Source organism: Collimonas sp. GW821-FHT07E08, assembly GCF_059418905.1.
Genome location: NZ_JBWKQR010000008.1, coordinates 193,432 through 249,630, shown reverse-complemented (window position 1 = coordinate 249,630; position 56,199 = coordinate 193,432). Strand labels below are relative to the sequence as shown.

Annotated in this window: 57 protein-coding genes and 1 pseudogene (2 of these 58 cut by a window edge); 26 read left to right on the top strand and 32 right to left on the bottom strand. The window is 58.8% G+C overall.

The window, feature by feature from the left end; translation table 11 throughout:
• Positions 1–1,046, top strand: the 3' portion of a protein-coding gene (locus tag AC07RZ_RS12795) for a class I SAM-dependent methyltransferase (protein WP_494668165.1). It extends 169 nt beyond the left edge of the window; only the last 1,046 of its 1,215 coding nucleotides appear in the window; its start codon lies beyond the left edge, outside the window; the stop codon is at positions 1,044–1,046.
• 48 nt (positions 1,047–1,094) lie between these two features.
• On the opposite strand, the gene msrA is transcribed toward AC07RZ_RS12795, so the two are convergent.
• The 9 genes from msrA to AC07RZ_RS12750 form a co-directional block, all read right to left on the bottom strand.
• Complete coding sequence (gene msrA, locus AC07RZ_RS12790) at positions 1,095–1,628, bottom strand: peptide-methionine (S)-S-oxide reductase MsrA (RefSeq protein WP_494668164.1); 534 nt, start codon at positions 1,626–1,628, stop codon at positions 1,095–1,097.
• Positions 1,629–1,785: 157 nt separating this feature from the next.
• Positions 1,786–2,502 (bottom strand): OmpW/AlkL family protein, encoded by a 717-nt coding sequence (locus AC07RZ_RS12785; protein ID WP_494668163.1) that lies wholly within the window; start codon positions 2,500–2,502, stop codon positions 1,786–1,788.
• A 273-nt stretch (positions 2,503–2,775) separates the two neighbouring features.
• Complete coding sequence (locus tag AC07RZ_RS12780) at positions 2,776–3,810, bottom strand: L-threonylcarbamoyladenylate synthase (protein ID WP_494668162.1); 1,035 nt, start codon at positions 3,808–3,810, stop codon at positions 2,776–2,778.
• Complete coding sequence (locus tag AC07RZ_RS12775; RefSeq protein ID WP_494668161.1) at positions 3,811–5,016, bottom strand: 5-(carboxyamino)imidazole ribonucleotide synthase; 1,206 nt, start codon at positions 5,014–5,016, stop codon at positions 3,811–3,813.
• A 5-nt stretch (positions 5,017–5,021) separates the two neighbouring features.
• Positions 5,022–5,528, bottom strand: a complete 507-nt coding sequence (gene purE / locus AC07RZ_RS12770) for a 5-(carboxyamino)imidazole ribonucleotide mutase (protein WP_494668160.1) — start codon at positions 5,526–5,528, stop codon at positions 5,022–5,024.
• Positions 5,529–5,530: 2 nt separating this feature from the next.
• Positions 5,531–6,427, bottom strand: a complete 897-nt coding sequence (locus tag AC07RZ_RS12765; RefSeq protein ID WP_494668159.1) for a phosphoribosylaminoimidazolesuccinocarboxamide synthase — start codon at positions 6,425–6,427, stop codon at positions 5,531–5,533.
• A gap of 107 nt (positions 6,428–6,534) precedes the next feature.
• Positions 6,535–7,599, bottom strand: a complete 1,065-nt coding sequence (gene fba / locus AC07RZ_RS12760; protein ID WP_144742723.1) for a class II fructose-bisphosphate aldolase — start codon at positions 7,597–7,599, stop codon at positions 6,535–6,537.
• 100 nt (positions 7,600–7,699) lie between these two features.
• Positions 7,700–9,133, bottom strand: a complete 1,434-nt coding sequence (pyk, locus tag AC07RZ_RS12755) for a pyruvate kinase (protein WP_144742722.1) — start codon at positions 9,131–9,133, stop codon at positions 7,700–7,702.
• Positions 9,134–9,213: 80 nt separating this feature from the next.
• Positions 9,214–10,404 carry a phosphoglycerate kinase gene (locus AC07RZ_RS12750; RefSeq protein ID WP_144742721.1) on the bottom strand — a complete coding sequence of 397 codons (1,191 nt, stop codon included), beginning with the start codon at positions 10,402–10,404 and terminating at the stop codon, positions 9,214–9,216.
• Between the two features lie 258 nt (positions 10,405–10,662).
• Here AC07RZ_RS12750 and AC07RZ_RS12745 point away from each other — a divergent pair, with 258 nt between their 5' ends.
• The 5 genes from AC07RZ_RS12745 (at position 10,663) to AC07RZ_RS12725 (ending at position 13,969) form a co-directional block, all read left to right on the top strand.
• A complete protein-coding gene (locus tag AC07RZ_RS12745; RefSeq protein WP_494668158.1) occupies positions 10,663–11,589 on the top strand; it encodes a branched-chain amino acid transaminase in 927 nt (308 codons plus the stop codon).
• A gap of 56 nt (positions 11,590–11,645) precedes the next feature.
• The gene (locus AC07RZ_RS12740; protein WP_092400746.1) at positions 11,646–11,858 is read left to right on the top strand and encodes a zinc-finger domain-containing protein; all 213 of its coding nucleotides are present in this window, start codon (positions 11,646–11,648) and stop codon (positions 11,856–11,858) included.
• Between the two features lie 95 nt (positions 11,859–11,953).
• A complete protein-coding gene (locus AC07RZ_RS12735; protein WP_092400743.1) occupies positions 11,954–12,385 on the top strand; it encodes a YybH family protein in 432 nt (143 codons plus the stop codon).
• Between the two features lie 22 nt (positions 12,386–12,407).
• Entirely contained in the window at positions 12,408–13,379 is a 972-nt protein-coding gene (locus tag AC07RZ_RS12730; RefSeq protein ID WP_144742719.1) for an alpha/beta fold hydrolase, read from the top strand.
• The gene (locus tag AC07RZ_RS12725) at positions 13,379–13,969 is read left to right on the top strand and encodes a DUF2946 family protein (protein WP_494668157.1); all 591 of its coding nucleotides are present in this window, start codon (positions 13,379–13,381) and stop codon (positions 13,967–13,969) included. Before AC07RZ_RS12730 ends, AC07RZ_RS12725 begins: the two co-directional genes overlap by 1 nt.
• An 86-nt stretch (positions 13,970–14,055) precedes the next feature.
• On the opposite strand, the gene AC07RZ_RS12720 is transcribed toward AC07RZ_RS12725, so the two are convergent.
• Complete coding sequence (locus tag AC07RZ_RS12720) at positions 14,056–15,531, bottom strand: M48 family metalloprotease (RefSeq protein WP_494668156.1); 1,476 nt, start codon at positions 15,529–15,531, stop codon at positions 14,056–14,058.
• A 161-nt stretch (positions 15,532–15,692) separates the two neighbouring features.
• Between AC07RZ_RS12720 and moaC the strand changes: the two genes are divergently transcribed.
• The gene (gene moaC, locus AC07RZ_RS12715) at positions 15,693–16,193 is read left to right on the top strand and encodes a cyclic pyranopterin monophosphate synthase MoaC (protein WP_342829930.1); all 501 of its coding nucleotides are present in this window, start codon (positions 15,693–15,695) and stop codon (positions 16,191–16,193) included.
• An 18-nt stretch (positions 16,194–16,211) separates the two neighbouring features.
• Here the strand turns inward: moaC and AC07RZ_RS12710 are convergent, their stop codons facing one another.
• Entirely contained in the window at positions 16,212–17,681 is a 1,470-nt protein-coding gene (locus tag AC07RZ_RS12710) for an O-antigen ligase family protein (RefSeq protein ID WP_494668155.1), read from the bottom strand.
• A 402-nt stretch (positions 17,682–18,083) separates the two neighbouring features.
• On the opposite strand from AC07RZ_RS12710, the gene AC07RZ_RS12705 reads away from it, so the two are divergent.
• Genes AC07RZ_RS12705 through AC07RZ_RS12660 form a run of 10 tightly spaced genes read left to right on the top strand, consistent with a single transcriptional unit; the run spans position 18,084 to position 26,157 of the window.
• Positions 18,084–19,172, top strand: a complete 1,089-nt coding sequence (locus AC07RZ_RS12705) for a DegT/DnrJ/EryC1/StrS family aminotransferase (protein WP_494668154.1) — start codon at positions 18,084–18,086, stop codon at positions 19,170–19,172.
• Positions 19,173–19,179: 7 nt separating this feature from the next.
• Positions 19,180–19,404 carry an acyl carrier protein gene (locus AC07RZ_RS12700; protein ID WP_494668153.1) on the top strand — a complete coding sequence of 75 codons (225 nt, stop codon included), beginning with the start codon at positions 19,180–19,182 and terminating at the stop codon, positions 19,402–19,404.
• A gap of 6 nt (positions 19,405–19,410) precedes the next feature.
• On the top strand, positions 19,411–20,448 hold the full coding sequence (locus AC07RZ_RS12695; protein ID WP_494668152.1) for a ketoacyl-ACP synthase III: 1,038 nt from the start codon (positions 19,411–19,413) through the stop codon (positions 20,446–20,448).
• Positions 20,449–20,452: 4 nt separating this feature from the next.
• Entirely contained in the window at positions 20,453–21,202 is a 750-nt protein-coding gene (locus AC07RZ_RS12690) for an SDR family NAD(P)-dependent oxidoreductase (protein WP_494668151.1), read from the top strand.
• Between the two features lie 7 nt (positions 21,203–21,209).
• Complete coding sequence (locus AC07RZ_RS12685; protein ID WP_494668150.1) at positions 21,210–21,953, top strand: SDR family NAD(P)-dependent oxidoreductase; 744 nt, start codon at positions 21,210–21,212, stop codon at positions 21,951–21,953.
• Positions 21,954–21,962: 9 nt separating this feature from the next.
• Complete coding sequence (locus AC07RZ_RS12680; protein WP_494668149.1) at positions 21,963–22,592, top strand: LbetaH domain-containing protein; 630 nt, start codon at positions 21,963–21,965, stop codon at positions 22,590–22,592.
• Positions 22,592–23,695, top strand: coding sequence for an aromatic ring-hydroxylating oxygenase subunit alpha (locus tag AC07RZ_RS12675; RefSeq protein WP_494668148.1), 1,104 nt, complete (start codon positions 22,592–22,594; stop codon positions 23,693–23,695). Before AC07RZ_RS12680 ends, AC07RZ_RS12675 begins: the two co-directional genes overlap by 1 nt.
• Entirely contained in the window at positions 23,692–24,372 is a 681-nt protein-coding gene (locus AC07RZ_RS12670) for a DapH/DapD/GlmU-related protein (protein ID WP_494668147.1), read from the top strand. Before AC07RZ_RS12675 ends, AC07RZ_RS12670 begins: the two co-directional genes overlap by 4 nt.
• Before the next feature lie 23 nt (positions 24,373–24,395).
• Positions 24,396–25,544, top strand: a complete 1,149-nt coding sequence (locus tag AC07RZ_RS12665) for an aromatic ring-hydroxylating oxygenase subunit alpha (RefSeq protein ID WP_494668146.1) — start codon at positions 24,396–24,398, stop codon at positions 25,542–25,544.
• A 37-nt stretch (positions 25,545–25,581) separates the two neighbouring features.
• Complete coding sequence (locus AC07RZ_RS12660; RefSeq protein ID WP_494668145.1) at positions 25,582–26,157, top strand: hypothetical protein; 576 nt, start codon at positions 25,582–25,584, stop codon at positions 26,155–26,157.
• A gap of 3 nt (positions 26,158–26,160) precedes the next feature.
• Here AC07RZ_RS12660 and AC07RZ_RS12655 read toward each other — a convergent pair whose 3' ends face one another.
• From AC07RZ_RS12655 to recA, 12 genes and pseudogenes are all read right to left on the bottom strand, one after another.
• The gene (locus tag AC07RZ_RS12655) at positions 26,161–28,110 is read right to left on the bottom strand and encodes an O-linked N-acetylglucosamine transferase, SPINDLY family protein (RefSeq protein WP_494668144.1); all 1,950 of its coding nucleotides are present in this window, start codon (positions 28,108–28,110) and stop codon (positions 26,161–26,163) included.
• 160 nt (positions 28,111–28,270) lie between these two features.
• Positions 28,271–28,570 (bottom strand): hypothetical protein, encoded by a 300-nt coding sequence (locus tag AC07RZ_RS12650; protein ID WP_494668143.1) that lies wholly within the window; start codon positions 28,568–28,570, stop codon positions 28,271–28,273.
• An 85-nt stretch (positions 28,571–28,655) separates the two neighbouring features.
• The gene (locus AC07RZ_RS12645) at positions 28,656–29,429 is read right to left on the bottom strand and encodes a TfpX/TfpZ family type IV pilin accessory protein (RefSeq protein ID WP_494668142.1); all 774 of its coding nucleotides are present in this window, start codon (positions 29,427–29,429) and stop codon (positions 28,656–28,658) included.
• 128 nt (positions 29,430–29,557) lie between these two features.
• Entirely contained in the window at positions 29,558–30,076 is a 519-nt protein-coding gene (locus tag AC07RZ_RS12640) for a pilin (RefSeq protein WP_494668141.1), read from the bottom strand.
• 110 nt (positions 30,077–30,186) lie between these two features.
• Positions 30,187–30,690, bottom strand: a complete 504-nt coding sequence (locus tag AC07RZ_RS12635; RefSeq protein ID WP_494668176.1) for a pilin — start codon at positions 30,688–30,690, stop codon at positions 30,187–30,189.
• A gap of 374 nt (positions 30,691–31,064) precedes the next feature.
• Positions 31,065–31,667 (bottom strand): FHA domain-containing protein, encoded by a 603-nt coding sequence (locus AC07RZ_RS12630; RefSeq protein ID WP_342829950.1) that lies wholly within the window; start codon positions 31,665–31,667, stop codon positions 31,065–31,067.
• Positions 31,668–31,896: 229 nt separating this feature from the next.
• Positions 31,897–32,661 carry a Stp1/IreP family PP2C-type Ser/Thr phosphatase gene (locus tag AC07RZ_RS12625; RefSeq protein ID WP_342830061.1) on the bottom strand — a complete coding sequence of 255 codons (765 nt, stop codon included), beginning with the start codon at positions 32,659–32,661 and terminating at the stop codon, positions 31,897–31,899.
• 251 nt (positions 32,662–32,912) lie between these two features.
• Positions 32,913–33,794: a succinate--CoA ligase subunit alpha gene (gene sucD, locus AC07RZ_RS12620; RefSeq protein ID WP_092355167.1), complete on the bottom strand. Its 882-nt coding sequence runs from the start codon at positions 33,792–33,794 to the stop codon at positions 32,913–32,915.
• Between the two features lie 19 nt (positions 33,795–33,813).
• Positions 33,814–34,986 (bottom strand): annotated as a pseudogene (sucC, locus tag AC07RZ_RS12615) (ADP-forming succinate--CoA ligase subunit beta); the annotation flags it as partial.
• 14 nt (positions 34,987–35,000) lie between these two features.
• Entirely contained in the window at positions 35,001–35,627 is a 627-nt protein-coding gene (locus tag AC07RZ_RS12610; RefSeq protein WP_494668140.1) for a DUF2889 domain-containing protein, read from the bottom strand.
• Positions 35,628–35,871: 244 nt separating this feature from the next.
• Positions 35,872–36,330: a recombination regulator RecX gene (gene recX, locus AC07RZ_RS12605; protein ID WP_144739311.1), complete on the bottom strand. Its 459-nt coding sequence runs from the start codon at positions 36,328–36,330 to the stop codon at positions 35,872–35,874.
• 130 nt (positions 36,331–36,460) lie between these two features.
• On the bottom strand, positions 36,461–37,570 hold the full coding sequence (gene recA, locus AC07RZ_RS12600) for a recombinase RecA (protein ID WP_092400709.1): 1,110 nt from the start codon (positions 37,568–37,570) through the stop codon (positions 36,461–36,463).
• A gap of 437 nt (positions 37,571–38,007) precedes the next feature.
• Here recA and ggt point away from each other — a divergent pair, with 437 nt between their 5' ends.
• From ggt to amaB, 5 genes are all read left to right on the top strand, one after another.
• The gene (ggt, locus tag AC07RZ_RS12595) at positions 38,008–39,759 is read left to right on the top strand and encodes a gamma-glutamyltransferase (RefSeq protein WP_222426292.1); all 1,752 of its coding nucleotides are present in this window, start codon (positions 38,008–38,010) and stop codon (positions 39,757–39,759) included.
• A gap of 166 nt (positions 39,760–39,925) precedes the next feature.
• Complete coding sequence (locus AC07RZ_RS12590; protein WP_494668175.1) at positions 39,926–40,960, top strand: DUF1338 domain-containing protein; 1,035 nt, start codon at positions 39,926–39,928, stop codon at positions 40,958–40,960.
• An 8-nt stretch (positions 40,961–40,968) separates the two neighbouring features.
• Positions 40,969–42,387 carry an FAD-binding oxidoreductase gene (locus tag AC07RZ_RS12585; protein ID WP_494668139.1) on the top strand — a complete coding sequence of 473 codons (1,419 nt, stop codon included), beginning with the start codon at positions 40,969–40,971 and terminating at the stop codon, positions 42,385–42,387.
• A gap of 134 nt (positions 42,388–42,521) precedes the next feature.
• Complete coding sequence (gcvA, locus tag AC07RZ_RS12580) at positions 42,522–43,406, top strand: transcriptional regulator GcvA (RefSeq protein ID WP_144739316.1); 885 nt, start codon at positions 42,522–42,524, stop codon at positions 43,404–43,406.
• A 139-nt stretch (positions 43,407–43,545) separates the two neighbouring features.
• A complete protein-coding gene (gene amaB / locus AC07RZ_RS12575) occupies positions 43,546–45,066 on the top strand; it encodes an L-piperidine-6-carboxylate dehydrogenase (protein WP_494668138.1) in 1,521 nt (506 codons plus the stop codon).
• Positions 45,067–45,105: 39 nt separating this feature from the next.
• Here the strand turns inward: amaB and AC07RZ_RS12570 are convergent, their stop codons facing one another.
• From AC07RZ_RS12570 to AC07RZ_RS12550, 5 genes are read right to left on the bottom strand one after another with little or no spacing between them, the layout of a single operon-like run.
• Complete coding sequence (locus AC07RZ_RS12570; RefSeq protein WP_494668137.1) at positions 45,106–45,942, bottom strand: SDR family NAD(P)-dependent oxidoreductase; 837 nt, start codon at positions 45,940–45,942, stop codon at positions 45,106–45,108.
• 22 nt (positions 45,943–45,964) lie between these two features.
• Positions 45,965–46,735 carry an SDR family oxidoreductase gene (locus AC07RZ_RS12565; RefSeq protein ID WP_494668136.1) on the bottom strand — a complete coding sequence of 257 codons (771 nt, stop codon included), beginning with the start codon at positions 46,733–46,735 and terminating at the stop codon, positions 45,965–45,967.
• 27 nt (positions 46,736–46,762) lie between these two features.
• Positions 46,763–47,485 (bottom strand): histidine phosphatase family protein, encoded by a 723-nt coding sequence (locus AC07RZ_RS12560; RefSeq protein WP_494668135.1) that lies wholly within the window; start codon positions 47,483–47,485, stop codon positions 46,763–46,765.
• A gap of 30 nt (positions 47,486–47,515) precedes the next feature.
• Positions 47,516–48,595, bottom strand: coding sequence for a phosphotransferase family protein (locus AC07RZ_RS12555; protein WP_494668134.1), 1,080 nt, complete (start codon positions 48,593–48,595; stop codon positions 47,516–47,518).
• On the bottom strand, positions 48,592–49,827 hold the full coding sequence (locus AC07RZ_RS12550; RefSeq protein ID WP_494668133.1) for an acyl-CoA dehydrogenase family protein: 1,236 nt from the start codon (positions 49,825–49,827) through the stop codon (positions 48,592–48,594). Before AC07RZ_RS12550 ends, AC07RZ_RS12555 begins: the two co-directional genes overlap by 4 nt.
• A 92-nt stretch (positions 49,828–49,919) precedes the next feature.
• On the opposite strand from AC07RZ_RS12550, the gene AC07RZ_RS12545 reads away from it, so the two are divergent.
• Positions 49,920–50,828 carry a LysR family transcriptional regulator gene (locus AC07RZ_RS12545; protein WP_494668132.1) on the top strand — a complete coding sequence of 303 codons (909 nt, stop codon included), beginning with the start codon at positions 49,920–49,922 and terminating at the stop codon, positions 50,826–50,828.
• A 32-nt stretch (positions 50,829–50,860) separates the two neighbouring features.
• On the opposite strand, the gene AC07RZ_RS12540 is transcribed toward AC07RZ_RS12545, so the two are convergent.
• On the bottom strand, positions 50,861–51,190 hold the full coding sequence (locus AC07RZ_RS12540; protein WP_494668131.1) for a helix-turn-helix domain-containing protein: 330 nt from the start codon (positions 51,188–51,190) through the stop codon (positions 50,861–50,863).
• Between the two features lie 132 nt (positions 51,191–51,322).
• Here AC07RZ_RS12540 and AC07RZ_RS12535 point away from each other — a divergent pair, with 132 nt between their 5' ends.
• Complete coding sequence (locus AC07RZ_RS12535; RefSeq protein ID WP_494668130.1) at positions 51,323–52,069, top strand: SDR family NAD(P)-dependent oxidoreductase; 747 nt, start codon at positions 51,323–51,325, stop codon at positions 52,067–52,069.
• 314 nt (positions 52,070–52,383) lie between these two features.
• Here AC07RZ_RS12535 and trpS read toward each other — a convergent pair whose 3' ends face one another.
• From trpS to AC07RZ_RS12520, 3 genes are all read right to left on the bottom strand, one after another.
• The gene (trpS, locus tag AC07RZ_RS12530) at positions 52,384–53,418 is read right to left on the bottom strand and encodes a tryptophan--tRNA ligase (RefSeq protein WP_494668129.1); all 1,035 of its coding nucleotides are present in this window, start codon (positions 53,416–53,418) and stop codon (positions 52,384–52,386) included.
• Between the two features lie 128 nt (positions 53,419–53,546).
• Positions 53,547–54,491 (bottom strand): Tim44 domain-containing protein, encoded by a 945-nt coding sequence (locus AC07RZ_RS12525; RefSeq protein WP_494668128.1) that lies wholly within the window; start codon positions 54,489–54,491, stop codon positions 53,547–53,549.
• 222 nt (positions 54,492–54,713) lie between these two features.
• On the bottom strand, positions 54,714–54,992 hold the full coding sequence (locus AC07RZ_RS12520; protein WP_494668127.1) for a hypothetical protein: 279 nt from the start codon (positions 54,990–54,992) through the stop codon (positions 54,714–54,716).
• Between the two features lie 204 nt (positions 54,993–55,196).
• Here AC07RZ_RS12520 and AC07RZ_RS12515 point away from each other — a divergent pair, with 204 nt between their 5' ends.
• Complete coding sequence (locus AC07RZ_RS12515) at positions 55,197–55,940, top strand: response regulator (RefSeq protein WP_494668126.1); 744 nt, start codon at positions 55,197–55,199, stop codon at positions 55,938–55,940.
• A 12-nt stretch (positions 55,941–55,952) separates the two neighbouring features.
• Positions 55,953–56,199, top strand: partial view of a sensor histidine kinase gene (locus AC07RZ_RS12510; protein ID WP_494668125.1) — the start only. The gene runs 1,304 nt beyond the window's last position; 247 of the gene's 1,551 nt are visible here — the first part of the coding sequence; the start codon lies at positions 55,953–55,955; its stop codon lies off the right edge, out of view.

The window sequence follows — 56,199 nt, the reverse complement described above, 5'->3', positions numbered from 1 at the left end:
CGCCATCCCTCGCCAATCTCGGCGAGGCATACGTTGAAGGCAAGATCGAAGTCGAAGGAAAAATCAGGGAAATCATCGCTGTCGGCAACGCGCTGGCGGCCAATACGCTGAAAGCGGATGGAAAATTCTCCCGCATCACCCGCACCTTCCGCCACAACAAGGAAAAAGACGCGGAAGCGATCCGCTACCACTACGACGTCTCCAACGATTTTTACAAGCTGTGGCTGGACCAGAACATGGTCTATTCCTGCGCCTATTTTGAAAACGGCGATGAAGACCTGGCCACTGCGCAGCTCAAGAAAATCGATCACATCCTGACCAAGATCCAGCTCCAGCCGGGCCACACCTTGCTCGATATCGGCTGCGGCTGGGGCGCCCTGGTATTGCGCGCGGCGCAGAAATTCGGCGCCAAATGCGTCGGCATCACGCTCTCGGAAAACCAGTATGCACTGGCCAAGGAAAGGGTAAAGCAGGCCGGCCTGGAAGACCGGATAGAAATCCGCCTGCAGGACTATCGCGACATCACCGGCAGCTTCGACAGGATCACCAGCGTCGGCATGTTCGAGCACGTCGGCCTGAATAACCTGCCGATGTATTTCTCGCGCATCCGCAGCTTGCTGGCGGACGACGGCATCGCCATGAACCATGGCATCACCACCACCGACATCGACAACGGCGAATCGCCATACGGCGGCGGCGAATTCATCGACAAGTATGTATTCCCGCACGGCGAGCTGCCGCACATCGGCACGGTGCTGAAAACGATGCAGGAAGGCGGCCTCGAAGTATTCGATGTGGAAAACCTGCGGCGCCACTATGCCAAGACTTGCGGCATCTGGGCCGACAACCTGGAAGCGCGCGCCGACGAAGTCAGGAAAACCGTGGATGACCGCCGCTTCCGCATCTGGCGCGTTTACCTGGCCGGCAGTTCCTACGGTTTCGAACGCGACTGGGTATCGCTGTACCAGGTGGTGTGCCGCAAGGCTGGGCGCAGTGCGAGCACATTGCCCTGGTCGCGCGATTACATTTACCAGGCGGCGCGATAATCCGAGGGCTATCCACTGTTCCGCCCGGAACAGTGGATAAGCAAATGCTTAGCTGCCGATGACCTTTTCGGTAAAGATCTTGCGCAATTTCGCCACTTTGGGCGCCACCACGAACGCACAGTAGCCTTGTAACGGGTGCTGGCGGAAATAATTCTGGTGGTAGTCCTCTGCCTTGTAATAGGTTTCGGCAGGACTCAACTCGGTGACGATAGGCGCATCCCATACATTCGCCATTTCCGCGATGACCTGTTCCGCATCTTTCTTCTGCTGCGGCGACTGGTAATAGATCGCCGAACGGTATTGCGTGCCGACGTCGTTGCCCTGGCGGTTCAAGGTGGTGGGATCGTGGATCGTAAAGAAGATCTCCAGCAGCTCGCGAAAACTGATCTGGTCCGTATCGAATGTCACCGCCACCACTTCAGCATGGCCGGTGGTGCCTTCGCAGACCTGCTCATAAGTCGGGTTCGCTACCTGGCCGCCGGTATATCCCGATTCGACATGCTGCACTCCCTTTATTTCCTGGTACACCGCCTCCAGGCACCAGAAGCATCCGCCCCCTAAAACTGCAACTTCCTTAGTCATGGCCGCTACTCCCTGGTTACTTTCCGCTAACACTTTCACTTTAACGCAATCTGCCGCCACTTGTCGATGTAGATATGCAGAATCTCATATGCAATCCATGCGGGCAAAAAAATGCCCTGGCTATGCAGGGCATTTAGTACAAACCTTATCCGGCGATTTAGAACTTGTAGCCGACTGTCAGTATCGACACCAAAGGATTCAGAGTGATTTTGGTAGTGGCGTGGGTCGTTGTTCCATCGCTGTGGCGAGTACTCAAGTCAGCCTTGGTGTCCAGCGGGACATACGACAGGGAGAAGCTGGCGGACCAGTTCTTGTCGAAATTATAGGCCACGCCAACCGTCCCGACCGGCGCGAAAGAACTGCTCAAATCGGCGCTGGTGGAAGCGCCAGGATCGCCGCCGCCCAGAAGTCCGGTCAGGCTGCTGGTCAGCTTGATGTTCGAATACCAGACGTATGTAACGCCGGCGCCGACAAAAGGACGGAATTGGCTGTTAGCGTCGCCGAAGTAGTATTTCGCCACGACCGCCGGACTCCATTGCGTGGCCGTGCCAAGCTGGCCGAGGCTATTCAGGGAACCTGCGCCGCTCAGCTTGAATTTCGGCGGAATGCCCAAGTCCGCCGTTACGGCGATATTGTCGGTAAAGAAATGGGTCATCTGCAGGATGACAGTGTCAGCGTTGGAAACATGCGCGCCGCTATTTGGCACTGTGAAGGTCCCGAGCTTCAACGGCTCGCTGGACTGGTTCAGCCCGAGGTGTGCCCAGCCGACGTTGAGGAGATTGTCGCCAGCCTGCTGCGCCATGGCAGGAGCCGCGAATGCTGCCAGTACGGACAGGGCCGCCAGTTTCGGCAATACGTTGAATTGTTTTTTCATATGTCTTCTCCAAGTTACACTTCATTTTTAGTAGCGGGATTTTTGCCTGCAGCGAATACAGTACAAACCCATTTTTTTGGCGTTTTTCCGTTCTGGCCTGGCCAGACAACGCTCTCTTATTCGACTGCATTTACCAGAACTGGCGCATCCGTAACTTCCGGATATCTTTTTCCATGCTTTTTTCCATCGAAAAGAACGCGCGTGCTATTCTTTTTTTTACACTATGCCAGCTTTAGAATCGTTTGACTACAGTTGTAGCTTTTTTACCTCAAATTATTTTTTGAAACCTGCCAGGACGGCAGATGAATCGTGCGCGGCACGGCGTAATCGGTCATTGACGCCCTGCCAGTCCGGGTCGGACGGCGGTGCTTCAACCACGATCAGGTCGGCCGCCGCATGATCCATATTGCGCAGCGCGGCATAGAGATCATGGGCATACGCCGGGGCTGAAGCTGCCATGGGAAATTGCGCGGCCAAAGGCGGAATCTCCTTGGCCAGCGTGGAATAGCTGATCAGCGCCAGGCTTTGTCCGGCCTGGCGCATCTGCTGCAGGGTGTCCGCCAGCTGCGCCGAGGGCACCAGCAGCACCGGGGTGCGCGGCGCATAGTGCGATTCCAGCGTGCCTGAAGCGCGCGGAGCGGCGGCGTCGGCGGCTTGTACCGCGACTCCCAGCACCGCGCCGATTTGCGCGGCGCTGATATGGCCGGGCCGCAGCAGCACCGGTCCATGCGACGCCAGGCGCGACAAATCGATGATGGTCGACTCGATGCCGACCTCGCTCTGGCCGCCATCCAGGATACAAGCAATCGGGCTATCGCCGTCGGCGTCGAATTCATCGCGTACATGCTGCGCCGTGGTCGGGCTGACATGGCCGAACTTGTTTGCAGACGGGCCGGCAATGCCGCCCTTGCCGCCTTTGAACTCGCGCAGCAAAGCCTGCGCCACCGGATGCGACGGGCAGCGCAAGCCGATCGAGCTCTGGCCGCCCGAAACCTGGTCCGGTATGTGCGCGGCGCGCGGCAAGATCAGCGTCAGCGGCCCCGGCCAAAAAGCGGCGATCAGCGCTTGCGCCTGCGACGGCACCGACTCCACCCAATAAGCGATGTCAGCTTCCGGCGCGACATGGACGATCACCGGATGATTGGACGGACGTCCTTTGGCAGCGTAGATGCTGGCCACCGCCGCCGCATTCTCGGCATCGGCTCCCAGCCCGTACACCGTTTCGGTAGGAAACGCGACCAATGCGCCCGCCTCCAGCTTGCGCGCGGCCAGCCGGATTGCTTGCTGATCGATGATCGAGTCTTTCATTTACGCCGCGATGCCGAGGATATCGCAGGCTTGCGCCAGTTGCTGCTGGGCTTCAGCCATGGTCGCTGCGATGAAAGTGATATGCCCCATCTTGCGCGCACGGCGCGCCTGCGCCTTGCCGTACAAATGCAGATGCGCCGCCGGCAGAGCCAGGATCCGGTCCCATGCCGGTTCGCGCGCCTGCTGGCTGTCGCCTTCGAACCAGACGTCGCCCAGGATATTCAGCATCACCGCCGGCGAATGCTGGCGAGTATCGCCCAGAGGCATGCGCGCCATGGCCCGGACTTGCTGCGCGAACTGGCTGGTGACACAGGCATCCATGGTGTAGTGGCCGCTGTTGTGTGGACGCGGCGCCATTTCGTTGACTACCAGCGAACCGTCTTGCAAGACAAAAAATTCAATGCACAGGACACCGACATAGGCCAGCTGCCCGATGATGGCCAGCGCCGCATGCTGGGCGCGCCTGGCGGTTTCGTCGCAGACATTCGGGCCCGGAACCGTGGTGGTAAACAGGATGCCGTCGCGATGCACGTTTTCAGCGATCGGGTACACGGCAGCCTTGCCGTCCAGCCCGCGCACCACCAGCACCGAGACCTCGTAGGCCAGCGGCAGCATCTTTTCCAGCACGCAGGCAACGCCGTTCATGCCGGCAAACGCCTGGCGCACCTCGTCCAGGCTGCGCACCCGCGCCTGGCCCTTGCCGTCGTAGCCGAGCCGCACCGTTTTCAGGATGCCGGGCAACAAGTCGGCGGGAATGGTCTCGATATCTGCTGCGGATGCAATCAGGTGATGCGGCGCGGGCAGCACCGTCGATGTCTTGGCGCACTCGGTAAAGAAACGCTTTTCCACCATGCGGTCCTGGGCTACCGAAACGCAGGCGGCGGCAGGCGCGACAAAACTGTTTCGCGCCAGGATCGCCAGGCTGTCGGCAGCGACGTTTTCAAATTCAGTGGTCACCGCCGCGCACAGGCTGGCCATCTCGGTCAAGGCGACTTCATCGTTGTAGTCGGCCAGGAAATGGCGGTCGGCGACGTGGCCGGTCGGGCAATCCTGCTCTGGTTCCAGCACCGCCACCTTGTAACCCATGGCTTGGGCTTCGTGGGTGAACATGCGGCCCAGCTGGCCGCCGCCCATCACGCCCAGCCAGGTCGCCGGCGTCGTGGCTGGGATAATAGGATCTGTCGAATCGTGCGCTTTGTCTTTCATACCGCTCATACCGGAGGCAATTTCATATCAAGGGCAATTTGCGTCTGCCTGGCGCGGAACGCCAGCAGCTTGGCGGCAAGGGCATCGTCGGTAGTGGCCAGCATGGCGATCGCCGACAGGGCGGCGTTGGCCGCGCCGGCTTCGCCGATGGCATAGGTGGCGACCGGAATGCCTTTCGGCATCTGCACGATGGACAGCAAGGAATCCTCGCCGCGCAGGTACTTGGACGGCACCGGCACGCCCAGCACCGGCACGATGGTCTTGGCGGCGATCATGCCCGGCAGGTGGGCGGCGCCGCCGGCGCCGGCGATGATGGCGCGCAGGCCGCGCTCGCGCGCGCTTTCTGCGTAGGCAAACATCTGGTCCGGCATGCGGTGCGCCGAAATCACTTGCGCCTCGTGCGCCACGCCAAACTCGGCCAGGATAGCGACGGCGTGCTGCATCACATCCCAATCCGAGGAAGATCCCATGACGATGCCAACCAGCGGCTGGTCCACAGTATCCTTGCTCATCATCAATCCTTCAGCGTTTCGCCGGTCAGGCTGAACAGCGCTTCGCGATACTTGGCGCCGGTTTTCTCGATGACGTCGTCCGGCAGCGTCGGCGCCGGCGCGGTCTTGTTCCAGCTGGTCACGGTTTCCAGGTAATCGCGCACGAACTGCTTGTCGAACGATGGCGGCGAAATGCCGACCTGGTAGCTGGCGGCCGGCCAGAAGCGCGAAGAATCGGCGGTCAGCACTTCATCCATCAGGTGCAGGACGCCGTCCTTATCGAGACCGAATTCAAACTTGGTGTCGGCGATGATGATGCCGCGCGTCGCCGCGTAGTCGGCCGCGGTCTTGTACAGTTCGATGCTGACGCTGCGGATCTTCTCGGCCAGTTCCTTGCCGATGCGCGCTTCCATGTCGGCAAAGCTGATGTTCTCGTCATGCTCGCCCATCTCGGCCTTGGCCGCCGGCGTGAAGATCGGCTCGGCCAGCTTGGCGGCCTGCTGCAAACCCGCCGGCAGGCTGATGCCGCAGATGGCGCCGGTAGCCTGGTAATCCTTCCAGCCGGAACCGATGATATAACCACGCACCACCGCCTCGACCATGATCGGCTGCAGGCGCTTCGCCACTACCGCGCGGCCGCGCACCTGCTCCACTTCATCTGCCGCCACTACCGATTCCGGCGCAATCCCGGTCAGGTGGTTAGGCACGATCGCCGCCAGCTTGTCGAACCAGAAATCGGACATGCGGTTCAAGACCTTGCCTTTGCCCGGGATCGGCTGGTTCATGATGACGTCGAAAGCCGACAAGCGGTCGGAGGTGACGATCAGGATCTTGTCTTCACCGACGGCATAGTTTTCGCGCACCTTGCCGCGGCCCAGCAATGGCAGTGAGGTAATGGTGGATTGGTAGAGGCTTGTCATGGTTATTCCAAAAGTCAGAAAACCAGGCAGAGAACGATGCAAGCATCGTCCTGCGCCTGGCAAGTTATTGCGCCAAGCCTTGCCTGGCGCCGGTACCGCACTGTTGATTACTGAACGATCTGCGCCAGTTCGCCCTTCTTGTATTTCTCCGCGATCTTTTCCAGCGACACCGGCTTGACCTTGGCGGCCTGGCCTTCGCAGCCGAACGCCAGGAAACGGGCTTTCACCACGGCCTTGGCAGCTTCGCGCGCCGGCTTGAGGTAATCGCGCGGATCGAACTTGCTTGGATTCTCGATCAGGTAACGGCGGATCGCGCCGGTCATCGCCAGGCGGATGTCGGTATCGATATTGATCTTGCGCACGCCGTGGCGGATTCCTTCCTGGATTTCTTCCACCGGCACGCCGTAGGTTTCTTTCATGTCGCCGCCGAATTCGCGGATTTCCGCCAGCAGTTCCTGCGGCACCGATGACGAACCGTGCATCACCAGGTGGGTGTTAGGAATGCGGGTATGGATTTCCTTGATGCGTTCGATCGCCAGGATGTCGCCGGTCGGCTTGCGCGAGAACTTGTAAGCGCCGTGCGAAGTGCCGATCGCAATCGCCAGCGCATCGCACTGGGTCTGCTTGACGAAATCGGCTGCCTGCGAAACGTCGGTCAGCAGCTGTTCGCGGGTCATCTTGCCGTCCGCGCCGTGGCCGTCTTCCTTGTCGCCCATCATGGTTTCCAGCGAACCGAGCACGCCCAGCTCCGCTTCCACGGTGACGCCGATCGCGTGCGAGAACTCCACCACCTTGCGCGATACTTCGACGTTGTATTCGTAGCTGGCGACCGACTTGCCGTCTTCCATCAGCGAACCGTCCATCATCACCGAAGTGAAACCGGACTTGATCGCCGCCATGCACACCGCCGGCGACTGGCCGTGGTCCTGGTGCATCACAACCGGGATGTGCGGGAAAGCTTCGACCGCCGCTTCGATCAGGTGGCGCAGGAATGCCTCGCCGGCATATTTGCGGGCGCCGGCGGAAGCCTGCATGATGACCGGCGCGCCGACTTCATCGGCGGCCTGCATGATGGCAGTGACTTGTTCCAGGTTGTTGACGTTGAAAGCAGGCAGGCCATAGCTGTTTTCAGCTGCGTGGTCCAGCAATTGACGCATGGATACTAGAGGCATGATGTACTCCGATAATAAAAACCTGTAATGGAACAGCGTTCAGGCCGCGCGCTACGCAGTGCGCACTGCGGCGCCGCGTGCCGATTCTGCTCCAACGAATTCAATACTCGCCGATCTTCATGATCTTCAGCGCATTGGTGCCGCCGATCTGTCCCATCGGCTCACCCCATGTGACAACCACCAGGTCGCCAAGTTGCACTACGCCGTTAGCCAGCAGCAAATTCTGCGCAGCCTTCAGCACTTCTTCGCGGTCGCCCGACTTGGCCAGTTCGAATGTCTGGACATTGCGGTACAAGGCGGCCTTGCGCTGGGTAGCGATGCTTGGGGTGATTGCAAAAATGGGGATATCGATGTTGTGCCGGCTCATCCACAGCGGCGTCGAACCGGATTCGGTCAGCGCGGCGATCGCCTTGACCCGCAAATGGTGGGCGGTAAACAAGGCGCCATAGGCGATCGACTGGTCGACGCGGGTGAACTGGACATTCAGGAAATCGGCGTCGAGCTTGCAGTCTTCCGATTTTTCGGCTTCCAGGCAGATCGCCGACATGGCTTCCACCGTCTCTACCGGATACTTGCCGGACGCGGTTTCGGCGGAAGTCATCACGGCGTCGGTGCCGTCCAGCACGGCGTTGGCGACGTCGGACACTTCGGCCCGGGTCGGCACCGCATTGACGATCATCGATTCCATCATCTGGGTCGCGGTGATGGTCAGCTTGTTGGAAATGCGCGCCATCTTGATCATGCGCTTCTGCAGCGCCGGCACGGCGGCATTGCCGACTTCCACCGCCAGGTCGCCGCGGGCCACCATGATGCCGTCGGACGCATCGAGGATCTCTTGCAGCACCGGGATCGCTTCGGCGCGTTCGATCTTGGCGATCATCATCGGCTTGTGGTCGTAGGGCTCGCCGGCCACATTGGCCAGCTGGCGCGCCATTTCCATGTCGGTCGCGTTTTTCGGGAAGGACACCGCCACGTAATCGGCCTGGAAACTCATGGCGGTCTTGATGTCTTCCATGTCCTTGGCCGTCAGCGCCGGCGCCGACAAGCCGCCGCCCTGGCGATTGATACCCTTGTTGTTGGACAGTTCGCCGCCGATCTTGACGATGGTATGGATCTCGTTGCCGATGATTTTTTCTACCGTCAGCACGATCAGGCCGTCGTTGAGCAGCAATACGTCAGCGGGCCTCAGGTCGCGCGGCAGGGCCTTGTAATCAAGGCCGGCACGGTCCTGGTTGCCCATGGCGCAATCGGCGTCGAGAATGAATTTTGCGCCGTTCTTCAATTCGATCTTGCCCTGCTCGAACTTGCCGACCCGGATCTTCGGCCCCTGCAAGTCAGCCATGATGGCGACCTGCTTGCCGCAGGCTGCGGCTATTTCCCGCACCAGCTTGGCGCGGTCGATATGGTCCTGCGCCTTGCCATGCGAAAAATTCAGGCGCACCACGTCGACCCCGGCGACGAACATCCGCGCCAGTGTGTCGGCATCGCTCGATGCAGGTCCGATAGTGGCGACGATCTTGGTAGCTCTTTGCATGGACAACCTTTCAGTACGACATGGACAAACCCCGGGACAGTTGGTTGCCTCCAACCAGTTGTCCCATTTCCGGGTAAAACTTAACTGGCGCGCTGCAGCAGTATCTCGACCGCGGGCAGGGTCTTGCCTTCCAAAAATTCCAGGAAAGCGCCGCCGCCGGTGGAGATGTAGCCGATCTTGTCGGTAATCTTGTATTTGGCGATCGCTGCCAGCGTATCGCCGCCGCCGGCAATCGAGAAAGCCTTGGAGCCGGCAATCGCCAGCGCCAGGGTCTTGGTGCCTTCGCCGAACTGGTCGAACTCGAACACGCCGACCGGACCGTTCCAGACCACCGTGCCGGCCTGGGCGATTTGCGCGGCCAGGGTTGCCGCGGTTTTCGGGCCGATATCCAGGATCAGGTCATCGTCGGCCACATCGCCGACATCTTTCACCTGCGCTGCCGCCGTCGGCGAAAATTCCTTGGCGCACACGACGTCGACCGGAATCGGCACCGAAGCGCCGCGCTTGGCCATCATCTCGATAATCGCCTTGGCTTCTTCAACCAGGTCCGGTTCCGCCAGCGACTTGCCGATCTTCAGGCCGCTTGCCAGCAGGAAGGTGTTGGCGATGCCGCCGCCGACGATCAGGTTGTCGACCTTGTCGGCCAGCGCTTTCAATATGGTCAGCTTGCTCGACACCTTGGAACCGGCGACGATCGCCACCAGCGGCCGCGCCGGCTGGTTCAGGGCCTTGCCCAGGGCGTCCAGCTCGGCCGCCAGCAGAGGTCCGGCACAGGCAACCGGCGCAAACTTGGCGACGCCATGGGTAGTCGCTTCGGCCCGGTGGGCGGTGCCGAAAGCGTCGTTGACATAGATATCGCAGAGCTTGGCGATCTTTTGCGCCAGCTCGTCGCTGTTCTTTTTCTCGCCCTTGTTGACACGGCAGTTTTCCAGCAGCACTACCTGGCCCGGCGCCACGTCCACGCCCTCTACCCAGTTCTGGCGCAGCTCCACCGGCTGGCCCAGCAATTCCGCCAGGCGCTTGGCGATAGGCGCCAGCGAATCCTCCGGCTTGAATTCGCCTTCGGTGGGACGTCCCAGGTGCGAAGTCACCATCACCGCCGCGCCGGCGTCCAGCGCCTGGCGGATCGCCGGCACCGAAGCGCGCACGCGCGTATCTTCAGTAATATTGCCTGCCGCGTCTTGCGGCACGTTGAGGTCGGCACGGATGAACACGCGCTTGCCTTGCAGCTGGTGTTGCGCGATCAGGTCGCTTAGTCGATTGAATTTCATGTCGATCAGGCAATATCAGTGAGGAAAAGTGGCTATTTTACTCCAGCAGCCTCTGGCAAAACACCGTTTTACGCACATACCGGCTCTCAAAAGGCATATAACGAGCCCAATATTCTGCGGAGTGGGGCCCGGCGAATCCGTTAAAATGTCACTTTATACCCAAGAATCCGCCAGAGATCGGCAGTGAGCGATGACAGGCCGGCAAACGCCGCAATCTCATTGCATATCAGGCAATTTTTATTTACTGGAGGTTTGAACATGTCCATGGATGACCGCGACGGCAAGATCTGGAAAGACGGCAAGCTGATCGACTGGCGCGACGCCAATATCCACGTCCTGACGCATTCGCTGCACTACGGCATGGCGGTCTTCGAGGGCGTGCGCGCCTACAAGACTGAGCAGGGCCCGGCGATTTTCCGCCTGAAGGAACATACCCAGCGCCTGCTGAACTCGGCCAAGATCTTCCAGATGCAAGTGCCTTACGACCTGCAAACCCTGATCGACGCGCAAATCCAGGTGGTGCGCGAGAACCAGCTGGAATCCTGCTACATGCGGCCGCTGGTCTGGATCGGTTCGGAAAAGCTCGGCATCGCCGCCAAGGGCAACACCGTGCATGTCGCCATCGCGGCCTGGCCGTGGGGCGCCTACCTGGGCGAAGACGGCCTGGCCAAAGGCATACGCGTCAAGACTTCCTCGTTCAGCCGCCACCACGTCAATGTATCGCTGGTGCGCGCCAAGGCCAGCGGCTATTACATCAATTCCATCCTGGCCAACCAGGAAGCGCTGACCGACGGCTACGACGAGGCATTGCTGCTGGACACCGACGGCTACGTGTCGGAAGGTTCCGGCGAAAACGTCTTCATCGTCAAGAACGGCAAGATCTACACCCCAGACCTGGCGTCCTGCCTGGACGGCATCACGCGCGACGCGGTGCTGACCATGGCGCGCGACAGCGGCATCGAAGTGATCGAGAAGCGCATTACCCGCGATGAAGTGTATTGCAGCGATGAAGCTTTTTTCACCGGCACGGCGGCGGAAATCACGCCCATCCGCGAACTCGACAACCGCAGCATCGGCGAAGGCAAGCGCGGCCCGATCACCGAAAAGATGCAAACCATGTTTTTCGACGTAGTGGCAGGCAAGTCTGACAAATACCGGCACTGGCTTACCGTGGTCGGGAAATAAGCCAGCGTCGACAGCAGTCAGTTGCAAGTAAAGCAGAAGCAAATTTGGAGAAACAGATGACTACAGCAGCAAATTCGGCAGCAAATACACAAACCCCGGTTGAACTCGACGGCAAGGACCTGCCGGCGCATTGCCCTAACCCGCTGATGCCGACCTGGTCCTCGCATCCGCGGGTGTTCCTCAATCTCGACAGCAGCGGCAACGCCAAATGCCCCTACTGCGGCACGCAGTACCGGCTGAAACCGGGTGCGGTGGTCAAGGGCCACTGAGGCGGCCACAGATAGCGAAAAGGGAGCCTGGCTCCCTTTTTTGATGGCAGTAAAACAGGTGACAATTCGTTCAATAGTTTGAGCACGGAGGCAATATGCCGCACGTCAAATTTATGCATGGCTCAGCCGAAGAAACCGAAACCGCTTTTTACGACGCCATGAGCCGCGCCGATATCGAGGCCATGATGGCGCTATGGGCGGACGACGACGAAATCGTCTGCATCCATCCGAACGCGCCGCGGCTGCATGGCCATGCGGCGATCAGGGCAGCTTTCGAAAGCCTGTTCGAGCGCGGCGGCGTGCACATCCATGCGCGCCAGCTGCACGTAACGCATAATATGTCGACCAGCATCCATAACCTGGTGGAGGAATTGCGCCAAGCCAGCGAATCCGACCGGGAAATGCACATCCTGGCGACCAACATCTATATGAAAACGCCGCGCGGCTGGCGCATCGTGCTGCACCATGCCTCGGTAGCGCCAGGCGCGGCGCCGGAAGAAAGCACATCCAGCGCCACCTTGCATTGAACCGAACAACACAGAAAATCGTATGCCCGCTGCTGCCTCACCTGACTCCTATCCCGCGCCGCTATGGCTGCCGGGCGGCCACCTGCAAACCATTTACCCAGCCACCTGCATCAGCAAACCGGCAGTCGCATTCAGGCGCGAACGCTGGGATACGCCCGACGGCGATTTCATCGATATCGATTTTGTCGACGGCCGGCCCGGGCAGCCGCTGGTGGTGATGTTCCACGGCCTGGAAGGTTCTTCTGACAGCCATTACAGCCGCGCCTTGATGGCGCAGCTGGCGACGCTGGGCTGGTCGGGCGCGGTGCCGCACTTCCGCGGCTGTTCCGGCGAAATCAACCAGGCGCCGCGCTTTTACCATTCCGGCGACGCCGAAGAAGTCGACTGGATATTGCGGCGCCTGGTCGCCAGCCGCACTGCCAGACAGTTCGGCAAAATCTATGCGACCGGCGTTTCGCTGGGCGGCAACGCACTGCTGCGCTGGCTCGGCGAGTCCCAGCACCAGGCGGAAATCATCGATGCCGCCTGCGCGATTTCCGCGCCGCTGGACCTGGCCGGAGGCGGCGCTGCCTTGTCGCACGGTTTCAACATGGTCTACACGCGCTCTTTCCTGCGCACCATGAAAAGCAAGTCGCTCGACAAGCTGCAGCAGTTCCCGCGCCTGTTCGACCGCGAAAAAATGCTGCGCGCGCGCGACCTGTACGAATTCGACAATATCGTCACCGCGCCGCTGCACGGCTTCCGCGACACCGACGACTACTGGCACCGCGCCAGCGCCAAGCTGGTGATCAACGACATCACGGTGCCGACGCTGGTGCTCAACGCTCGCAACGACCCTTTCCTGCCGCCGCAGCACTTGCCGCCCAAGGCTGCCGCCAGCGTCACGCTGGAGTATCCTGAGCAAGGCGGCCACGTCGGCTTCGCCACCGGCGGCCCGCCCGGCCGGCTCGACTGGCTGCCGCAGCGCATGCTGCGTTTTTTGCAGGATAACTAATGGATCAAGTCGTCGCCCAAGCCATGCTGAAATGGCCCAACGTCCCGCACTGCTACGGTTGGCTGGGACTGGACGCGCGCGGCGCCTGGCGCATGCGCGACGAGCAGGCCCAGCGCCAAGGCCTGCCCGGCGACAAGATCATGCACACCGCGCTGGTGGGCTTCATCAACCGCAATTACGCGGCGGACGAACAAGGCTGCTGGTATTTCCAGAACGGCCCGCAACGGGTCTACGTCGACCTGGCGTTGACACCCTATATCGCCCACACCGATCCCGCGCTGGGTTTTGTCCTGCAAACCGGCGCAGCAATGGCCGCCATCGACTCCGTCATGCTAACCGAACAAGGCCGGCTGCTGCTGATCGCCCCAGGCCAGGTCGCCGCAGTCGACGACCGCGACCTGGCGCAATGCCTGGCCGATTTGCGCATGGATGGAAACATCGTCAGCGACGAAGCCCTGCTCGACTGGATGGCGGCGCCGCAACAAACCCTGACCTGGCAAAAAGCGGGAATAACATTACCCGTCACACAAATCGCCACAGAAAGCATCGCAGCGCATTTCGGTTTTACCCAGCACCCCCGCCAGACATAATTAAATAGGGTCAGAGTCGAATTGTTGACCGGTCAACAATTCGACTCTGACCCTATTTAACGGACCACGGGGCAACCACCTCGGCACTAACGTTCCTTAGATGCCTTCAATTCCTCTTTCCAACGTTCCTGCAACTCCCTCTCCCGCGCATCAATCATGGACTGGTCATAAAACCCCGCATCCCCCGAATTCCGCGCAATCCGCAGCTGATCCAGCGCCGCCGGCACACTTCCCGTCAACACATAAGACTCCGCCAAAGCCATATGCTGCAACGCCCGCTTGCCCTGCGCCGAATAAGCCTTGGCCAGCAAATCCTGCACATCCGCATCCTGGCGATACAGCCGGGCTTGCTCGCGCAGAAACTTGATAGCGTCGTCCAAACGCTTGGAAGCAATCAGCACCCGTGCATACTGATGCGCCAGTCCGCGCGACAAGGGATACTGAAGCTGCCCCTGCTGCACCAGTTTCAAGGCTTCCGCCTCGCGATTGGTGGCCAGCATGATCTCAACGCCCAGGTCGGTAAGCATCAGGCTCTGCTTCGCCGGCAAGGCTGCCGCCACAGCCTGCTGCAGCAAATCCTCCGCCTTGCCATATGCCTCCTGCTTGAACGCAAGGAACGCCATGCCGTATTTGGCGGCAACGATCTGCTGCTTGGTATTGAGCTGCAGCTGCGCGTCAAACACGATCTGGGCGTCGCGCCGGCCTTGCTCGGTATCGTCTTGCAACACACGCACGCGGGCTCGCATCAACTGGAAATCCAGGCTATCGGCGCGCTGCCGGTAGCGCTGTTCGCGGATCCGGGCCTCGATGTCGGCAATCCGCTCGGTAGTCAGCGGGTGCGTCAGCAGATACGGCGGAACCACATCCGAATAGTTGCGGGAAGCCGTCTGCATGCGCCCGAAAAAAGCCACCATGCCGCTGGTCTCGAAGCCGCCCGCATCCAGGATCGACAGCCCGATCCGGTCCGCCTCGCGCTCGGCGTCGCGGCTGAAATTCAGCTGCCGCTGCATCGCCAGGCCGGTGCCGCCCATCATCACCGCCGCGCCCGCATCGCCGCTGCCGCGCATTGCCAGCGCCCCCAGCAGCATGGACGCCAGGGCGATCATCGAATCCTGCTTCTGGCTGCCCACCATGCGCGCGATATGGCGTTGCGCCACGTGGCCGATTTCATGCGCCAGCACCGAAGCCAGTTCAGATTCGCTCTGCGCCGCCAGCAGCAGGCCGGAATGCACGCCGATAAAACCGCCCGGCAAGGCAAACGCATTCAAGACCGGATCGCGCACCGCAAAGAAGAAAAAATCGAACCCGGCCTCGCCGCGCACCTCGGGCCGAGCGTTAACCAGCGTCCAGCCGAAATTGTTCAGGTACTCCAGCAGCGGCGCATCGTTCAGGTAATCGGGATCGCGCCGGATGTCGTGCATCACTTCCTCGCCCAGCTTGCGCTCCATCAGCGGCGACAGCGATTCGCGTGAAGTGTCGCCCAGGGTAGGCAGGTTTTGCACCGCCAATGCCGGCTGCGGCGGCAGTACGCAGCATGCGCTGATGAGCGCCGCAACCAACATTCGCCAGGGCAATTGCAATGATCGATTCATCGAGTACTGGATAGTGTCAAAATCACGATGCTATGATACTAGCAGAGGACCATTGTTCCACCTTCGGCAAGTACCGGCAGCCCCAAGGATTCGACCTGCGATGCGCCGCATCATCTACAGAAAATACCGCCATGACCAATAAAACCCCTGCATCCGCCAAGCTGACCCATTTTGACCAGGGCGGCCAGGCTCACATGGTCGATGTCGGCAGCAAAAACGACACCCACCGCATCGCCCTCGCCAGCGGCTGCATCCGCATGAAAGCAGAAACACTGGCGCTGATCCAGTCCGGCACTGCAAAAAAAGGAGACGTGCTAGGCATCGCCCGCATCGCCGCCATCATGGCGACCAAACGCACCAGCGACCTGATCCCGCTGTGCCATCCGCTGGCGCTGACGCGGGTGACGGTCGATTTCAGTATTGATGATGCGGCAAGCAGCATTACCTGCAATGCGCAGGCCGAGACTGTGGGCAAGACCGGGGTGGAGATGGAAGCGTTGACGGCGGTGCAGATTGGATTGCTGACGATCTATGACATGTGCAAGGCTGTCGACCGGGGGATGGTGATTACCGATGTGCGGGTCATGGAGAAACATGGCGGCAAATCAGGGGACTGGATCGCAGAGGCCTAGCCAAAAGCATCCTCGCCGTCAAAAATATCCCGCACGCCAAATCCGCGGGCGCGGTACCGGATGAGCGTAGCGCTCTTTTTGTAAATTTTGCTCTTCGTGCAAAGACAGGTTGCGGATTTCCGGCCACATGCCATTGCCGAGAAAATAGATCAACATTACCAGGCCCGCCAAGCCGCTGAACCGGACAGCCATGGGCAAGCGCAACGTAGAATCGCGTTGCGCTGGCGCGAGCGAGGCTATCCAACCCCAGCAGCAACCGATGTACACCGCAATCCACAACTGGCTGGTAGGCATCACGATCAAACCAGACACCAAACCATCCACCAGGATTGCGACCCCGGTGGTCAGCCACGTGGCTAACGTCAGATGGTTTCTGACGTCGGTCGGGAGCAGATACTGGCGCGCAGCCAGCAGTTTTTTAAAGCCAAGCACAATCGCAGCGACCAGCGCAAGCAAGGCTGGGATGCCCCACTCGCAGGCAATCTGCAGCACCCAATTGTGAGGATGTGCGCCGAGCTGCACGTCGCGCCCGAAGTGGGCAAAATGCAAAGGTCCCGCCCCGAGCCAGGGATGGGCAAGCGTGATTTGCCAGGCGCGCACCCACAACGACCAGCGGCTGGAATCCGGATTCTCTATGGTGCGCTCGATCACGGAGGATAGAAATCCGAACGGATGCAGCCCTAGCGATAGCGGGATCAGTACGTAAAACAGAACATATATTCCCAGGCCGGCCAGCCCCGACCATAACATTACCCGGCACCAGGGTTTCGCATCGCCGCGCAAACAAAACCAGGCCGCGCATACCCCGGCCGCCAGGCCAAGCAACGTGCCGCGCCCGGCCGGAACGAAAAGCAACGCCCACCATGCGGACGCAACGCCCCATGCAAATAATTTTTGCTTGCCATTGGCGCTACGGCATATGAGCAGGCCAAGCAATGGCAAGGTCACGGTTTGAACGTGATTGAGAAACCGGTAATTGTCGAACCCATATATAAGAAATGAATTCGATGGCTGCCCGCCTGCATTGATCGCGACAATATAGACAATCGCCTCGATAACAACATAAACCGCAGCTCCCAACCCGCAGAACAGCAATATCTTGTCCAGCCAGGCCTGGCCTTTGGCGCGGATTTCCGATGCAATCAGGGCGGACATTGTAAGCAACAGCAGGAAACCGGCCCATTCAAATAGGGCATGGCGGGGAGAATATGCAAAAACACTGGATGCCAGGCCAAGCAAGAAAAACCAGAACAGGAAAAAGCTTATCCGGCGATCAAATATTTGCCGCAGGTCCTCGCGCCCGGAGCGGATCAGGAGGGTTGCTCCAAACAGAGCGGTCAGCACCAAACACGAAATCTCTATAATCCGCTGATTGTCATGGAAACCGCCGCCATCTGCGATGGGAAATGGCCACAATGGGCTGATTGCTGCAGCGAAGACGACCAATATCGAAGGGAAAGGGACTACCGAGGGGAACCGAAGCACCATGAGATCGCCGCTTGTATTTAATCAAACATTATTTGTAGCGCGTCATGCATATATCTGCGGCCCTTTCGGCCCGGAACTTGCTTGCCTTATCCAAAACTCCGTACCGCGAAAAGCACACTAGTCTAGGCCGCAATGAACGGTATGACGGAAATTGTCGCTTGCAATGAAAATTTTATGCAACACATGACGAATTTTATGGGAAATTGCCACAAAGCTACAGGTATACTGCAGCACTAATTCATTGGCACCCTAAATTACGGCAATCGCGGCGAACTCCGGGCATTCGAAACACTAACAAAGTCTTGTCTACTTAATTAAATGATGAATGTACCCCCAATTCGCGTGCCGCTGCTGGTACCCATGGTGCCAGATCGGTCGGCACTGTGGCCTTATCTGGGACGCATGGACGAGGCACGCCATTACACCAATTTCGGCCCGCTGGTCAGGGAACTGGAATCGCGCCTCAGGCAGCGATTTGCGTCGCATACCGAACACCAGATGTACGTTACGACGGTAAGTAACGCTACCCTAGGCATTGAGCTGACCTTAAATTCATTGAATTTGCCTGCAGGCTCTCCGGTCCTGGTCCCGGCGCTTACCTTTGTGGCAACCATTACCGCCGTCATCCGCGCCGGCTATGTCCCGGTTGTTGCTGACATCGATCCGGACAACTGGCTCTTGACGCCCGAAATCGCCGCAGCGGCTGTCAAGGCTACCGGCGCTCGCGCCGCGGTTGTGGTCGCGACGTTCGGCTACCCGCAGGACACCAGGCGCTGGAGCGAATTTCAAAAACAAACCGGCGTGCGCATCGTGATAGATGCGGCTGCAGCCTTCGGCAACCAATGGGTTGACGCCGCCGACGTCCCGGTTGTCTTCAGCATGCACGCCACCAAATCGCTGCCCGCAGGAGAAGGCGGGTTTATCGTCTCCGGCGATGCATCGATCAACATGCTTGTTTGCCAAAAAAGCAATTTCGGCATTAACCTGACGCCCGATGCCGGCGTTCCGGTCGGCTACCTGTCGTCCGCCGGGACAAATGCAAAGCTGTCGGAATTTCATGCTGCGGTGGCCTTGGCCAGCTTGGATAGCTGGGACGAGCAAGCTGTCCAGCGCCAGCGCTTGTATCAGCGTTATCGGGCGGTCCTGGAAAAAACCTGTGGCGAAGTTCTGACGTGGCAAACAGGTCCGGCACCGACAGCCCCCACTTCCTTTTGCCTTCGATTAGGCTCGGAAGCCGCGCGCACGAACCTTGAAACTCTTTGCCAGGAACAGGGAATTGCCACTCGGCGCTGGTACCAGCCTTTGTTGCATCGACATGCTCCCGAAATTGGAAAGATAGTAGTATTGCCAGTTCTCAATGCTGAAAAAGTCGCCACCGACCTTATCGGCTTGCCATTTTTCCTAAACATGACCGATGCACAGATTGAACTGGTCGCAACTGCTGTCCAGCGCGCTGTTTCACACACACCATCTTTACATCAAACCACCTGAGAGCCATATGGATACGATCGAGCAGTTTATTGAGAAATTTAGTAACGCAGTGGATTTTCAGAAACCGGTGGAGATCGCCCCGACTACCGAACTGCTCAGCCTGCCTGAATGGGATTCGCTGGCAGCCTTGGGCGTTATCGTCATGTGCGACATGGAATATAGCAAGACCATTACCGGAGATAATCTTGTCACTTGCCGCGTCATCAATGATATTTACGCACTTGTCTGCTGACATTCCATGACTCAATCAACGCTAAACAATGTCAGATATGCAGGGATGACGACCTGCGTTCCCAAGCGCATCATTTCGAACGTCGACGATTGCCCGCCCCAGATGCGATCTGCCCGCGAACGGCTGGTGCGCAACATCGGCATATTTCAGCGCCGCATGTGCCCGGAATGGCAATGTTTCTCTGATCTTGCTTTCGTTGCTGCCGAGCGTCTACTAGACGAACTGAGCTGGAAACGCGAAGAAGTCGATGCATTGATTATCGTTTCACAGTCACCCGATTATTTAATTCCCGCCACGGCAATCATTCTTCAGGACCGTTTGCAGCTGACCAAGGCTACCGTCGCGTTCGATGTCAATCTTGGTTGCTCTGGCTATCCGTTCGCGCTGTATATCCTGGGTTGCATGATCTCAGCCGGCACCATCAAGAAAGGCTTGGTGTTGGTCGGCGATAAGGCGGCGACGGTCATCGATCCGCTGTTTTCTGACGCTGGGACAGCGACCGCTCTTGAATACGTTCCAGGCGCCCCGCCCATGCACTTCGACCTGAACAGCGACGGCAGCGGTTACCGCGCCATCATTATGCCGGTGGGAGGTCATCGCGAGCCTGTGGACATTCAGCACTTGATTCCCTACAAGGATGAGGACGGGGTATTGCGGCGTCCTGACGAATTGATTCTGGACGGTCCAGCAGTGCTGAGCTTTTCAACACAGCAAGTCCCTCCAGCGGTAAACCGCCTGCTCGAATACGCTGGGCAGTCGTCGGACCAAATCGACTACTTCCTGTTCCATCAAGCCAATCGCATGATCAATGAGACCATACGCAAAAAACTAGGCTTGCCGCCCGAGAAAGTTCCCTCAACCCTGCATGACTTCGGCAACACCAGCGGGGCATCCATACCGGTAACCATGACCGCGCGCATCCGCGAGTCGCTGCAGGATGGGCCCAAACGGGTACTGTTATCCGGCTTTGGCATCGGATTGTCCTGGGGGAGCTGTATCGTGGATCTGGAGAAAGCGAAATTTCCTGAATTAATCGAAGTATGAGCGTATGAGCGATTCACCTTTCAGCCTCCAGAACAAGATTATTCTGGTGACGGGGGCATCTTCCGGTATCGGTCGCGCTACGGCCTTGTTGTGCGCGGAGCTTGGCGCGACTGTAGTGCTCTGCGGGCGTGACATGGACCGCCTGAACGCCACTTTGGCCTCCCTGCCTGGCACTGGCCATACAATCGTTCCCGGCGACCTGACCAATGCCGAAGCACGGCACGCTTTGGTAGATGCCGTGCCGCCACTTGACGGCTGTGTGTTTAGCGCTGGGGTAGCAGCCTTGGTCCCCATGCGGATGGTGTCTGAGCAGCACTTGCACGCGATGTTTTCTGTGAATTACGAAGCACCTGTAATGCTGACACAACGCTTGCTGTCCAAGAAAAAAATCAACAACGACGCCTCGCTGGTTTTTGTCACTGCACGTGCAGAGCACTTTTCACCTATCGCCACAGGCATCTACTCCGGTGTCAAGGCCGCATTAACCGCAACGGTTCGCACCATTGCACTGGAACATGCCAAACAGGGAATACGCGCGAATTGCGTTTCTCCCGGCTACGTAGACACCCCGATGCTTGAAAAACTCCAAGGTGTGTCTTCAATAGAGAGCAAGGTCGACCTCGTTCCCCTTGGCGCAATTGAAGCGACTGATATTGCGAACGGCATCGCCTATCTTCTTGCACCGGCGAGCCGCTGGGTAACGCGCAGCAGCCTGGTGATTGACGGCGGTCTCTCTCTTCGAGCCAGAGGATAGACCGGTCATGAACATGATAACCAACAACCCTTTTCATCTTCGAAACAAGACCATTCTTATCACTGGCGCATCGAGCGGCATTGGCCGCGAAGTAGCAATCCAGTGCGCACTAGCGGGTGCACGGCTAGTGATTAGCGGGCGCGACGAAACTCGTCTCAATGAAACGCTTTCGGCCCTCTCGGGCAGCGGCCATAGTGCCGTATGTGCCGACCTGACAGATCAGGAACAGTTACACGCATTAGTTGAACAGGCAGGAGAAGTCGATGGTGTAGTGCATGGCGCAGGCATCGATGGAGTAATACCGATCAGAATGGTCAGCGAGACATTTCTGGACCGGGTATTTTCGGCAAACTTTAACGCCCCTGTCTTGTTAACGCAGCGATTGCTGTACAAGAAAAACATTCGCGACGGAGCTTCCATTCTATTCATGACCTCGATCGCCGCTCACACGGGTACGGTTGGCGTCGGTCCTTATTCAGCTTCCAAGGCGGCCTTGATCGGCTTGATGCGCTGCCTAGCGTTAGAAGTCGCCAAGCGGGGGATCCGGGTCAACTCATTATCGCCAGGGCTGGTCGATACACCGTTGGTGAACAAAATTCGTGCGTGGCTGGATGAAAAAGACAAGATGTATCCACTCGGTATTGGTCGTCCTGAAGACGTAGCTTATGCCGCGGTCTATTTCCTGTCGGACGCAAGCTGCAAGATCACCGGCACCAGTTTCAACCTGGACGGCGGCATCCCGTTTACCTAAGGTCCAGGAATGAGAAACGTCTATATCATTAGTGCGGGCGGCTTTGGCCGCAATACGGCAGTGGTTGCAAAGTCCGATCCGGCACACGGAAAAGAATGGGTAGTCAGAGGATTTCTAGACGGCCGCACCGATCTCATGCCGGTCCCCGGCCTGCCGGTGGTCGGCGATCCGCTGACTTATCGCTATCAAGCTCCCGACCTCTTCGTTTGTGCACTTGGCAAGCCGGCAATGAAACGCCAGTACTCCAGCCCTCTGCTGGAGCAAGGGGCGGAATTCATGAACCTGATGCCGGATCTGCATTTGGCCGACCGCGCCAGCATGGGCATCGGCTGTGTGTTCGAGCGCCATGTATCGATCGGCGCCGATGCGAAGCTTGGCAGCTTCGTGACTGTCTTGTCGAATGCCATCATCGGCTACGATGTTACGGTGGGTTCCTACTCCACAGTCAGCAGCTTCGTCTTTATCGGCGGCGGCGCCCAGATTGGGGAAGACGTTGTGATACATCCGCACGCAACCATCTTGCCCAAGGTTAAGATCGGCGATGGCGCAACTATTGGCGCCGGCAGCGTCGTCATCGGCAACGTACCAGCCGGGATTACCGTTTTTGGCAATCCGGCAAAGCGCTTCAGGTTCAAATAATGCTTTCGGAAATTCAAGCCAGGCACTATATCGACCCTGCTGTTTTCGAACGCGAGCAAACCCATGTCTTTGGCAAACTCTGGATATTCGCCGGGCTGCGCACACTGCTCGCCGAACCGGACGCATTCCTGACACGGACGATTGGGGGAATACCGATCGTGATCCAGAATCTTTCCGGTGTGCTCAAGGCATTTGAAAATCAATGTGCGCACCGCCAGATGCCATTGCAGTTCGAAGAATACGGTCAACGCCGGCTCGCCTGCCGTTATCACGGCTGGACTTACGATGCCGACGGACGCGCCAAGACCATCCCCGATGAACAAACCTTGTACCGTTTTACCTCGGAAGAGCGTTCCAACCTGTGCCTGCGAGAGTTCGCCATAGAGGTGATCGGCAATCTGGTATTCGTTAATGTCCACAAAACCCCGATACCGATCGAACAACAATTTACCAAAGAATTTCTAGAACAACTGGCAGGCATTTCCAGCCACTTCTCTTCGCAGGCAATCCACACTTGCGTACCGGCGCGCTACAACTGGAAACTCAATTTCGAGAATGTACTGGACGCAAACCATGTTGCCTACGTCCACCCGCGCACCTTCCGGCCTTTGATTAAGAACGGCGCCGCGCAACCGGCAGAAATCGCACCTGAGACTCCAGTCGACGACAGCGAATTATCCAGTTTGAGCTTTTGCTCCACCATGGCGATGAGCGTTCAGCCATGGCCATGGCATGCCATGGTCGAGCAATACGGACCACAGGATACTTATCACAATTATTTTATTTATCCGAATGTGAATTTCATTTCGGTAGGGGGCCTGGTTTTCCTGATACAGCAATTCGATCCGGTCGCCGCCGACCGTACCGAAGTCAGGTTCACATTGATGACCGCCAAGGAAAAACAGCGGATCGTTGCATTGCCTGCCATTTTGTGGGGTCACCTTAAAGGCGAAAAACGCGTCCTGGACGAAGACCTGGTGCTGTTGGAAGCACTTCAGGCTCGCCTGCATGCCGGCGGGCGGCCCGCTTGCCACGGCGCCTATGAAACACAGCTGCGACGCGTCGCTGACGTGTATCTGCGGTTAATGGGAGACAAAGCTTGAGCGCCGGAGAAAATATGCAGCTGGCCTTGATCGGATGCGGCAGCATTTTTGATGCTGCGCGGGCCGCATGGCCTCGTCTCGGAAACAAGTGCGGCCTGGACGTGGCCCAGTACGATCTGCAGACTTTGCCACTAGCCTCAACTGACGCTATCGCTGCTGACGTTACTGCATTTCTTGCGGGAATGGATCCAGCCAAAGTACGAGTATTCGCCGCAGTAGACTATAACGCGCTGAACCATGCCCGGCTGGATGCCTATGCCTGCGCCCGGTTAAGAGGATTCAAATGCGCGACGCTGATACATCCAGACGCGATGGTAGAACCTGATGTACAGCTCGGAGAAAACTGCTGGATCGGCGCCGGTGCAATCGTCAGCTCCGGCGTACGCATCGGCAACAATGCCTTCATCGCGACCGGCGCACGTATCGATGCCAACGTGCAGATCGGCAACAATGCATGGATCGGACCTGGCGCAGCGCTTGGCAACAACGCACGCATCGGCACACACTCCATCGTCGGCGCTGATGTGAAAATCGCGGCCAATGTCGCGCTGGGCCGCCATTGCGTGATCGATGTGCCAGGCGCCTATGCGACATCGCTGCCGGATGGCACATTTATAGATCCGTTGTTCGCGTTCCCTGTGCATATATTTGGCAGCACCGTCCGCTCGGCCGGATAAAAAGCAAGAAATAAGGAAAGTAAATGCTTTCACGCATGCCCCCGCAAGCTTATATCGACCAAGGCTGGTTCGAGCGCGAGCGCGAATTGTTTTTCAAACCGCTCTGGCAGTTCATCGGCCTCAAAACGATGCTGTCGCAACATAATGCTTTTATCACGCGCACGCTATGCGGATTACCGATCGTGGTGCAGAACTTCAACGGTGAGTTGCGCGCCTTTGAAAACCTTTGCGTGCATCGGCAGAATCCGGTGCAAACGCTGGCCAACGGCGTGCGGCCACTGGTATGTTCTTATCATGGATGGGGCTACGGCCAGGACGGTGCGCCGGATAACATCCCGTTCGAAGCCGAGGCCTTTCGTTACCCTCCGGAAGAGCGCGCCTGTCTGCATTTGCGGCGCTTTGCGCTGGAGACAATTGGCAATCTTGTATTTATCAATCTATCCAGCAATCCCATTCCTATCGGCGAGCAGTTCGGTGCTGACTTCCTCACATCAATACAAGAATGTTCCGACGCTTTCGACGGCGAAGTAATGCTGACGACCTTTAAAATGCAGGCCAATTGGAAGCTCGCTTATGAAAACCTGCGCGACGCCCACCATCCCCGTTATGTGCACGCACGCTCCCTGTACCAAAAGGTGAAATTCGAAGTCAACATTGACGAAGCCGGGCTTGCCGCCTTTAAAAACCTGGGAGATTCGGCCCTAAATGACCGCGGCACGACGATGTCCAGATTACGCAGCTTTAGCAACGGCGGCCCGGATACTCCGATGAAAGAAGTGCTGCCATTTTCCTGGCATGACAATGTCGAACGATATGGCAACAAGAACTGGTACTACAACTGGCTGGCCTTCCCCAATTTGCATATAGCTTCCGGCGGCGGTTATTCCTTCATCATCGAGCACCATATTCCAGTTTCCCCGGACCGCACCGATATGATGGTTCACTACGTGACTGCAAAAAAGAAACGCCGCTATGCTGCGTCGCCCGCTGTGTTACATGCACACATGATGGGGGCGGAACGGGTGTTGCGGGAAGATATCGATGTCATGCAGAACATACAAAAACAGTTGCACCCTGGCGCGCCATCGGCCCGGCTCGGCGACTACGAATTCGCAAACGGCAGCATCGAACGTTGGTACCTCGACGTGATGGAGGGAAAAATTGCGCTCTAAATATGTGATAGGCAACGGCGCCCTCCTTGACTGGGCCATGGCAGCCTGGCGCGAAGTAGATCCCGGCCTCGAGTTAAGACCAGTCAAGCTGGATCAGGACGCCGCCTATGCATTCGATCTGAGCGTGCTGGACAACCTGATAGTCGATGGCGCCACCGCCTTTGCCGCATATGACGATCAATTCCTGAATTTCCGCCGCTTCGAGCTGATGGCAAAATTAAAAGAACGCGGCTTCTCGATGCCTGCGCTGGTGTGCCCAGGCGCGCTGGTAGCCAGTACGGCCAGCCTCGGCGAGAATGTCATGATTGGTGCAGGCGCCATCGTAGGTCATGGTTGCCAGATCGGCTTCAATACCGTGATCGGCAGCGGCGCCAATATCGGTAGCGCTTGCCGGATAGGTAATTCAGCGTGGATCGAAGCAGGCGTGGTCATTGGCCGCGCTGCAAAAATCGGCGCCAATGTCACGCTCGGCACTGGAGTGATCATTGGCGACACGGTCGAGGTAGGCAAATTTTGTGCGATCGACGTCGCAGGAAAAATAACGAAAAATATCGCGGCCAAAACTTTTCTGCATGCTTCGTTCGACACATCGATCAATATCGTCGAACTGTAACAATCAATTGCTGCACCATTTTCTCCAGGCTGTGCGATAGGCATCTTCAAGCGGCCGGGTTACCTGCTCGGGAGCCGAGGTGAATAACGGCGCCGCGCGCTCACGCAGCGATTGCCTGATCTCATTCAACTTTGGCAGATCTTGAGCAACTTCAATCGCCCTAGCCACATATTCATCTTCACTGTACGTACGGAACTCAGGCAAACCTGCTCCTGCAAGAATGGAAACGCCGGCGCGAGATACCGGCGTATCGCCCGACAAAGCGATCACCGGCACTCCCATGCTCAGAGAATGCAGGGTGGTTGTGCCACCGTTGTATGGGAAAGTATCCAGCGCCAAGTCGATTTGGTGATGCAACTTCAGGTAATTCGCCAAAGACATCTTTGGCTGGATAATCAGCCGGTCCGCCGTGATATTTTCCTGCGCAAACATGTCGACCAGACGCTGCTTCGCTTGCGGCCCGGTCGCGTTCCCCAGCATAAGCTTGGCATGCGGCAAAGCGTTCAGGATGCGCCCCCAAAGGTGCACGGTTTCCTGGTTGATTTTTGCCAGATTATTGAGGCAACCCAGCGTGAATTGCTTAGATTTCAGGGCGGGCAGAGGGTTGACCGGCGGACAATCGACTGACGGCTGGAATTGCGCCGACGCAGGGATCCGCAATAACGTTTCCGTATGAAATTGCTCGGTGGTTCCCGGTGGATCCATCGACGCGTCGGTAATGCGATAGTCCATGGCCGTCAACCCGGTGGTAGCTTGATAGCCGATCCAGGTCATTTGCACCGGTGCGGGTTTGCGCGCAAAGGTAAGCAGGCGATTGTAGCCGGTGTGACCGGACAGATCGACCAAGATATCGATCCCGTCAGCGGCGATACGCTCGGCAAGCTGGTCGTCCGACATGCCGGCACAAGACAGCCAATGGTCCATCTTCAGGCTCAGGCGCTTGGTGACGTCATCGTGTATCACATAATTGTAATAAGCGAAGATTTCAAACTGCGACTTGTCGTGCGTATTCAGTACAGGCTCAATGAAAAACGCTACGGAATGATTGCGAAAATCTCCGGATACGTAACCGATCTTGAGCCGCTTGTCCGGGTCACGCGTATTCCGATGCCGCGGCCAGCGCGATTTCAGCGGCGACTCATACAATTGCGCGAAACGCCGGTGCTCGGCAAACACTTCCGTTTGTGCATATGCGGCATGGTACTGCATTGCCAACAGCATGCTGGTGAAAGCCGGAACGTAATCAGGCCTGAGGGCGAGTGCGGCTCGATAGCTGTCCACGGCGTCTTCGACCTGCCCTCCTGCCTGCAGCGCGTTGCCGAGATTGCTGAGCGCTTCCGGAAATTCCGGTTTAATAGCCAAGGTTTTCTTGTAGGAGGCAATCGCCGCATCTTGATTGCCCTCCATGGAATATAAATTCCCCAGATAGTGATGGATGTCGGGGTTCTGCGGGAAAATTGCAGTCCCTTTCCTGAGGAGATCTTTGGCGGCATCGTGCTGGCCCTGTTCAAACATCAGCAAACACAGGTCGCAGTATATCGGCTCAAAATCCGGCTTGACGGCGAGCGCCTTCTTGAAATTAGCGATTGCGCCGCTCTTGTCGCCGTTCTCTTTAGCGATTGTCCCTAACATGTAAAGACCATCGACATTTTTCGGGTCAAGCGCTATCGCTTGCGTCAGTATTTCATTCGCCTCATCAAATTTCCGCTGTTCTCTAAGCACATATCCCAGAGCTATATAGGGGGACACATGCGCCGGGTCGATCGCCAGCGCCTGCCGGTAGCACATTTCTGCGTTGCGGACATCTCCCTTGCCAAGAAACGAGGTGCCTCGCACCAGATGGGCCGTACGGGCAGCGCCTATATCCTGTCCGGCCGCAGCATCGGCTGACGGCACCGCGACTGCGACTTTCTTTTCGGTCGAGGAAAACAGATTTTTAAAGGATTTGAACATGAGCTCGAGGAAAAATCGGAGGGTGCGAATCTTGAACGTAGTTCTTCAAGAATTGTTATTGATTCACCGAACGCAATCAGATATGCGATCATTTCTGCCAAATTTGACTAGCGCAAAACCTGTTTGCGCAAGCCGCTGCTTGCAACAAATCAAGGATAGGCTAGATCTTCAACATCAGCCAATTGGTTAATTGATCCACATATTCGGGATCATATCCCTTGTCTTTCAATGCCCATTTGAATGCATTGCCGACCTGGGCCTTCTTGTAGGTATTCATTTTGCGATCGCGCGTGAAGCTGCTTATCTGCTGCATCATGTTATGCAGCATCGCATCATGCTTCTTGCCCATTAACCTGTTATTGCGAGCCGGCCCTTCAAGAGAAAGCCTCTCAATCAGGATTGCAGCAAGCGACTGCCCAAACTGCTTTTCCTCACGTGCATCAAACCAGCTGAACCACATCCATCTTCTCCCACAACAATTCGATTAATTGGCTATCCAGCTCACCTGCCTTGCAAGCTCTTTTTGCCCATGGCAAAGCAATACGCTATTTTTTTTCCTCTACCGGCTCTACTTGCAGCAACTCCCCTGTTGCCAACGACACTACGCCAGCAGCATACTTGAATCTGCTCTGCACCACTACTGGTACAAACCCGACCGGATTGCGTTGCGCACGGTAATCGGCCTCAAGACGTGCCAGATTGAATGCAGCGATCTTATTTTGCTCTGCAAAGCCTTCGGCTGTAACAGCCTTCTGGCGCACTGCGTCTTTCATTTGCTGATAAGGCACAAAGTATTTTGGCATGCCAAAAATATCAGCTCCACCACCGACGGACGACCAAAGGATCGCCTGGCGTTCGTCCTTATTATCGGGCATTTTCGCTCCGACAATCTGCGGCCCTAGCAACGAGTGCAGCGACAATTTTGGCGTCCCGCCCAACTTTGGATCCGTGGTCACTTCATCTGCCGCCACCACGTTGAACTGATCGCCATAAAAAACAATATACAGGGGTCGAACTTCAAAAATCACATGCAAGCCATAACCCAGCGCAGCGAGCTGGATGAAAGCGATCAACATCAAATCGCGCCGCAACTCACGTGGCGGTTTCAGGATATTGAAGATAACCAGTGTCAGCAGCGGCCCCAGCACTACATCGCATCCCAGCAACAATAAAAACAATTCGCGGCCGTTAGTCAGCTGAAAATAGGGTGACGGGAACCAGATGAGATAAATCAGGGCAAAAGTCAGTGTGCCGATCAGGGCACTGATTGCCAAATGTATAGCAAAAGCGAGCAAGCGCTTTTTGATTGTTTGCCGCATATTCTTCAAGAAAATGATTTATTTCTGATTGCAGATTTTAAGTTTGATATATGTTATATAAAAACAAATTTCAAACATCGTACTTCCAACGGCTTGATGTCAACACAATCAGTCTTCGAACAAAAAAATCAACGGCATTCCGCTGGAGCGTAATTTGTCGGCAAAGTACCTACGTTCGCTGTTAAAGAATGTGCCTGCGATGCTGTTTTGGTGGAAGATGTACAGGCCCAGTCAATCGGTCCTGAGGTATTTGCTGCGAGTGGAAGATTATTTATGTTTGGTGTCAACAGTAGCGTGTTGGTAGCATTTGATAGAGCCACGATGCCGTCGGGGGCAAAGTTATAGGTAATTGTAATCACGCCTCCCCCGCCGATTGACACGCTTGTAACGTATTTGGACGATGCACCACCATAGGCCGCATCTGAGTCCTGAGCCGGGATCAAGCCGGTGGACTGAAAAGCTGTAGCTACTGCTATTTTTGCATCTTCTGCCAATGCGAGCCCTTCACTGACCTTAGCTCGCACCAAGTAATTCTGGTATGCCGGTAATGCAACAGCAGCAAGGATGCCAATGATGGCAACTACAATCATTAATTCTATCAAGGTAAAACCGCGTTGGCCGCGTTGTAACAAGCTGAGCGACTTCATGGGATTTCCTGCTCTTATCAAAGTGATTGTCTAAATCAAATTAATAAAAAAGGCGCCTGAGCGCCTTTTTTATACTGAATTACTCATTTATACAATTCGCATTGCAAAAATTAACGGCATTCTGCTGGAGAGTATTTTGCCAAAACGCTGCCTAAGGTAATTGCGCCCAACGAGTGACCTTGTGCTGCTGTACTTGTGGCGGATGCACAAGCCCAGTCAATAGTGCCGCTAGTACCGGCGACCAAAGCAAGCTTATTGATATTAGGAGTCAAATAAATAAGATTCCCAGTAGCTGCCAAGGCCGGAATACCACCAGAGCCTGTTGCATATGTAATTTTAATTACACCGGATGCAATGTCGATGGAACTTACATATTTAGATGGAATAAAGCTGTAACCGGCGGCTGTGTTATCAGCAGGAATGTTACCAGTAGACTGAAATGTCTCAGCGACGGCCAACTTCGCAGCATCAGCAAGCACCAGACCTTCACTAACCTTAGCGCGAACTGTGTAATCTTGGTAAGCAGGCAAAGCAATCGCTGCCAGAATACCGATAATTGCCACAACGATCATCAATTCGATCAGGGTAAAACCGCGCTGAGCGCGTTGCATCATTTTCATGTGTTTCTCCGGTTGATAAAAAGGGGTTTCACTGCCTATGACTTAGAGCAATGTCTGTGCCAGTGGAAAATCCCGCGATTTCCCGGATTTGCGTCTGGAAAAGTGAGGAAATTTGGCAGATTTTCGATGTTGCGCTGACAAATTTTGTCATGAAGAAACTATGAAAATGCCATCTTCACTCTTGCGGCAATTTGTCCTGCCCCAAGTCCTCAACAGCCAGCAATCAACACGCTAATAAGATGACAAACCAGTGTTATCGATTCTCGACAGAGGGGAAATTGGCGATAGCCTTAAATTACAGATGCGCGACGGAGATTCGCTGAAGGGAGAAGCCAGACGCACAGCCGGCGTCTGGCCGAACTGAAGGATTAAGCAGTCTTCCAGGAAAACTTCATCAAAGTCCCGGCAATATCAATTACATCCTCATCCTTGAGCGGCCGGGCTCCGGCATTTAATGGCGTGTCATTGACCCGGGTATAAGTCTGCCCTTCGACATGGGTCAGTTCGTAACCATGCGGCCGACGCGTAACAATAGCCACCTGGATGCCAGGACGCCCAATCGTAGTCAACACCTTGGTCAGCAGCATTTCCTTGCCAGCACTAGGCCCATCCAGCACGGTAATGGTCGCATCCGGCCGCGGCACCGGAAACATCTTCGGCCGGTTGTCCTTGATTTCCTCATCCGTATCCACCTGGTACAGCAATTTGTACCTGGCCATCTGGATCACATCGTTATGCTGCAGGAAATGCTTGGTGACCGGATGGCCGTTGACCTGGGTGCCGTTGGTGCTGTTGAGGTCTTCCAGGAACGAATCGTTGTAGATAGTGATGATGACCGCGTGTTCGCCGCTGATGGCAAGGTTATCAATGACCATGTCATTGTGGGCGCGGCGGCCGATAGTGGTGCGCTCTTTGGTGAGCGTCATCTCTTGTATCACGGTGCCGCCTTTGGTCAGGATGATCTTCGCCATTCCTATCTCTCTCGGGAAACGCTATTTGTAAGTTAATTTAAAACCATGCTGCAGATCCGGCCACGTCCGCAGCTACTGGTATTGGCGTTGCTCATACATCGGTCTTGCATACTTCAGCAAACCCCCAGTTTAATGTTGTTTCGGGGCAATGATACTCAAATTTCGGGATTTATATTGCGGGCCCGCATATCGCGCTTGCCTTCAATTTTCACCGGCAATCGCAACACGCTTATTCGTTCTCCGGCACCCTGACCAGGATCACCGACACATTATCCTGACCGCCTGACTGGTTCGCGGCATTGATAAGCATGGTGCATGCCATCTTCAGGTCGCCCTGGGCGTCGCTGACAATGTTGAAGATATCATTGTCGCCGATCCGGTCCGACAATCCATCCGAACACAGCAGGTAAAGATCGCCGGGCTGCACCTGGTGCTGGTGGACTTCCACCACCAGCTGGTAATCGATGCCGACGGCGCGCGTGACAATGTTGCGGTTGTTGGCGAATTGCGCGTCTTCGGCGCGGATCAGGCCGGCGTCGATCTGTTCCTGCAGCAGGGAATGGTCGCGCGTGAGCTGTTCCAGCAAACCGTCGCGGATGCGATACGCGCGCGAATCGCCGACATGGGCGATGGCAAGGCTGCCTTGCGGCTCGAACCAGGCCACCACCAGGGTGGTGCCCATGCCGCGGTATTCCGGCTCGCGGCGGGCGGCGTTGATGATGGTGCTGTTGGCCTGGCGCACGGCCTGCATCAGCCACAGGCGCACCGGCAGCTCGTCTTCCGGCTTCTGCAGGCGGCGGTACTCCTGCAGCTGGCTTTCGATTTCTTCCTGGATGGCGACGGTGGCGATGCTGCTGGCGACTTCTCCGGCGTTGTAACCGCCCATGCCGTCGGCCAGGATCGCCAGCTGCAAGACATCGTCGACCACGACGGTGTCTTCGTTCTGTACTCGCACCATACCAATATCCGTTTTGGCGGCAAACTCAAGCGGCATATGTCGAGACACGATAAAAAGTTATGGCAGATCAGGTGATTGCCTAGTTACAAGTATTTTCCTTGGTTCTGCTGGGGACGGCAAGACAAATTGCAAAGTCGGCGCCGCCCCTGCTCCTGGATGCTACACCCGTAGCCAGACCTTGATTGTGCACGGGAATAAAAAAGGGAGCCGAAGCTCCCTTTTTTTGGTCCGGGCTGGTAATCGTCTATACGATAAACACCTGCCCTATTTTTCCTGTCAAGCCGCGATTACAGCATCGCCTTCAGCAGGCGCGCCATTTCCGATGGATTCTTGGTCACGGTGATGCCACACGCTTCCATGATGTCCAGCTTGGCTTGCGCAGTATCGGCGCCGCCCGAGATCAGCGCGCCGGCATGGCCCATGCGCTTGCCAGGAGGAGCGGTGACACCGGCGATGAAGCTGACCACCGGCTTCTTCATGTTGTCCTTGATCCAGTAAGCCGCGTTGGCTTCGTCCGGACCGCCGATTTCACCGATCATGATGACGGCATCGGTTTCAGGATCGTCATTGAACATCTTCATGATGTCGATGTGCTTCAAGCCGTTGATCGGATCGCCGCCGATGCCCACTGCAGACGATTGGCCCAGGCCCAGCGCGGTCAGCTGGCCGACTGCTTCATAAGTCAGGGTACCGGAGCGCGAAACCACGCCGATACGGCCCTTCTTGTGGATGTGGCCCGGCATGATGCCGATCTTGATTTCGTCCGGCGTGATCAGGCCTGGGCAGTTTGGTCCGAGCAGCAAGGTCTTGCTGCCGGCTTTTGCCATGCGGTCTTTCAGCGCCAGCATGTCGCGTACCGGGATGCCTTCGGTGATGCAGATGGCCAGGTCGAGCTCGGCTTCAACCGCTTCCCAGATGGCTGCCGCAGCGCCTGCCGGCGGTACGTAGATCACCGAGACGTTGGCGCCGGTGGCGGCCTTGGCTTCGGAAACGTTAGCGAAAATCGGGATGCCTTCGAAGTCTTCGCCGGCTTTTTTCGGGTTCACGCCTGCGACAAAAGCGTTCTTGCCGTTTGCGTAGTCGCGGCAGCCGCGGGTGTGGAATTGGCCGGTCTTGCCGGTAATACCTTGGGTGACGACTTTAGTGTCTTTGTTGATCAGGATCGACATATCTGTTCCTTGTTATTTGTTACTTACCGTTGGCCGCAGCAACAACCTTCTGCGCCGCTTCTTCCATGCTGTCCGCCGAGATGATCGGCAGGCCGGAGTCGGCCAGCATTTTCTTGCCGATTTCTTCGTTGGTGCCCTTCATGCGGACGACCAGCGGTACTTGCAGCGAAACGGCTTTGGATGCGGTGATGACGCCTTCGGCGATCACGTCGCAGCGCATGATGCCGCCGAAGATGTTGACCAGGATGGCTTTCAGGCCTGGGTTCTTCAACATGATCTTGAACGCTTCAGTGACTTTCTCGGCTGTAGCGCCGCCGCCGACGTCGAGGAAGTTGGCAGGCTCGCCGCCGAACAGCTTGATGGTGTCCATGGTGGCCATGGCCAGGCCGGCGCCATTCACCAGGCAGCCGATGTTGCCGTCGAGCGAGATGTAAGCCAGGTCGAACTTGGATGCTTCGATTTCAGCTGGATCTTCTTCGTCCAGGTCGCGGTAGGCGACGATTTCCGGATGGCGGAACAGCGCGTTGCTGTCGAAATTGAACTTGGCGTCCAGGGCGATGACCTTGCCGGAACCGGTGACGATCAGCGGGTTGATTTCAGCCAGCGACGAGTCGGTGTCCCAGTATGCCTTGTACAGGCCTTGCAACTGCTTGCGCGCATCGGCGATGGAGCCGGCCGGCACGCCGATCTTGGTCGAGATGCTGTCAGCTTCAGCGTCGGTCAGGCCGGTGGCCGGATCGATGACGACTTGGTGAATCTTTTCCGGATGGCTGGCTGCGACTTCTTCGATGTCCATGCCGCCTTCGCTGGATGCCATCAGCACCACGCGTTGGCTGACGCGGTCGGTAACCATGCTGACGTACAGTTCTTGCTTGATGTCAGCGCCTTCTTCGATCAGCAGGCGACGGACTTTCTGGCCTTCCGGGCCGGTCTGGTGTGTCACCAGCTGCATGCCGAGGATCTGGCTAGCGTATTCGCGCACCTGTTCCAGCGACTTGGCAACCTTGACGCCGCCACCCTTGCCGCGACCGCCGGCGTGGATCTGGGCTTTGACGACCCAAACCGAACCGCCGAGGGTTTCAGCTGCCTTGACCGCGTCATCGACGTTCAGGCACGGGATGCCACGCGGTGTTGTCACTCCGAACTGGCGGAGAATTTCTTTACCCTGATACTCATGGATTTTCATGCGAGCTTCCCTTCTGACACTTAATTAAATGAAATTGCTTGGTTGGATAAATGCGATTGCGGCGATTCTACATGCGACGTTTCTAAAACGGATTCGGTGCCGATTCCTGCTGGAGGGCTGATTGCCCACTTCGGATAATATTTGGCGACAACTGCGCCTTCACTGCGTAATGCATGGCAACGATCGAGCTGGGGCGGCTTCTGGTCGGCAGCGCGATTGATTTCGCCGCCGAAAGCCTGCAATGCCGCGGTCGGCAGTATCTGCGCCAGCTCGGTCAGATGCGTACAGCCGAGCGCGCCGCCGATATTCTCTCTCAGAGTGTGGCGGAAGCCCTTGACCAGGCTCAAGCCGATCAATTTCTTGTAATCAGGTTCGATGGTATTGCAATGGCCGCGATACGGCACCGCTTCGGAATTCGCCTCGACGCCGACGATCACGAACTGGCGGTCGAGCGTGAGCCTCAGCCACAGGCTGTGCAGCGGCTGGCCTGCCGGCAAGTTGCCTGCAGGCAAAGGAAGGTCGAAGGGTTTGGTATCGGTAACGTGCGCGTCGATTTCCCACAGGTCGTCGTCACGTACGAACGCGTCGATGTGAATCGCGCGGGTGTGCTTTAACGCTCGGCGGGAAATGGAAGGTGTCAGAGACATAATGGTGGACTGATTTGCGTGTCGTTACCACAGTTTCTATGGTAACTGCCGCTCCTGCGGTTTGCAAAAAACCCCAAAAGTGTAGCACAGCTTACGCACCTTAGCGATTTAGATCGACAATTGCAAAACAGCCATCGAAAGCCCCCGGGGCGGGGGCCATCGCTAAAAATCGGAATGAAAACGATGGTTTGGAGACCGCAGTTTGCCCAGGTTTCGGGGGATCGAAGTTGCCTGCTTCCTTGCCTCAATAATCCTCATCGTCATCGCCGCCCTTCACCGCGGCCTGGATTGCGCGATGAGAAAATCCGCGTTGCAGCAAGAACCGCATTTGCTTGGCGCGCTCGGCGGCATCGGCCGCCGGCTGGTTGAATTTCTTGCGCCAGACTTCACGCGCGCGGGCGACTTCGCCGCTGGCCAGGCCGGCCTTGATGTCCACCAGCGCTTCGGCATCGATGCCGTGGCTTTGCAGCTCCGAAAGGATGCGGCTGTTGCCGAAACGATGGGCGCGGCGGTGGATCAGCGATTCGGAAAAACGCGCCTGCGACAGCAGTTTTGCGGCTTCCAACGTATCCAGCAAAGCTTCGATATCGTCGCCTTCCTGTGCATAACGCGCCAGCTTGCGCGCCAGCTCCAGGCGGCTGTGTTCGCGCGCCGACAGATAGCGCAGCGCCCTGGCCTTGAGGCTGATCTGCAGTTTTGCCATGGCAGCTTCCTGTAATCCAAACCAAATGCATGTCTGAAACAAAAACGCCCTTCAACAATCCGTTTGACGGATATGTATGAAAGGCGTTTGCCGAACCGGGCCGGCTTATATCGCTATACAGCGATGGCTATCAGACCGGCTCTTCTGCCTTGGCGGCAGCCTTGCTTGCCTTGGCTGCGGCTTTTTCGGCCGCCTTGTCGCTGCTGTCAGACTTGATCTCGCCCAGCAGCGGCACGCCCAGTGAAGCGCGCACCTTGTTCTCGATCTCACGCGCCAGCTCTGGCCGTTCTTTCAGGTAGGTGCGGGCATTGTCCTTGCCTTGGCCGATGCGTTCGCCGTTGTAGCTGTACCAGGCGCCCGACTTCTCGACGATCTTGGCGTCGGAGCCGAGATCGAGGATTTCACCTTCGCGCGATGTGCCTTCGCCATACAGGATATCGAAATGCGCTTCCTTGAACGGCGGCGCGATCTTGTTCTTGACGACCTTGACCTTGGTTTCGTTGCCGATCACTTCATCGCCCGACTTGATCGAGCCGGTGCGGCGGATGTCCAGGCGCACCGAAGCGTAGAATTTCAGGGCGTTGCCGCCGGTGGTGGTTTCCGGATTGCCGAACATGACGCCGATCTTCATGCGGATCTGGTTGATGAAGATCACCAGCGTGTTGGTGCGGTTGATGCTGCCGGTCAGCTTGCGCAGCGCTTGCGACATCAGGCGCGCCTGCAGGCCGGGCAGGGAATCGCCCATGTCGCCTTCGATTTCGGCGCGCGGCGTCAGTGCAGCCACCGAGTCGACCACGATCAGGTCGACGCCGCCCGAGCGCACCAGCGCATCGGTGATTTCCAGCGCCTGTTCGCCGGTGTCCGGCTGCGAGATCAGCAGTTCGGACAGGTTGATGCCCAGCTTCTGCGCATAGCCGACGTCCAGCGCATGTTCCGCATCGATGAACGCGCAGGTGCCGCCCAGCTTTTGCATTTCGGCGATGGTCTGCAGCGTCAGTGTGGTTTTACCGGACGATTCCGGGCCGTAGATCTCGACCACCCGGCCGCGCGGCAAACCGCCGACGCCCAGCGCGATATCCAGGCCGAGCGAACCGGTCGAGACAACCTGCACTTCTTCGACCACGGCGCCGTCTTCCATGCGCATGACCGAACCCTTGCCGAACTGTTTCTCGATCTGCGCCAAGGCCGCGGCAAGGGCCTTGCTTTTATCCGGATTGGGTGCGGATTTTTTATCGTCCATGGTTGTTCTTTCGGCAAAAATGGTGAGTAATTCGGGACCTGATCTGAAACTCCAGGTAGTACTGTATAAAAAAACAGTGATTTATGCAAGCACTGTCGCATGTTTTTTGAAAACCTGGTGCATATTGTATGTGCAGATATCGCCGCCAGGGATGCAAACCGCCCAAAATTCACCGGCTGGAATCACGCTTTAGGTGCGAACTTATCGCAAACTTTGTTGTGGCGGCCCGGATGCATCGGGCGCATTTTATGCTTATTGCGCATATCGTCATCCGGAAAAGTAAAAAGCATGCCGGATGCGCAAGAGGATGCAATAATCGTGACGCACATTTCCGTGCCGGCAGCCGCTCCGCCGCCGGACCATGCATCATATTTCGAGGTAAGGGCAAGCGGTTTGCCCACTAATAATAGGGAGAAGGTATGCGTATTACATATTGGATGAAACCGTTGGCGGCCTCGGCGCTGCTGCTGGGCCTGCTAGGCTCGGCGCAGGCAGCCTCCGCGCCTGCGGTCGAAGCGAAGAACGGCATGGTGGTGACGTCCCAGCACCTGGCTTCACAGGTCGGCGTCGATATCCTGAAGATGGGCGGCAATGCGATCGATGCGGCGGTAGCGGTCGGTTATGCGCAAGCGGTGGTCAACCCTTGCTGCGGCAATATCGGCGGCGGCGGCTTCATGACCATCCACCTGGCCGACGGCCGCGACACCTTCATCAACTTCCGTGAAACCGCGCCGGCCGCGGCCAGCGCCAACATGTACCTGGACGCCAACGGCAAGGCGATCACCAACGCCAGCCTGTTCGGCTACCTGGCGGCAGGCGTGCCGGGCACCGTGCTCGGCCTCGACACCGCGCAGCGCCAATACGGCAAGCTGACCCGCGCCCAGGTGATGCAGCCGGCGATCAAGCTGGCGCGCGACGGTTATATCCTGAACCGCGGCGACACCGACATCCTCGATACCACCATCGCCCAGTTCAAGAAAGACCCGGAAGCAGCGCGCCTGTTCCTGCGCCGCGACGGCACGCCGTTGCAGCCGGGCGACCGCCTGGTGCAAAAGGACCTGGCCAAGACGCTGGAAGCGATCTCGCGCAACGGCCCCGACGCTTTCTATAAAGGCGCGATCCCGGCCGCGGTGGAACGTGCATCCAAGGCTGGCGGCGGTATCATCACCGCGGCCGACTTTGCCAGCTACAAGATCAGCGAAAGCGCGCCGCTGTCGTGCACTTACCGCGGCTACGTGTTCGTCTCCGCGCCGCCGCCCAGCTCGGGCGGCGCCACCATGTGCCAGATCCTCAACATTCTCGAGGGTTACGACATGAAGGCGCTCGGTTTCCATTCGGCCTCGGCGGTGCACTACATGACCGAAGCAATGCGCCATTCCTACATGGACCGCAATACCTTCCTCGGCGACCCGGCCTTCGTCAAGAATCCGCTCGACCGTTTGCTGAGCAAGGAATATGCGGCATCCATCCGCGCGAAAATCGCGGCCGACAAAGCCACGCCATCGGTGGAAGTACAGCCGGGCATGGCGCCGCATGAAAAACCTGAAACCACGCACTATTCGATCGTCGACAAGGACGGCAATGCGGTGTCCACCACCTACACCATCAACGGCCGCTTCGGCGCCGTGGTGATCGCGCCGGGCACCGGCTTCTTCCTCAACGATGAAATGGACGATTTCACCGTCAAGGCCGGCGTGCAAAACCTGTTCGGCCTGGTGCAAGGCGCCACCAACTCGATCGCGCCGGGCAAGCGTCCGCTGTCGTCGATGGCGCCGACCCTGGTCACCAAGGATGGCAAGACCTACATGGTGCTTGGCTCGCCAGGCGGTTCGCGCATCATCACCATCACCCTGGAAACGGCCTTGAACGTGATCGACTACGGCATGGCGCCGCAGGAAGCGGTCGATGCGCCGCGCATCCATCACCAATGGCTGCCGGACGAGGTGTATTACGAAACCCGCGGCCTGTCGCCGGACACCCTGAAAATCCTGGACGGCATGGGCTACAAGATGAAAGAGCAAACCCCTTGGGGCGCGGCTGAGCTGATCATGATCGGCCTGCCGGGCGCAGCCGGCGTCGCCGGCGCCAGCTCGGGCAACGATGCAGGCGTATCGGGCGTTGTCCGTCCGGGCTTGTATTACGGCGCCAACGATACACGCCGCCCTGCGGGCGCTGCTATCGGTTATTAAAATTACCTGCTTGATCCGAAAACGGGTGCTTTGCATCCGTTTTTTTTCGCCTGGTCATGAGAAAAAAGCATTGATGCATCAGTATTAATCGTTTTATTCCGCCTCAAATCAAATTTACACTGCGCCTATCCTCCCCCGATAGAGAGCGCGCATGTCCTCCACCAACCTGCCCACTAATCTGCAATATATGCTGACGTCGCTGCTGGGCGCCGAGCATGCTAACCAGTTATCCGGCCTGCTGCAGATCCCGGCCAGCACGCTGCGGCCGCGCGCCGATACGGTTTCCCGCATCGAAATAGCGCAGGCGCTGAACATGCTGCTGTTCGAGAAACTGCTGAAAGCCGTCCCGCAAGGGAACGATTATGTGCAGGACTCGGTACGCGCCGGTAACAAGATCCGCTTCGACCACGGCGCTTTGCGCACCGTGCTGGGCATCAGCACCGGCAACCTGCCGGCCGGCGAAGCGGCGTTCACCCGCATCCTGCGGCCGCTGGGCTACCAGGTGAACGGCATCTATCCCCTGCAGCGGATCAGCATGACCGGCCGCGCTTACGCGCACGAAGACGATGCCGAGGAAATCGCCCAGTTCTTCCTGAGCGAACTGCATCCGCACCATTTTTCCAGCGAATTCCAGGCCACGGTCAATAAAGTCTTGTCGACCTCGCAAGACCCTGTCGATGCGCACTCGGCGCAGCTATTGCAGCAGCTCGGCAACGACAAGGCCTTGCTGCTCGCCGATGCGCTGGCCTTGCTGCCGGTGCTGGTCGCCTGCTTCGACCGCCAGCATGCCCTGCCCAGCGTCGCCGAATACCAGGTCTTGCTGGCGGAATCGGCCGAAATGGCCTGGATTTCAACCGAAGGCAATGCCTTCAACCACGCCACCGACCGCGTCGCCAATGTGGAGCAAGTCGCCGATGCGCAGCGCGCGCTGGGCCGCGCCATCAAGGAAAAGATCGAAGTGTCCAGGAACGGCCGGGTGCGGCAGACCGCTTTTCGCGCCAGCACCGTCACGCGCCTGATGCGCGACGAGAACGGCGCCATGGTTGAAATGAAAGTGCCGGGATCGTTTTATGAATTCATTTCACGCGACCGCTACCTGGATGCAGAAACCCAGAGCGAAAAGCTGGACCTGACTTTTGACAGCGGCAACGCCCAGGGCATCTTCAAAATGACCGCCTCGGCCGACGCCGCCTCCTGCTGAAAACCGACATGAGCGATCCGAACCAGCTCCAGCAACGCATCAGCGACCTGCTGGGGCCGCAAGGCTGCCTGGTCGCCGCCGACCAGCGCCAGCCCTACGAAAAGGGCGCCCGCTACGGCGACGGCCGCAGCCTGTGCATCGCACGTCCGGCCAACGTCGAAGAAGCGGCCGAGCTGATGCGCCTGTGCGCCAGCGAAAAAATCCGCATCGTGGCCCAGGGCGCGAATACCGGCCTGGTAGGAGCGTCATCGCCGGACCGGTCCGGCCTGGACGTGGTGCTCGGCATGGAGCGCATCAAGGGCGTGATAGACATCGATCCGGTCGACCGCGTGGTGCAAGCTTATGCCGGCACCCGCCTGTCCGACCTGAACCAGGCGCTCAGGCAGCACGAGCTCTGTTTCCCGATCGACCTTGCCGCCGATCCTTCCCTGGGCGGCATGCTGGCCGCCAACACCGGCGGCGCGCGCCTGATCCGCTACGGCGACGTGCGGCACAACGTGCTGGGACTGGAAGCGCTGCTGATCGATCCGCCCGGCCAGCGCCTTGACCTGACCAACCGCCTCAGGAAAAACAATACCGGCCCTGACTGGAAACAGAATTTCATCGGCAGCGGCGGCGCCTACGGCATCATCACGCAGGCTGTGCTGCAAGTGCATCCGCTGCCGCAGCAATGCGCCACCGCCCTGGTAGTGCCGGCCTCGCTGCAGGCCGCCGCCCTGCTGCTGCGCGACGCCGAACGCAATTTCTCGGATTTCCTCAGCGCATTCGAGGGTATCTCGCACAATGCCATGCAATCCGTACTGCAGCATATCCCCGCCATCCAGGCGCCGTTCGAGCCGCTGCCACCCTACGCTTTCCTGATCGAACTGAGCAGCGCGCGGCCGCGCAGCGCCGACTTTGACCTGGAGAAAATATTCGGCGCCTGGCTCGAAGCCTGTTTCGGCGACCTGATCCTGGATGCCGTGATCGACAAACCCGACGTGCTGTGGCGCATGCGCCACGCCATCACCGACAGCGTGCGCCAGGAAGGCAAGGTAATCGCCTTCGACATCGCCGTACCGCGTTCAAGACTGGGCGCCTTCCGGGATGAAGCCATCGCGCTGCTGGAACACCGCTATCCGGGGGTCCGGGTATTCGACTTCGGCCATTGGGGCGACGGCGGCCTGCATTTCAACCTGGTGCTGCCGCAGCAGCTGGCGGACGACTTCCCGCCGCAGCGCGTCCACGCCCTACGCCAGGAAATCTACGACCTGGCAGTGCACAAGTACCACGGCAGCTTCAGCGCCGAGCATGGCGTAGGGCCGTTCAACCAGCAGTTTTACGAACGCTACACGGTTGCCGAATCGCAGGCGCTGGCCGCCAGGATGCAAACCGTATTCGACCCGGCCCAGTTGCTGGGAGTAACGCGCTTCGGCCCGGCGCCATAACGCGCATGCCTGACTCCCCGCGCAGCCAGGCTGGAATCGGCGTTGCAGGTAATGCTGAAAAGCGCCGCCGCGTTTGGTATAGTGCCTGCTCAGCAGCAAGCACGGCAGCACATACCTACTCGGCACCAAGAAAAATGCGCAGATTCATCCCTTCCACGTCCTGCCTGATCGCGTTCGATACGGCCGCGCGCCACCTGTCCTTCACCAAAGCCGCCAATGAACTGCACATGACCCAGGGCGCGGTCAGCCGCCAGGCCGCCATCCTGGAGGATTACCTGGGCGTAAAACTGTTCGAGCGCATCAATCGCCGCCTGATACTGACCGCGGCCGGCGCCGAATATGCGGTCCAGGTCGCCGCCATCCTCAAGGAAATCGAGATGGCGACCTTCCAGGTGATGGCGCACAAGAATTCCGGCGGTGTGCTTAATCTGGCAACATTGCCGACTTTCGGCGTCAAGTGGCTGATTCCGCGCCTGGCCAAGTTCACCGCCGCCCACCCCGATGTGATCCTCAACCTGAGCACCGAGGTGCTGCCCTTCGATTTCAACAGCCGCGCGGTCGATGCCGCAATCCACTTCGGCGAGCCGAACTGGCCGGGCGCGGTCATGGTGCGGCTGATGGGCGAGGAAGTGCTGCCGGTGTGCAGCCTGGAACTGAGCCGGAAAATCAAGCGCATCGAAGACCTGCCGGAAATGACGTTGTTGCAACACACCACCCGGCCGCAAGCCTGGCACGACTGGTTCAACCATGTCGGCGTGGCTTGCCCGGACGCCCTCTCGGGTCCGCGCTTCGAACAATTGTCGATGGTGATCCAGGCTGCCGCCGCCGGCCTCGGCGTGGCGTTGATGCCGAAATTCCTGGTGGAAACCGAAATCGCCCTCGGCCAGCTGCACGTGCCTTTCCCGTTCGCAGTCAAAAGCCCGCAATCCTATTACCTGACCTATCCCGAAAAAAACGCCAGCAAGGCGGCCGTGATCAAATTCCAGGAATGGATACTGGGCGAATTGGCCGAAGCCTGAGCAGCGCTCCTGCATGATCAAAGGTAATGATGTTCTGATATTTTTTGATTTTAAGAAATCTCAGTTTATTCCTTATACTCGGTGCTATCCCTCGCCCATTCCAGGGCGACCAGATTGACTTCGGAACAAAGGCCTTCCAATGACGCAAATCTCCACCATCTTCGCTGAACTCGGCTTCGATTTTTCCGCGCATGCCGGCGACGACCTCCATTCGCGCTCACCGCGCGACGGCGCAGCGATTGCATCGCTGCGCGCGCACACCGCGGCGGAAGCGGAAAGCGCCATCAAGAACGCCCATCAAGCCTACGAAAAATGGCGCGTGGTGCCGGCGCCGGTGCGCGGCGAGCTGGTGCGCATCCTGGGCGAAGTATTGCGCGAACACCGCGAACCGCTGGGCAAGCTGGTGACGCTGGAGTCCGGCAAGATCCTGTCCGAAGGCATAGGCGAAGTGCAGGAAATGATCGACATCTGCGATTTCGCGGTCGGCCTGTCGCGCCAGCTGTACGGCCTGACCATCGCTTCCGAGCGTCCCGGCCACCGCATGATGGAAACCTGGCATCCGCTGGGCGTCTGCGGCGTCATCACCGCGTTCAATTTCCCGGTTGCGGTATGGGCCTGGAATGCGGCGCTGGCGCTGGTCTGCGGCAATGCCGTGATCTGGAAGCCGTCGGAAAAAACGCCGGTGGTTGCGCTCGCCGTGCATGCCTTGTTCGAGAAAGCCGCAGCACGCTTTTCGCAACAGCGTCCGGACCTGCTGCCGGCCGACCTGTGCCAGGTGCTGCTGGGCCGCGCTGAAATCGGCGCCGCACTGTCCGCTTCGCCGCTGGTGCCGCTGGTCAGCGCCACCGGCAGCGTGCGCATGGGCCGCAAGGTCGCCACCACGGTCGCCGAGCGCCTCGGCCGCAGCCTGCTGGAACTGGGCGGCAACAACGGCATGATCGTCACCCCTACCGCCGACCTCAGCCTGGCGCTGCGCGCCATCACCTTTTCCGCTGTCGGCACCGCCGGCCAGCGCTGCACCAGCTTGCGCCGCCTGTTTGTCCACAGCAGCATTTACCAGGATGTGGTCAACCGCATCGAACGCATCTACGCCAGCGTCAAGGTCGGCGATCCGCTGGCAGCCGATACGCTGGTCGGTCCCCTGGTCGACCAGCACTCTTTCGAAGCCATGCAAAGCGCGCTGGTGCAAGCCAAGGCCGAAGGCGGCGTGGTGACCGGCGGCGAGCGGGTCCAGGTCGGCGACAACGGCAACGCATTCTATGTCCGTCCGGCGCTGGTGCGCATGCCTCGGCAAAGCGACATCGTGCATCACGAAACCTTCGCGCCTATCTTGTATGTGCTGCCCTACGATCATTTCGAGGATGCGGTGCGTCTCAACAATGCCGTGCCGCAGGGTCTGTCGTCGGCCATCTTCACCAACGACGTGCGTGAAGCGGAAGCCTTCATGTCTGCCAGCGGCAGCGACTGCGGCCTGGCCAATGTCAACATCGGCACCAGCGGCGCGGAAATCGGCGGCGCTTTCGGCGGCGAAAAGGAAACCGGCGGCGGCCGCGAATCCGGTTCCGATGCGTGGAAAACCTACATGCGCCGCGCCACCAACACCATCAACTACAGCCGTACCTTGCCGCTGGCGCAAGGCGTCAAGTTCGATATCGACTAAGCGGTGTTGCGGGGCGGCTCCGGCCGCCTCGCAGTACTGTCAGATCTTCAGCAAAGTCGGCGCCCGCTGCTGCAGGATATCTTCCATGCGCACCTGGATCGCCTGCTTCATCTCTGGATGCGTCAGGATATAAAAGCGCTCCGCAGCGATCGCATCAAATACCTCATCAGCCACCTGCGTCACCGCGATCCCGTTCTGCACCGCGTTCAATACCGACATGCCGACCTTGGCCGCCACTGCATCGCTCGGACCGCTGTCGCCGCCGTTTTCGCGGTTGCGCTCCGAATGCCCGATGCCGGTCTTGACCCAGCCCGGACACAGCACCGAAACCTTGATGCTTGACTGACGCAGCGTCAGGTCGTGATGCAAACCCTCCGACAGCGTCACCACGGCATGCTTGCTGGCGTTATAGCTGGCCAGGCTGGGCTGCGAAGTCAGGCCGGCCATGGAAGCCGTGTTGACGATATGGCCGTCCTCGCCGTTCTTCAGCATGCGCGGGACAAAGGCGCGCAAGGCATGGCTGACGCCATAAAAATTGACGCCCATGACCCAGTCCCAATCCTTCTGGGTAGTTTCCCAGGCCGGCTTGGCCACCGCGACGCCGGCGTTATTCACCAGCAAATGCACGTTGCCGAATCTGGCGAATGCCTGGTCCGCCAGGGCATTTACCTGCTCTTCCCTGGCGACGTCGGTAGGCACGCCTATCACTTCCGCGCCCATGGCTTTGAACCCGGCTACGGTGGTTTCCAGCTTGGCGGCGTTGATGTCGGCCAGCACCAGCTTCATTCCCTCGGCCGCGGCCCGCGCGGCGATTCCCTTGCCTATGCCTTCCGCAGCGCCGGTAATGACGGCGACCTTGCCTTGCAGATTCTTCATATGGTTTCCTGTCGGTTCCGTATCAATTGAGCAGATAGCCGCCGTCGACGTTCAGGCAGACCCCGGTGGTATAGCTGGCCGCGGGCGACACCAGGTACAGCACGGCGCCCGCCATCTCCGCCGGCTGGGCGACACGGTTCATCGGGATATGCTGCAGCGCCTGTTGCAGGATCGCCGGGTTGTCGATCAGGGCGGCGGCAAACTTGGTTTCGGTGAAACCCGGCAGCAAGGCGTTGACGCGCACGCCGCTGGCGGCGCACTCCTTGGCGAACGACTTGGTCATAGAAATCACCGCCGCCTTGGTGATCGAATAGATGCCCTGGAACACGCCGGGCGTGACGCCGTTGACCGAGGCGACATTGACGATCGCGCCGCCGCCGTTCTGCGCCATCAGCTTGGCGCCGTAGGACGACATGAAAAAATAGCCGCGGATATTGACGTCGACGGTTTTCTGGAAAGCGCCCACATCGGTTTCGGTGATCGGTCCGAAATGCGGATTGGCGGCAGCGTTGTTCACCAGGATATCGAGCCGCCCGTGCTTGCTGGAAATGGCCTGGAACAGCGTTTCGATCTGCGCCATTTCACCGATGTGGCAAGCGATGGTTTCGGCCGAGCCGCCCGCCGCCTTGATTTCCGCCACGACTTTCTCGCATGCATCCGCCTTGCGGCTGGACACGATCACGTGCGCACCCTGCTGCGCCAGGAGCTTGGCGATGGCCTCGCCGATGCCCCGGCTGGCGCCGGTCACCAGCGCAATCTTGTCCTTCAAGTCGAAAATGGTTGTGCTGCTCATATTATTTACTCCGTTTAATTGGATAACTTAGCGATAACTCACCAAGGCCGGGTCGCGCGCACTGACGAGATGCGAAAAATTATTCAGGTAGCTCAGGCTGACACGCTCCGGGCCGTCGCGCCCCGAGCGGTACAACAGCTTGGTCACGCCGGTATTGACCAGCGACCAGTTCAAATCGAAAATCTGCCGGTCCGGGATCGCCAGCAACTGCTGGCAGATCACGCTGATCGGACCGCCGGAAGTAAACACCCAGGCCGTCTGTCCCTTGCCGAGCTGCGCCAGGAGACGCGCCAGGGCGGCGTTGCAGCGTTCCTTGAACAGCGGCCACGGTTCGCTGTATTCGGCGTCATGTTCGCCGCTGGTCCAGCGCGCCACCGCGTTCACGAACACCCTCTGGAAGGCGCGTTCGGGATGCTCTTGCTGCTCCAGGTAGGCAGAAAACAGGCTGTCGGCAAAACGCGGCATGAAGCGCAGCAGGATTTGCTTGTGATCGAACTCATCGAAGCCCGGATCCTCCAGCACCTGCAGCTCAGGCCGCGCAGCGTTCGGCGACATGGCCGCCAGGCAGGCCGCGCTGCTCTGCAGCTGCCGGCGGTGGCTGCCGGTCACCAGCAAGGGAATTTCCTGGCCGGTCTGGGCCAGCCACTTTCCTAACAAGGCGGACTGCCGCAAACCCAGTTCCGACAGCTGGTCGTAGTCGGCGGCGCCGAAACTGGCCTGGCCATGGCGCACCAGATAGATAGAGCCCATCTTAAGCGCACTCCAATGACGTGTTCTCGGTCATATGTTCGATTGCGCAATCAGGTTCTTGCATCGCTGCTCCAGGTAATTGGTGACGTGGACAAAGAAGGCGAATTGCGGATTCTTGGTTTGCCCGTGATGGAATCGATAGTAGATTTGCTGCACGATCACGGCCAGGCGGAACAGTCCGTAGATTTCGTAGAAATCGAAATGGTCGGTGCGGTAGCCGGTTTTTTCACCGTAATAGGCGATTACTTCCTTGCGCGTCAGCATGCCCGGCAGGTGCGTCGGCTGGCGCCGCATCTGCTTGAACTGCGGTTCGTCGTCGGCCTGCACCCAGTAGGCCAGGGTATTGCCGAGATCCATCAGCGGATCGCCGAGGGTCGCCATTTCCCAGTCCAGGACGCCGATCACATGCAGCGGGTTGTCTGGCGAATTGTCAGCATTAAGTACTACGTTGTCGAAGCGGAAGTCGTTGTGGATCAGGCAGGTAGCCACATCGGCGGCCGGCATCTTGTCGTTGAGCCAGCGCATCACCGCTTCGAAATCGACGGCGTCGTCGGTGCGCGCCTTGCGGTAACGCTCGCTCCAGCCGCTGATCTGGCGCTGCACGTAACCCTCGCCCTTGCCCAGGTGCGCCAGGCCGGCGGCCTGGTAGTCGACCTGGTGCAAGGCGATCATCTTGTCGATGACATTGAGGCATAGCTGGCGCGTGCCGGCTTCGCTCAGCACCAGGCCCGCAGGCAGCTTGTCGCGCAGGATGATGCCGCGCAGCCGCTCCATTACATAAAAATCGCTGTCCATCACCGCCCGGTCCTGGCAGGTCGCAAACACCTTTGGCACGTATGGGTAGACGGGCTTCAGTTCGGCCATGATATTGGCTTCGCGCAGCATGTCGTGCGCCGACTTGGCCTTGGCGCCGAACGGCGGCCGGCGCAGGATCAATTCGCGGTCGGGATAACTCAGCAGGTAAGTCAGGTTCGAGGCGCCGCCCGGGAACTGGCTCACGGCCGGCGTGCCTTGCAGGCTGCCGTCGACGCCTTTCAGGAAGGCGGCGATCTTTGCCACATCCAGTTCCTCGCCGCTGCGCACCGCGCCGGCCTGGTCGATCAGCGTCATGCCGGCTCTCCTTGCACAACTGCCTTGGCGGCCTGGGCTTTCAGTTCCAGCTTGGCGATCAGGGCGCGGTGCACTTCGTCCGGCCCGTCCGCCAGGCGCAGCACCCGGGCGTAGGCAAACAAGGCTGTCAGCGGCAAGTCGTCGCAGACGCCGGCGCCGCCGTGGATCTGGATCGCCTGGTCGATCACCAGCTGCGCCACGCTGGGCGCCACTACCTTGATTTGCGAGATTTCGCTCATCGCTGCCTTGGCGCCGACCGTATCCATCATCCATGCCGCTTTCAGGGTAAGCAACCGCGATTGTTCGATCGCCATGCGGGCATTGGCGATGATGTCGGCATTGCCGCCGAGATCGGCCAGCGGCTTGCCAAAAGCGCTGCGCGTCAAAGCCCGTCTGCACAGCATTTCCAGCGCCACTTCGGCCGCACCCAGCGCCCGCATGCAGTGATGGATCCGGCCCGGTCCCAGGCGGCCCTGGGCGATTTCAAAACCGCGCCCCGGTCCGGCGATGATGTTGGCCAGCGGCACACGCACATTGGTGAAACTGACCTCGCCATGGCCGTAAGGTTCATCCAGGGCGCCAAATACCGGCAGCATGCGTTCGATCTTCACGCCGGGCGTCGCCATCGGCACGATCACCATCGAATGGCGTGCATGCTTGGGGCCGTCCGGGTAGGTCAGTCCCATGAAGATCACGAACCTGCAGTTGGGATGGCCAATGCCGGTGCTCCACCATTTGCGGCCGTTGAGCAGCACTTCGCCGCCCTCGACAATCGCGGTGGCGCGCATGTTGGTGGCGTCGCTGGAGGCAACGTCCGGTTCGGTCATGCAGAACGCCGAGCGGCAGTCGCCAGCCAGCAGCGGCTTGAGCCACTGCTCCTGCTGCGCCGGCGAACCGTACTTGGCCAGCACTTCCATGTTGCCGGTATCGGGCGCGTTGCAGTTGAACACTTCCGGCGCGATGAACGAACGGCCCATGATTTCCGCCAGCGGCGCGTAATCGGTATTGCTCAGTCCCGCGCCGAACTCTTCATCCGGCAGGAACAGGTTCCATAGGCCCGCCTCCTTGGCCTTGGCTTTCAGGGCCAGCATCACCGGCGGTACATTCCACGGCAGCGGGCCGCGCTTGAGCTGGCTGAAATAGTCGGCTTCGGCCGGCAGCACGTGCTCGTTCACGAATGCATTGAGCCGCTCCATATATTGGCGGGCTCGGGGGGAGTAGGCGAAATCCATGGCATTCCTCAACTGAGTATTTGATCCAGGAAGTTTGCCGCAACCGCTATAATTCATCAAATGAATGATTTATATAGAGAATAATTAATTTCATGCATATCAGCCGGATCGACCTGAACCTGTTCGTGGTGCTCGACACCATCTACGCGGAAGGCAATATCACCCGGGCGGCAAAGGCGCTCAGCCTGACCCAGCCGGCCGTCAGCCACGCCCTGGCGCGTTTGCGCGAGCTGCTGGGCGATCCCTTGTTTATCCGCCAAGGCAGCAAGATGCTGCCGACGCCGATGACGCGTTCGCTGATCGGCCCGGTGCGGCAAGCGCTGCAAACGCTGGAAGTCAGCGTCAAGCACGGCAACCAGTTCGATCCCGCCACCAGCCGGCGCAGCTTCAACCTGGGCCTGCCGGGGGTACTGGAGGCGCGGCTGCTGCCGCCGCTGATGCAGCTGCTGCAGACCCAGGCGCCCATGGTGGAAATCAATTCGGTGCGGGTGGAACGGCGGCAGCTGGAATCGGAGCTGGCGGCCGGCACGCTGGACATCGCGGTCGACGTCCTCCTGCAGCGCCCCGGAGAAATCCGCAGCGCTTCGCTGTCGCGCGATACGCTGGTGGTGGTGGCGCGCCAGGACCATCCGGCGCTGGACGATGGGCTGGACCTGGAAACCTACCTGGCGCAAACCCACATCCTGGTTTCCTCGCGCCGCACCGGCCCCGGCGTCGAGGATGTGGAGCTGGCGCGCATCGGGCGCCAGCGCCACGTCGGCCTGCGCTGCCAGCACTATTACGCCGCCTGCCAGGTGGTCAGCACGTCCGACCTGCTGACCACCATGCCGCAACACTACGCGCACATTGCCAACATCAACCTGCCGAACAAAATCCACCCGCTGCCGCTGCCTACGCCGCCGCTGGATGTGTACCTGTACTGGCATGAAAATGCCGAACTCGATCCGGCCAACCGCTGGCTGCGTGGGGTGCTGGAATTATTGTTTCCCCGCTCGGATTGACCGCAGCGGGAGGGAGAGACGGAGACCCTGATTCAGGTTTTTTTTGCCGGATGCGCCGTTTGCCACTTCTTGACGCAGAACTCGATGTATTCGCCTATGCGGTTCTGTTCCTCCTCCGGTATGGCAAGGAAGGAATCGACGCTGATGCTGAAAGGCCACTGGCCGGAAGCCTGGGCCACGATCTTCGGGCTGCCTACTCCGGTGGCGAGCCAGAATATGTCGACGCCCAGGAATTTTGCGGCGAGCGCCGAATTTTCCGCCGTGAGCGCCTTGGTTTTGCCGGCAATCACCTGCCCGATCGCCTGCACGCTGACGCCGATGCCGTCCGCGAGCTCTTGCCTGTCTTTTTGGGCTATGTGCAAAGCTTCTGCGAGTCGCGCCCCATAATTATTCACCATCGGTAAAGAATACTTTCAATCATTTAAAGCATGGTTGCAATGTGCACTAAAGAATGCTTTAATTGGCGTGTAAAAACCGACAATGATTCTGGCTGCATGAATCCACTCACCGCCTATTTTTCCCTCGAAAACAAGGTCGCCCTGGTCACCGGCGCGGCAGGCGGCATCGCTCTGCACATCGCCTGCGCGCTGTCGGCTGCTGGTGCACATTTGGCGATTCTAGATGACCGGGAGCAGGAAGGACGCATCATTGCCGGGCTGCTCGGCGCTAAAAAGGACAAGGTCCGGTACTGGCAAGTCGATGTCAGCGACAACGACGCGGTGCAGCGGGTGATGGCGGCGGTCGAAGCGCACTTCGGCCGCATCGACATCCTGGTCAACAGCGCCGGCGTGGATGCCGATGACCGGTCCATGCAGGCTAACGTCAACGGCAGCATCCTGTGCAGCAAGCACGTGGCGCCCGCGATGGAACGCGCGGGCGGCGGCTCCATCGTCAACGTGCTGGCGCTGCGCGCCCTGGACGGCGCACAGCAGGAAGCCGCCGACCACGCGGCGAAAACGGCGCTGCGGATGGGCAACATGAATGCGATGCGCTACGCGATGCAGAATATCCGTGTCAATTCCATCCATCCGGGCGTAGTGCGGCCGCCCGCGCTGGCTGCCGCCAGGCGCAAGCAGAACGACCTGACCCAGATGCTGGCAGACCGCGCCGAGTTGCAGATGCTGACGGGCCGTGGTTCCGCTGCTGACGTGGCGGCGGCGATCTTGTATCTGGCGTCGGATGCAAGTCGTTTTGTTACGGGTAGTGAGTTGGTGATTGATGCGGGACCGGTCCGTTACTAGCAGCGGGGTGTTGCCGTTGCTTTTGACGTTGCCGTTGAAGTTGTTTTTGAAGTTGCCGTTGCTTTTGAGTTCCGCATTGGGACATTGCCTTTTCTTTGCTTACTTTCTTTTGGCCGGGCCGCGTAAGGCGAAGCAAAAGAAAGTGAGTAGCTGCCGGGCTACCCCCGGCTAGCATCCACGGAGTAGAAAACGTTTTAGGTAACGACGAACGAAGGTCATCGAATGCCACCGCACGCACTCCGTAGCCCGTTAATTAGGGTCAGAGTAATTTTCGCAAAAAACGCGAAAAAAAACTCTGACCCTAATTAACTGCTTCAGAAGTAGGTTAGACCTAGCGCTGCCTTGACTTCGTCGGCGGTTTTTGCCGCTACTTCGCGCGCCTTGGCGGTACCGTCCTTCAAGATTTGCATGACGTGGGCCTTGTCCTTGGCCAGTTCCTCGCGACGGGCGCGGATCGGCGCCAGCAAGTCTTGCAGGCAGGCTTCAAGGCGCGCCTTGACCAGGCTGTCGCCCAAGCCGCCACGCACGTAGTGCGCCTTCATCTCGGCCAAACCAGCCTGGTCAGGATCGAAGGCATCCAGGTACAGGAACGCGACATTGCCTTCCAGGTGGCCAGGATCCTGCACCCGCAAGTGCAGCGGATCGGTATACACCTGCTTGACCGCAGCGCGGATCTCGTCGGCGGTGGCGCCCAGGTTGATGGTATTGCCCAGCGACTTGCTCATCTTGGCCTTGCCGTCGATGCCAGGCAAGCGCCCGATCTCCGGCACCAGGGCCTTCGCTTCCACCAGCACATCGCGCCCCGCGGTACGGTTGAAACGCCGCACGATCTCGTTGGTTTGTTCGATCATCGGGATCTGGTCCTCCCCCACCGGCACCAGCGCCGCCTTGAACGCCGTGATGTCAGCCGCCTGGCTGGCCGGATAAGTCAGGAATCCCGCCGGGATATCGCGCTCGAACCCGCGCAGGCGGATTTCTTCCTTGACCGTAGGATTGCGCTCCAGCCGCGCCACCGTCACCAGGTTCAGGTAATAGAAGGTCAGCTCCGCCAGTTCCGGAATCTGCGATTGGATCAGGATCGTCGACAAGGCCGGATCGATGCCGACCGCCAGGTAGTCCAGCGCGACTTCGACCACATTGCGGTGCACCTTGCCGGTGTCGTCCATATTGTCGGTCAGCGCCTGGGCATCGGCCAGCATGATGAATTGGCGGTAAGTGTGCTGGTAAGCGATGCGGTTACGCAAGCTGCCGACAAAATGGCCCAGGTGCAAAGGGCCGGTCGGACGGTCGCCGGTCAGAATCACGGCAGAACCCGGGGCCGTCGTCGGCAAACTCGTTGGCAAACTCATTGAAAATCCTTTAGCGGTATCCTGGAAACCCCGTATTGTGCCACTACTGGCGCCGCTGGCGCGCGCCAAAAGAAAAAGCCGCCGGCAATTTCTCGCCGGCGGCCCTTAAGTTGCAGCGAAAGCTAGTTTCAGGCCTTTTGCTCGACCTGCTCAATCCCCGCCAGTATCCAGCCGCCCTGTCCTGCGGTCGGCTTGGACAGGTTCCAGACCTCCGAAAACGGCGCGGCGAAAGCTGCATCGTCTTCCTTGATCATGCCGGAGAATTTCACGCTGGCCAGGTATTCGGCGTCGGTCGTCTCGATTCCCAGCAGTTCGGCATCCAGCGTCACGACGTCGGTGTGGTTATCCGATGCGCCGCGTTCCTGCAGTTGCATGCGCAGCTCGGCAAACATCTCCGGCGCGGTGAATTCACGGATATCGTTGCTGTCGCCCTTGTCCCATGCGGCTTGCAGGCGCAGGAAATAAGTCTTGGAATGACGCAGGAAACCGGCGGTATCGAAATCGGCCGGCACGCCCCAGGCAGCGGACCCCATGGCGCCGGCGCCCGTCGCCGCCGCTGCAGGCGCGGCGTCAAACACCGTGCGCTGCATCGGCTGGTCGAGGCGCGAAGCGATTTCCGGCGTGAAGCTGGAAGGCGCGGCAGCGGCATACGCGGGACGCATGCCATTGCCGCCGGCTGCGCCATTGCCCATCTTGCGGCGCACCAGCTTGTAGATGAACATGGCGGCGAATGCGAACAAGGCGATCATGATGATATTGCTGATCATGCCCGCCATGGCGCCGCCCAGGCCCATGCTCGACAGCAAGGCGCCCAGGCCCAGGCCTAGCAGCGCGCCGCCCAGCATGCCTTTCCACATGCTGGGTTTGGCGGCAGCAGCGGCGGCCGGGGCAGCTGCTGCGGCCGGCTTGGCGGCGTTGCTGGCCTGGTTCTGCGCCGGCGCGGCCTGGCGATTCATGCTTTGCGATTTCTTGCCGAAAGAACCGCCGCCGCCCATGCGCTTGGCTTCAACGGTTGACATGCCGGCTGACAACGTCATTGCGACGACGATCAGCGCCACGAATAATTTCTTCATACTTTCTCCTGAGATTTGATGCCATCACGGCCATACGGACCGCTAAGTTTTAAGACTTCGCAGCCATGCCATGGCGTTGTACCGGCCCGGAATTAAGGCAAGGCGCTAGAGGCGCACGGCCTGCCGGTCAATGTCATGGATGGCTGGAATCGCCGGGCGATAACCCGGCAGACAGGAAGGCGCCGGCCGCCAGATGCAATCGCAAGGGCGGCGTAAAGGCGCTTAAGCTCTGGGTGGAGGTCCGGCCGGGGGCAGGAACGGAGGCTGGAGCGCCTTGTCGTTGCTCAGCGCAGGCGTCGAAACGATAGCCGCGGCGGCAAATACAAGGGGAAAAGCAGGGACAGTTTCATCGCCAAGATCGACATGCATTTCGATGTCGTCGACCGCGATATCTTCTGGATCGCAATCGCCGCCAGCCGTGCAGGCCGCCGCATCTTGCAAGACTTCCTGCTGGACTGCCAATGCCGCTACCGCCGCTGCATTTGCCTGGGATTCGGACATGCCTGCAAAAACTTGCATAGGCAGCAGAAACATCAGCAAAAGAATCAGTAAGCGTTGCATCGAAGTAGGAAAGCAGGTCCTGGCCAGGTTGGGTGGCGTTGATTATACCAAACCGCGGCAATGTTACGCCGACCTTGCTGGGAAGAATGAAACGCCATAGACTGTAAGTGCCCTTCCATCCACCGTACGGAAAACACCCCCATCATGCGCATCCTGCTTGCCGAAGACGACAGTGTCCTAGCCGATGGACTGACGCGCTCGCTGCGCCAGTCGGGTTATGCCACCGACTGCGTGATGAACGGCGTGGAAGCCGATTCGGCCTTGTCGACCCAGGATTTCGACCTGCTGATCCTGGACCTGGGCTTGCCCAAGATGACCGGCCTGGAAGTGCTGCGCCGCCTGCGCGCCAGGAATTCGCGGCTGCCGGTGCTGATCCTGACCGCTGCCGACTCCCTGGAACAGCGGGTCAAGGGCCTGGACCTGGGCGCCGATGACTACATGGCCAAGCCGTTTGAGCTGTCAGAGCTGGAAGCGCGGGTGCGCGCCTTGACCCGGCGCGGCGCCGGCGGCGGCCCTACTGTCATCAAGCACGGTCCGCTGAGCTACGACCAGGTCGGACGGATCGCCTATATCAATGAACAGATGCTGGACCTGTCGGCGCGCGAACTGGGCCTGCTGGAAGTGTTGCTGCAACGCACCGGCCGCCTGGTCTCCAAGGAACAGCTGGTCGACCACCTGTGCGAATGGGGCGAAGAAGTCAGCAACAACGCCATCGAAGTGTATGTACATCGCCTGCGCAAGAAAATCGAAGTCGGCGGCGTGCGGATTGCGACGGTGCGCGGCCTCGGTTATTGCCTGGAAAAGATCAGCGAACCGCAAGCCGGTTCCGCGATTTCCGCGGCCCCTCCGGCCCCGCTCTCTCCGGTCGACACTTCCAGCCGCCGCTGACGCTTGCCTCCCATGCGCGACGCTCAATCCCTGGCTGCGCAGCCAAGCCCGGCCACCCCGGCCGCACAAACCGAAGAACGCGTGCAGCGCTCGCTGTTTGGCGAAATCCTGGACTGGATGCTGGTGCCGCTGCTGCTGCTGTGGCCGATCAGTATCGCGATCACTTATGTGGTAGCGAAGTCGATCGCCAATCAGCCCTTCGACCAGGCGCTGGACGACAGCGTCACGGTGCTGTCGCAGCAGGTGAGCGAAGTCAACG

Coding starts and splice junctions, on each gene's coding strand:
- AC07RZ_RS12740 (WP_092400746.1), top strand. CDS start 11,646: ATGACTACAGCAGCAAATTCGGCAGCAAATACACAAACCCCGGTTGAA.
- amaB (WP_494668138.1), top strand. CDS start 43,546: ATGACGCAAATCTCCACCATCTTCGCTGAACTCGGCTTCGATTTTTCC.
- AC07RZ_RS12570 (WP_494668137.1), bottom strand. CDS start 45,942: ATGAAGAATCTGCAAGGCAAGGTCGCCGTCATTACCGGCGCTGCGGAA.
- AC07RZ_RS12625 (WP_342830061.1), bottom strand. CDS start 32,661: ATGCCGCTTGAGTTTGCCGCCAAAACGGATATTGGTATGGTGCGAGTA.
- AC07RZ_RS12610 (WP_494668140.1), bottom strand. CDS start 35,627: ATGTCTCTGACACCTTCCATTTCCCGCCGAGCGTTAAAGCACACCCGC.
- AC07RZ_RS12685 (WP_494668150.1), top strand. CDS start 21,210: ATGAACATGATAACCAACAACCCTTTTCATCTTCGAAACAAGACCATT.
- AC07RZ_RS12555 (WP_494668134.1), bottom strand. CDS start 48,595: ATGACGCTGATCGACCAGGCCGGCGCGGTGCGCAGCGGCGAGGAACTG.
- AC07RZ_RS12765 (WP_494668159.1), bottom strand. CDS start 6,427: ATGACAAGCCTCTACCAATCCACCATTACCTCACTGCCATTGCTGGGC.
- recX (WP_144739311.1), bottom strand. CDS start 36,330: ATGGCAAAACTGCAGATCAGCCTCAAGGCCAGGGCGCTGCGCTATCTG.
- sucD (WP_092355167.1), bottom strand. CDS start 33,794: ATGTCGATCCTGATCAACAAAGACACTAAAGTCGTCACCCAAGGTATT.
- AC07RZ_RS12710 (WP_494668155.1), bottom strand. CDS start 17,681: ATGGTGCTTCGGTTCCCCTCGGTAGTCCCTTTCCCTTCGATATTGGTC.
- AC07RZ_RS12705 (WP_494668154.1), top strand. CDS start 18,084: ATGGACGAGGCACGCCATTACACCAATTTCGGCCCGCTGGTCAGGGAA.
- AC07RZ_RS12700 (WP_494668153.1), top strand. CDS start 19,180: ATGGATACGATCGAGCAGTTTATTGAGAAATTTAGTAACGCAGTGGAT.
- AC07RZ_RS12745 (WP_494668158.1), top strand. CDS start 10,663: ATGTCCATGGATGACCGCGACGGCAAGATCTGGAAAGACGGCAAGCTG.
- AC07RZ_RS12780 (WP_494668162.1), bottom strand. CDS start 3,810: ATGAAAGACTCGATCATCGATCAGCAAGCAATCCGGCTGGCCGCGCGC.
- ggt (WP_222426292.1), top strand. CDS start 38,008: ATGAAACCGTTGGCGGCCTCGGCGCTGCTGCTGGGCCTGCTAGGCTCG.
- AC07RZ_RS12725 (WP_494668157.1), top strand. CDS start 13,379: ATGGATCAAGTCGTCGCCCAAGCCATGCTGAAATGGCCCAACGTCCCG.
- moaC (WP_342829930.1), top strand. CDS start 15,693: ATGACCAATAAAACCCCTGCATCCGCCAAGCTGACCCATTTTGACCAG.
- gcvA (WP_144739316.1), top strand. CDS start 42,522: ATGCGCAGATTCATCCCTTCCACGTCCTGCCTGATCGCGTTCGATACG.
- AC07RZ_RS12525 (WP_494668128.1), bottom strand. CDS start 54,491: ATGAAGAAATTATTCGTGGCGCTGATCGTCGTCGCAATGACGTTGTCA.
- AC07RZ_RS12690 (WP_494668151.1), top strand. CDS start 20,453: ATGAGCGATTCACCTTTCAGCCTCCAGAACAAGATTATTCTGGTGACG.
- msrA (WP_494668164.1), bottom strand. CDS start 1,628: ATGACTAAGGAAGTTGCAGTTTTAGGGGGCGGATGCTTCTGGTGCCTG.
- AC07RZ_RS12730 (WP_144742719.1), top strand. CDS start 12,408: ATGCCCGCTGCTGCCTCACCTGACTCCTATCCCGCGCCGCTATGGCTG.
- AC07RZ_RS12775 (WP_494668161.1), bottom strand. CDS start 5,016: ATGAAAGACAAAGCGCACGATTCGACAGATCCTATTATCCCAGCCACG.
- purE (WP_494668160.1), bottom strand. CDS start 5,528: ATGAGCAAGGATACTGTGGACCAGCCGCTGGTTGGCATCGTCATGGGA.
- AC07RZ_RS12660 (WP_494668145.1), top strand. CDS start 25,582: ATGGCAGCCTGGCGCGAAGTAGATCCCGGCCTCGAGTTAAGACCAGTC.
- trpS (WP_494668129.1), bottom strand. CDS start 53,418: ATGAGTTTGCCAACGAGTTTGCCGACGACGGCCCCGGGTTCTGCCGTG.
- pyk (WP_144742722.1), bottom strand. CDS start 9,133: ATGCAAAGAGCTACCAAGATCGTCGCCACTATCGGACCTGCATCGAGC.
- AC07RZ_RS12750 (WP_144742721.1), bottom strand. CDS start 10,404: ATGAAATTCAATCGACTAAGCGACCTGATCGCGCAACACCAGCTGCAA.
- recA (WP_092400709.1), bottom strand. CDS start 37,570: ATGGACGATAAAAAATCCGCACCCAATCCGGATAAAAGCAAGGCCCTT.
- AC07RZ_RS12550 (WP_494668133.1), bottom strand. CDS start 49,827: ATGGATTTCGCCTACTCCCCCCGAGCCCGCCAATATATGGAGCGGCTC.
- AC07RZ_RS12565 (WP_494668136.1), bottom strand. CDS start 46,735: ATGAGCAGCACAACCATTTTCGACTTGAAGGACAAGATTGCGCTGGTG.
- AC07RZ_RS12640 (WP_494668141.1), bottom strand. CDS start 30,076: ATGAAGTCGCTCAGCTTGTTACAACGCGGCCAACGCGGTTTTACCTTG.
- fba (WP_144742723.1), bottom strand. CDS start 7,599: ATGCCTCTAGTATCCATGCGTCAATTGCTGGACCACGCAGCTGAAAAC.
- AC07RZ_RS12560 (WP_494668135.1), bottom strand. CDS start 47,485: ATGGGCTCTATCTATCTGGTGCGCCATGGCCAGGCCAGTTTCGGCGCC.
- AC07RZ_RS12675 (WP_494668148.1), top strand. CDS start 22,592: ATGCTTTCGGAAATTCAAGCCAGGCACTATATCGACCCTGCTGTTTTC.
- AC07RZ_RS12535 (WP_494668130.1), top strand. CDS start 51,323: ATGAATCCACTCACCGCCTATTTTTCCCTCGAAAACAAGGTCGCCCTG.
- AC07RZ_RS12630 (WP_342829950.1), bottom strand. CDS start 31,667: ATGGCGAAGATCATCCTGACCAAAGGCGGCACCGTGATACAAGAGATG.
- AC07RZ_RS12785 (WP_494668163.1), bottom strand. CDS start 2,502: ATGAAAAAACAATTCAACGTATTGCCGAAACTGGCGGCCCTGTCCGTA.
- AC07RZ_RS12680 (WP_494668149.1), top strand. CDS start 21,963: ATGAGAAACGTCTATATCATTAGTGCGGGCGGCTTTGGCCGCAATACG.
- AC07RZ_RS12735 (WP_092400743.1), top strand. CDS start 11,954: ATGCCGCACGTCAAATTTATGCATGGCTCAGCCGAAGAAACCGAAACC.
- AC07RZ_RS12515 (WP_494668126.1), top strand. CDS start 55,197: ATGCGCATCCTGCTTGCCGAAGACGACAGTGTCCTAGCCGATGGACTG.
- AC07RZ_RS12520 (WP_494668127.1), bottom strand. CDS start 54,992: ATGTCCGAATCCCAGGCAAATGCAGCGGCGGTAGCGGCATTGGCAGTC.
- AC07RZ_RS12645 (WP_494668142.1), bottom strand. CDS start 29,429: ATGCGGCAAACAATCAAAAAGCGCTTGCTCGCTTTTGCTATACATTTG.
- AC07RZ_RS12650 (WP_494668143.1), bottom strand. CDS start 28,570: ATGTGGTTCAGCTGGTTTGATGCACGTGAGGAAAAGCAGTTTGGGCAG.
- AC07RZ_RS12635 (WP_494668176.1), bottom strand. CDS start 30,690: ATGATGCAACGCGCTCAGCGCGGTTTTACCCTGATCGAATTGATGATC.
- AC07RZ_RS12585 (WP_494668139.1), top strand. CDS start 40,969: ATGAGCGATCCGAACCAGCTCCAGCAACGCATCAGCGACCTGCTGGGG.
- AC07RZ_RS12545 (WP_494668132.1), top strand. CDS start 49,920: ATGCATATCAGCCGGATCGACCTGAACCTGTTCGTGGTGCTCGACACC.
- AC07RZ_RS12655 (WP_494668144.1), bottom strand. CDS start 28,110: ATGTTCAAATCCTTTAAAAATCTGTTTTCCTCGACCGAAAAGAAAGTC.
- AC07RZ_RS12695 (WP_494668152.1), top strand. CDS start 19,411: ATGACTCAATCAACGCTAAACAATGTCAGATATGCAGGGATGACGACC.
- AC07RZ_RS12720 (WP_494668156.1), bottom strand. CDS start 15,531: ATGTTGGTTGCGGCGCTCATCAGCGCATGCTGCGTACTGCCGCCGCAG.
- AC07RZ_RS12665 (WP_494668146.1), top strand. CDS start 24,396: ATGCTTTCACGCATGCCCCCGCAAGCTTATATCGACCAAGGCTGGTTC.